This window comes from Kitasatospora sp. NPDC048296 (assembly GCF_043201815.1).
GTDB lineage: Bacteria > Actinomycetota > Actinomycetes > Streptomycetales > Streptomycetaceae > Kitasatospora.
Genome location: NZ_JBICZB010000046.1, coordinates 19,797 through 64,127 on the forward strand (window position 1 = coordinate 19,797; position 44,331 = coordinate 64,127).

Below are 44,331 nucleotides of genomic sequence, written 5' to 3' on the forward strand. Positions count from 1 at the left end.
CCGGGCGGGTCGCGGCCGTGCGTGGGCGGCGCCCCCGCCACCCCCCTCCGGCCGCGCCCCCCCCCCCCCCCCCCCCCCCGCTGCCCGGCGTCACACCGCGGCCAGAGCCGACGCCCCGGCCACGTCGCCCGAGCGCAGGATCGCCTTGTGCAGTTCCTGCATCGGGGCGCACGGCTCCAGGCCCAACTCGTCGAGGAGGGTCCGGCGGGCCGACTGGTACGCCTTGAGGGCGTCCGCGCGCCGCTCGGAGCGGTAGAGCGCCAGCATCAGCTGCCGGTGGAAGGCCTCGCGCAACGGGTTCTCAGCGGCCAGCGTGTAGAGCAGGCCGACCATCTCCCGGTGCTGGCCGCGCTGGAGCTGGGCGTCCACCAGCAGTTCCACGCACTCCATCCGGGTCTCGGTCAACCGGGTGGCGAAGCTGCGCAGCACCGGTCCCTGGCCGATGTCGCCCAACGCCGGACCACGCCAGAGCGCCAGGCCCCGCTCGAAGGCCTCGCTGGCCTCCTCGAAGCGCTGCTCACGCATGAACCGGCGGCCCAGGCCCACCAGGTCCAGGAACTCCCGCGAGTCGAGGACGTCGCCGTCCAGCCGCAGGACGTAGCCGGGGGAGCGGGTGAGGATCGGCCCCTCGGCCCGCTCGGGGCGGTGCAGGAACTTGCGCAGTTCGGACACGTACACGTGCAGCCCCGCGAGCGCGCGGCGGGGTTGCCGGTCGCCCCAGATCTCGCCCATCAACTGGTCGACCGACGCCACGTGGTCGGCATGGGCGAGGAGCGAGGCGAGCAGGATTTCGACTTTCTGCGCGCTGATCGAGGACGTGCCGTTCCCGTCGACCACCCGCAGAGTCCCCAGGAGTTCGTACCGCACCGATCGGACCTCCTTCCCCGGCGGAATCAGCCGGCGATTTCCTTGGCCGTGACGGCGATGAGCTCGGCGATCTCCGGCAGGTGCTGGTCGAGGTAGAAGTGGCCGCCGGGGAAGACCCGCAGGTCGAACGCGGTGGTGGTGTGCTCGGCCCAGGCCCGCGCCTCGTCGAGGGTGGTGTGCGGGTCGTCGTCGCCGGTCAGCATGGTCAGCGGGCAGTCCAGGGCGCCGTCGCCGCGCTCGTGCGTCTCGATGGCCGTGTAGTCGGCCCGGAGCGCGGGCAGCACGGACTGCATGAACTCGGTGTTCTCCAGCCACACCGGGTCGGTGCCGCCCACGGTGCGCAGTTCGTCGATGACGCCCGCGTCGCCACGCAGGTGGACGTCCCCGCCGCGCAGCCGGGAGGGCGCGGGGTATCCGGAGGCGAACAGCCAGGCCGGGGTCCGCCCGGCGGCCTGGAGCCGGAGAGCGACCTCGAAGGCGAGGATCGAGCCCAGGCTGTGCCCGAACAGGGCGAGCGGTCGGGGGTCCTCATCGGCCAGTGCCTCGAAGGCCCGGTCGGCGAGTTCGGGAATGCTGGACAGCGGTTCCTCGTGGCGCCGGTCCTGCCGTCCCGGGTACTGGAGGGCCAGGGTCTCGACGGCGGGCGCAAGTCTCTCCGAGAGGGGGTACCAGTAGGTCGCCGATCCGCCGGCGTGCGGAAAGGCCACCAGCCGCACGCCCGCTGCGGACGGATGAAAGCGCCGAACCCAATCCGCGCCGGAATTCCTCGTCCCCGTCACCGCAAACTCCCTTTCGCCGCCCTGCCGTTGTCGCCCGGCGTGGTGAAACGCCGGCGTCCTGAAACGCTGGGAAGTCTAGGAAGCGGGAGAGGCGGCGGTAACCCCGGAAAAGCCCCTACCGGCGACCCCTAGAGCCAGCCGTAAGGCTCGGGGGACGCCGGTAGGGGAGCGCCGGCCCGCGGACGGGGGACGCCGCGGGCCGGTGGACCAGGGGGGATCAGGGCGATCGGGGGCAGCTGGGCCGGGTCAGCGCGGGCAGAGGGTGAACTTGTCCTCGAAGTCGGGCTGGTGGTTCGCGTTCTTGCCTGGCACCGCGCGCCAGGTCCAGGTGCCCTTCCAGCCCGCGTAGCGGCCGGTGAGGCCCTTGACCGGCTGGGTGATCCACGAGCCGTTGATCACCAGGGCGCGGTCGAACGCGCTCTGCGCGTGAAGACGCCGTCGGCGAGGTGGAACAGCTCGTACTGGTACTCGGTGCCGTGGCCGCCGGGCGCCTTCACCTCCAGGATGTCCATGTTGCCGGTCGCCGTGCCCGTCTGGTTGGCCGGGACGGCCTCGGCGCCGAACGGGTACAGGTAGTCGAGCCAGGTGGCCTCGAAGCCGGCCGGCACGTCGATGCCGGGGGTGCCGTTGGTCTCCAGCTTGGTCATCACCTCGGTGAAGTGGTAGCTGACGCAGCTGTGGTGGGCCTCCGTCTGCTCGTCCTCGGTGGCGCTCACCGGGCCGGTGCCCAGCGTGGTCACGGTGACGCAGGCGGCCAGCGAGGCCAGCACGGCGGCGGTTCTCTTCCAACCCTCGATGTGGGGCATGGGACGTTCCGTTTCTCTCGGTCGGTACTCAGGGGGTTTCGATCGGACCCGACAGCAGCTCCGTCACGAGCCGCGTCTCGACGTTGCCGCCGGACAGCAGCACCCCGATGTCGGCCCGGCCGCCCTCGGCGGCGATCCGCAGCGCGGCCGCGACCGCGGTGGCGGCTGCTGGCTCCACCAGCAGCCGACAGCTGGTGAGCGTCAGGCGCATCGCCTCCGCGATCTCCGGCTCCTCCACCGCCACCACCCGGGAGACCCGGTCCCGGGCCAGGTCGAAGGGCAACTGCCCGATCCGGTCGGGCCGCAGGCCGTCTGCGATGGTCGGCGCGGCCGCCACGGTCACCGGCCGCCCGGCTCGCAAGGCCGCGCCGAGGGCCGGTACGGCGGCCGGCTCGGCGGCGACCACCTCGATGCCGGACCCGTCGGTCACCAGGCACGCCCCGGCCACCGCGCTGCCCCCGCCGACCGGCAGCACCACGGCATCCAGCCGTCCACCGGCCGCGTGCACGCCGTCCAGCAGATCGGCGGTCGCGGTGCCCTGACCCAGCACCACGTCCGGGTCCTGGTAGGGGTCGATCACGTCCAGGCCGCGCAGCACCCGCAGTTCGTCGATGACCGCCAGTCGGTCGGCCAGCGTCGTCCCCGCCAGCCGGACCGACGCGCCGGCCTCCCGGATCCGTCGCACCTTCGTCGGCGCGGCGTCGACCGGCAGCACCAGTACGGCCGGCAGGCCGCACTCCCGGGCGGCCACCGCGACCGCGATCGCATGGTTGCCGGTGCTCTGCGCGACCACCCCGGGCGAACCCGCCCGGGCCAGCCGATCCACGGCCAGCAGCGCGCCGCGCATCTTGAACGACCCGCCGCGCTGCAGGTTCTCGGCCTTCAGCCACAGTCGGGCGCCCGCCGCCGCGTCCAGCTCCTCGCAGCGGACGACCGGGGTGGGCAGCACCCGGTCGCCCAGGCGCCGCCGGGCCTCGTGCACGCCCGCAGCGCTGAGCTGCGGCATGTCCTTGGCGAGCAGTCCGGTGTCTGTCCCGGTCATGCTGTCTCTCCTCGCTCGGCTCCGCCCGGCCGTTGCGATTCGGCCGGTCGTTGGCGCGGTCCAGCATCGGCACGCCGGCTAAGGTCCGGCCAAAGCCGGGCTACGCCCGCCGCCGGCGCCCCGCACCGGGTGAGGCCGGTCGCCCGGGCTTCGTCGCGGGCCGGGCAAGGATCCACGAGACGGGCCCCGAGGGGCTTTAGGGGGTGGCAAGCGGTTCTTTGGTCCTGCGGTGGACCCTGGGGCCATGAAGATCAGTGCCGTTGCCGCGGAGCGCAGGCCCACCCTCCACTTCCTTCGGGGGATCCGGGCGATCTCCCCGGTCTTCCTGGACACCGATGTCGACATGACCGCGGTCGTGCGGCACCGGGAGACCCAGCACAAGTACTCGGTCGTGAGCTACGTGCTCCACAGTGCGGCCCGCGTGCTGGCCGCCCACCCCGAGGCCAACGCTGCGATGAGCGGCCTGCTGCGCCCCCGGGTGGCCCGCTACGCCTCCGTCAACGGCAAGTTCACCCTCGACCGCACCCTGAACGGGCAGCGCATCGTGCTCTCCACCGTCCTGACGGACCTGCAGCGCGCGAGCCTCGACGAGATCCAGCGGCGGGTGGAGCACTTCCGCGACGGCGACCCGGCCGAGATGCCCGAGTTCGCCGGCGCCCGGCTGCTCCAGCGGCTGCCCGGGCCGGTCGGCGGCCTGCTGTTCCGGATGGGCACCCGCCCGCTGAACCGCCGCGCCGACGTCATGGGCACCTTCGCGGTGACCTCGCTCGGGCACCGCCCGGTCGACGGCTTCTACTCCGTGGGTGGCACCACCATCACGCTCGGGGTCGGCCGGATCGCCGACCGCCCGGTGGCGCGCGGCACCGAGGTCGCCGTCGCCCCGCTGATGCGGCTGTCTCTCACCTTCGACCATCGGGTCATCGACGGCGCGGAGGCCGCGGACGTGCTGGCCGACCTCAAGCAGACGCTGGAGGACTTCCCCACCGAGGAGCGGGCGTGAACAGCGTCGAGGAACTCAAGCAGTACGTCGGCGTCCACGCGCGCGGACTGGAGATCGAGGGCTGGGAGCGGCTGCTCGGCCGGGTCACCGACGACGGCGCCGGGCCCGGCTCCTGGGCGGGCGAGTGGTCCGCGCAGGGCGACCGGCTCGCCGCCGGGGGCAAGCACCTGGAGGCCGGCCGGCACTACCTGATGGCCCGCTTCCCCTACGTCGACGGCGCCGCCCGCCAGGACGCCTACGAGAAGGCACTGGCCAGCTTCGAGCGCTGGCGTTCCGGCCAGGACATCCACCGACTGGACGTGGACTTCAAGGGCCGTCAGATCGGCTGCTGGACGGCCGGCCTGTCCGCCGACCGGCCCCGCCCGCTGGTCGTCATCATGGGCGGCCACCTCACCCTCAAGGAGCAGTGGGCGCCCGCGTTGCCCGTCTTCGCCGGGCTCGGCTTCGCCGTGGTCTCCACCGAGCTGCCCGGCGTCGGCGAGAACGAGGCCCCCTACGACGCGGAGGCCTGGCGCACGCTCTCCGCGGTGCTGGACGCCGTCGCCGACCGCGCTGACGTCTCCCGCACCTACGCCTTCGCGATGAGCTTCAGCGGCCACCTCGCGCTGCGCTGCGGCATGGAGGACCGGCGGATCCGCGGCATCATCACCGCCGGCGCACCGATCCGCGAGTTCTTCACCGACACCGCCTGGCAGCGGAGGCTGCCCGCCGTCACCGTCGACACCCTGACCCACCTGACCGGGCTCGGCCTCGACGGGCTGCGCGGCTGGGCACTGCCCGCCGAGGGCCTGCGCTCGCTGGACATCCCGGTGGCGTACGTCGCGAGCCTGCGCGACGAGATCATCCCGCCCGGTGACCTCGGCCTGCTGCGCACCCACATCCGCGACCTGCGCCTGCTGGTCCACGACGACGTGCACGCATCCCCCTCGCACGCCGAGGAGAACCGGCTCTGGATGGCCTGGTCGCTGCTGCGGATGCGGGGCGGCCTCGACCCGCGGACGGCCGTGATCGGCCTGATGTGGCGGGCCGCCCGACTGCGGGCGTCGCTGCGCGGCCGGTAGCCCTCCCAACGCGGGGCGGGCCCTGTCAGCGGGCCCTGCCAGCCCGCTGACAGGGCCCGCGCGGCGGTACCAGCTGGCTGCAAGCGCCGTGCCAGCGCGGACGGGCACGGTGGAATCCGACCAGTCTGAGCGGGCCCCGGTTCACTCAGCGACCTGCTCCGCAACACTTCTCTGGAGACTTGTCATGACGACCCCGCCACCCTCACCCCGCCGCTGGTGGGGGTTGGGCGCCTTGGTGCTCAGCGTCCTCGTGATCTCACTGGACGGCACGATCATCAACGTCGCTCTGCCCACGCTCTCCCAGGAGCTGGGTGCCACCAACACCCAGCTGCAGTGGATCAGTGGCGGCTACCTTCTGACCTTCGCCGCGGTCATGCTCCCCATCGGCGTGCTGGGCGACCGCTTCGGGCACAAGAAGCTGCTGCTCGCCGGCATCACCATCTTCGGTGCCTCCTCGGTGGCCGGCTTCCTGGTGGACGACCCCGGATCGGTGATCACGGTCCGCACCCTGATGGGTGTCGGCGCCGCCATGATCATGCCGCTCACCATGGCGATCCTGCCCAAGATGTTCCCCAAGGAGGAACTGGACAAGGCCGTCGGCACCTGGACCGCCGCCGCGTCGATCGGCATGCCGGTCGGCCCGCTGGTCGGCGGCTGGCTGCTCAACCACTTCTGGTGGGGCTCGGTCTTCGTCTTCAACCTCCCCGTGGTGGCGGCGGCCCTGGTCGCCGTGGCCTTCCTCCTGCCCGCCGACCCGACGGCCGCCCAGCGCGCCGCGGACGGCCGGACGCCCGCCTTCGACGGCCTGGGCGCGCTGCTCGGCGCCCTGGGCATCACCGGGCTCGTGTACGGCTCCATCCTGGTTCCGGAGGACGGCTGGGGCTCCGTCAAGGTGCTCGGCACGCTGGCAGGCGGCGTGGTGCTGCTGGTCGCCCTGGTGTACCGCGAGCGCCGGACCGCCTCGCCGCTGGTCGACCTCGGCCTGTTCGGCAACCGCAAGTTCCTGTGGGGCACGGTCGTCGCGACCTTCGTGAACTTCTGCATCATGGGCATCCTGTTCGTGGTGCCGCAGTACCTGGAGTCCGTGCTCGGCAACAGCGCCTTGGGCACCGGTCTGCGTTTGCTGCCGCTGATCGGTGGTCTGGTCGTCGGCGCCCAGCTCGCCGAGGCCTTCGTGCCCCGGATCGGGCCGCGCGTCATCATCCCGACCGGTCTGCTGGTGCTGGCCGGTGGCACCCTGCTCGGCGCCCAGTCGAGTTCGGGAGACGGCTACGGCTTCGCCGCGCTGTGGCTGACCGTGACCGGCGCCGGCTTCGGCCTGGCGATCGTCCCCGGCACCAGCATGGTCCTCGGCTCGCTGCCCAAGGAGGGCACCGGCGCCGGCTCCAGCCTGCTGGAGACCCTGCAGCAGGTCGGCGGTGCGCTCGGCGTCGCCGGTCTGGGCAGCCTGCTCAGCTTCGGCTACCTCGACCGGATCACCACTGGCGGCCTGCCGGACGACGCCGCCCAGGCGGCCCGGGACTCGGTGACCGGCGCCAACGCGGTGGCAGCCCAGCTGAATGACCCGGGGCTGCTGAACTCCGCGCACGGCGCCTTCGTGCACGGCAGCAACCTGGTGCTGACGACCTGCGGCGTGGTCGCCGTGGTGGCCGCGCTGCTCGCCGCCGCCTTCGTACCGCCGAAGTCGGCGTTCCCGGAGAAGCAGGAGGGCAAGGACAAGAAGGGCAAGAAGGGGGAGCAGTCGCCAGACGCGGCCGAACTGCCCCAGGAGCAGGGCGAGTCGCTGGTCTGACCAGCCGTGTGGAGCCGGGTTCCCGAGGTCCGGCCGGGCGGTGCGCCGTCCGGCCGGACCGGCCTGCGCGCGTCAGCCCGCGAGCGCGAGCGCCAGTGCTCGCTCGGCCGGGACCTGCCGGCCGCGCTCGTACGCGGCGTCGAGCACCGCGGGGTCCAGCGCCGCCGTGATCCGCTCGGTGGCCCGGCGCACCTCCGGGCTGCGTCCGTCGCGGTAGCCGTGCAGGGTGTGGGCGGCGCCGAGCAGTTCGGCGGCCCGCTCGTCCTCGCCGCGCGCGGCGGCCAGCGCGGCGACGCCCTCCAGCACGGCCGCCGCGGCCTGCTGGTGGACGATCCCTTCGCGGCCGAGCTCCCGGACGGCCTTGGCGTGCCACTGTGCCGCCGCGGCCAGGTCGCCCTCCTGCTCGGACAGGCAGCCGAGCTGGCTGTAGGTCAGGGCGACGGCCCGAACCGAGTTGTTCCCGGCCGCCATGGTCTCCAGCAGCTCCAACGCCCGGGTCAGCGGTGGCCGGGCCGCGGGCAGGTCGCCGGCCGCCCGGGCCAGCCGGCTCAGTGCGACGTGCCCCTCCACGGCGTTGCCGAACTCCCCGACCCGCTCCGAGGCGCGCACCCCCTGGCGGATCTCCTCCAGGCCGAGGGCCACCTCGCCGGACTCGGCGCGGGCCCGGCCGAGTTGGATCAGCGTCAGGGTACCGCTCTCTGGCCCGCCCCGGACGGCGTACGCGTAGGCCTCCTGGCCCAGCCGCACGGCCTCGGCGCCGTCGCCGCGGATCAGGGCCAGGTCCATCAGCCCGCCGCGCGCGACGTTCATGCCCCAGTGCTCGCCCAGCCGGCGGAAGCCCGCGTAGCCCTCCCTCAGTTCGGCGAGCGCGGTGTCGATCCGGCCGGCGTTGAACGCGAGGTAGCCCAGGCAGACTCGGGTGATCGCCCGTACCCACGGGTCCGCGGCGCTCTCCCGGACGGCCAGCAGCTCCCGTTCGGCGCCCGCCGCGTCGTTCAGGAACAGCGCGGCGACCGGCCGGGCCAGGTGCAGCGCGGGGTGCCCGGGGCGCTCGGGCAGGCACTTCAGCGCGGTCCGCACGGCCTGCTGCCGGGCCTCGGCGGCGGCCTCCGGACCGTCCGGGCCCTCCACCATCAGCACCGCGAGGAAGGTGCACAGCGCGTACGCGTCGGCCAGCTCCGGTGCGTCGGCCGGGGGCCGCTCGCCGGCCAGCTCGCGCACCGCGACCGCCCAGCCGTGCGCCTCGGCCAGCTGGTTGTGCGTGATCCAGTACCAGGCCAGCGCTCCGACCAGCCGCAGCGCCGTCCCGACGTCCCGCCGCTCCACCGCCCAGCCGAGCGCGGCGGTGCAGTTGTCCCGCTCGGCGGTCAGTCGCGCGGACCACAACTCCTGCTCGCTGCCGCGCAGTTCGCGCTCAGCCCGCTCCGCTGCGGCGAGCAGGTGGGCGGCGTGCGCGGCGCGCAGCCGGTCCGTCTCGCCGGCGTCCGCGAGGCGTTCCGCGGCGTACGCCCGCACCGTCTCCAACAGCCCGTAGCGGACCTCGGCCTGGCCGGTGGCGATGACCAGCGACTTGTCGATCAGCGCGGCGATCACGTCGATGACCTCCCGGCCGTCGAGGTCGTGGCCGTCGTCCGGCGCGCAGACCCCCTCCGCGCTCCGCGGGGTGGCGCCGCCGCGGAAGACCGACAGCCGGCGCAGCACCGCCCGTTCGGTGTCGTCCAGCAGATCCCAGCTCCAGTCCACCACCGCGCGCAGCGTCTGGTGCCGGGGTGCGGCGGCCCGGCTGCCGGCGCCGAGCAGCCGGAAGCGGTCGCCGAGGCGTTCGGCGATCTGGCGGAGGGTCAGGGAGCGCAGTCGGGCGGCGGCGAGCTCGATCGCGAACGGCAGCCCGTCCAGCGCACGGCAGACGGCGATCACCAGTGGTCCGGTGGCCTCGTCGACCCGGAAGCCGGGCCGCACCGCGGCGGCCCGGTCCTCGAATAGCCGCACCGCGGCGTACCCGCCGGCCTCGGTCGGGCCCGCCCCGGGCGGCGGCAGTGGCAACGAGGGCAGCGGGCAGAGGGTCTCGCCGGTGATGGCCAGCGGTTCCCGGCTGGTCGCGAGCATTCGGACGCCGGGGGCGCCGGCCAGGACCCGGTCGGTGAGCCGGGCCACCCCCTCGACCAGGTGCTCGCAGTTGTCGAGCACCAGCAACATCCGCTGGTTGGCCAGTGCGTCCACCAGCCGCTTCATCGGCGGCAGCACCGCGGTGGCGTCGCCTACCCGGGAGGGCTCGGCCTGGCCGATTGCGGCGAGCACGGCCTGCGGCAGGTCCTGGGCCGCGCCGACCTGCGCCAGTGGCACCAGCCACACCCCGTCCGGGTACTCGCCGACCAGGGTGGCGGACACCTCGCCGGCCAGCCGGGTCTTGCCCGCGCCGCCCGGTCCGGTGAGGGTCACCAGCCGGACCTCGCGCAGCAGCTTGCAGATCCGCTCGGACTCCTCCTCGCGGCCGACGAAACTGGTCAGCGGGGACGGCAGGTTGGTGCGCCGGCCGTCGCCCGGGCGGCCCGGCTCGCCGCCGCGGGCCGGGGCGGGCGCGCGCAGGTCGCCGCGCAGGATCGCGAGGTGCAGTGCGGCGAGCTCCGGCGAGGGGTCGGCGCCGAGCCGCTCGGCGAGCTCCCGGCGGGTGTCCTCGTACACCTCCAGGGCGGCGGCCTGCCGTCCGGTGGCGTGCAGCGCGCGCATCAGCAGACCGCGCAGCCGCTCGCGCAACGGGTGCGACCGGCAGAGCCCTTCGAGTTCGGCGACGAGGTGGGGCGTGTCGCCGAGGGTGAGTTCGGCGTCCACGCGGTCCTCCACGGCGGCCAGCCGCAGTTCCTCCAACCGGGTGATCGTGGCCCTGGCGAAGGCCGCGTCGGTGACCTCGGCCAGCGCGGGCCCGCGCCACAGGTCGAGCGCGCGGCGCAGGGTCGCGGCGCGCTCCTCCGGGGCGGCCGACCGGGGCACGGCGGTCACCAGCCGCTCGAAGGCCACCGCGTCGATCTCGCCCGGGTCCACATCGAGTTGGTAGCCGCCGCCCGGGGTGGCGGCGACGAGGTCGCGGCCGCCGACGCCGCGCAGCCGCGACACCAGCGTGTGCAGCGCGTTGCCCGGGACGGCCGGCCGGAACTCCTCCCACAGGTCGTCGATCAGGCGGTCGGCGGAGACGGCACGGCCGCCGTCCACGGCGAGCCGGATCAGCAGTGCCCGCAGTCGCTGACCGCTGATCTCGACGGGCCGGGCTGCTTCGTCCCACAGTTCGAGCGGGCCCAGGATGCCGATGCGCACGTAACCACCCCTCCTGCGGTCATTCTGCCAGGCCCGTGGTGATGCCGTCGCGATCACCGGGACGGGGGTGTTCACCGACTGTTCATGCGCCCGCCGACGGTACGGAAGGAGGCGGATGGTGCGGATTTGTCTGGTCGCCGCCTCAGGTCAGATGAACTCGCCCCCGGAGTTGGTGGATTCCCGTGCCGAGGCGTGTCAGAATCGCCGCACTTGCTGTGTTGACTCCGTTCCAGGGGGAATGCCGGGAGGACGGATTCCGGTTCTAGTGGCGTCCGGGCGTACCGCTGAGGATATGCCCGGCCCGACGGGTGATGAACCGGAGCCGCCCCGGTGGTGGTTCGATCGATTGCGGCAGGAGTGCGGTGATGCTCGCACAGTGCATTTTTCAGGCAAATTCCGAGCCAACGAACGTTCACAATGTAGTCACATATGCTATTCGGGGGATGGTAGCTGATGTGGTTGGTGGAAAGAGACAGAGAACTCGACGAACTCGGCCGACTGCTCGATGGCACGTTACGGGGTACCGGCGGACTGGCCATCGTCACCGGACCGGTGGCGTGCGGTAAGACCGCGCTGCTCAGGGACCTGGGCGAACGAACCGTGGCCGCCGGTGCCACCTTCCTCGGTGCCACCGGCTCCCGGGTCGAACAGGCGCTGCCGCTCGGCCTGGTCAGCCAACTGCTGTACAGCACGGGCGGCACGGCCGACTGCTCGGGCGGCCTGCAGCCGACCGTGGACGGCATGCTGGCCGACCTCCACGACCGTCCCGGCCCCGGACCCGGGCGGCTCGCCGACCGCGGGGCGCTCGGCGGGGAGCGGAACGGTGAGGAAGGGATCGGCATCGCCCCGGCCACCCTGTACCGGCTCTGCAAGGTGTTCTTCGACCTCGCCACGAACGGGCCGCTGGTCATCGGCGTCGACGACGCCCACCACACCGACCTCACCTCCCTGCTGGTCCTGCTCTACCTGGCCCGCAGGCTGCGCACCGTACCGATCCTGCTGGTGCTCACCCAGTCCAGTCGGCCGCCCCTGAGCCATGCGCTCCTGCAGACCGAGTTCCTGCAACTGCCCGGCTGCACCAGCATCCGGCTCGGCCCGCTCAGCCCGCGCGGGGTGGAGACCCTGATGGCCGGTCGGCTGGGCCCCGCCACCGGCGCCGCTCTGGCTGCCGAGTGCCACCGGATCAGCGGCGGCAGCCCGCTGCTGGTTCAGGCGATCGCCGATGACCACCAGGCGGCCCCCGTGCCGGACGGCGTAGTGCTCGGCGACTCCTTCGACCGGGCCCTCGGCACCTTCCTGTTCCGCGCCGAGCACGCGATGTGCGAGGTCGCCCGGGCCCTCGCCGTACTCGGCGCGGACGTCGGCCCGGTGGTACTGGCGGAAGTCCTGGCGCTGGGCCCCGAGGCCACGGCGAACGCCCTCGACGCCCTGACCGCGGTCGGGCTGCTGCGGGACGGCTGGTTCCGGTACGAGGGCGTCCGCAGCGCCGTCCTGCGCGCGATGCCGTCGGACCGCCCGGCCGCCCTGCACGCCCGGGCGGCCGAGGCGCTGCACAACGCCGGCGCCCCCGTCGAGCGGATCGCCCGTCACCTGGTGGCCGCTGAGCGGCCCGCCGCCCCCTGGGCCGCGGACGTCCTGCGCAGGGCGGCCGAGGAAGTGCTGCGGGTGGACGACGTGACCCTCGCCGTCAAGTGCCTTCGGGTCGCCCTGGAGCTGTGCCGCGAACCGCAGGAGCGCGCCAAGGTGCGGGTCGCCCTGATGCGCATCGAATGGCGGGTCGATCCGGCCGCGGCCGCCCGCCACCTGCCCGAACTCTGCGTGGCGGCCCGGGAGTCCCGGCTCGACTGCCGCGGCTTGTCCGCGCTGGTGAGCCAGCTCATGTGGCACGGCCGGCTGGAGGAGTCCGCCGAGGTCCTCGAGACCATCGCCCGCCACCTCGCCGAGCTCGGCCTCACGCCCGATCGGAACAAGCTGACGGTCTGCCTGATGATCTCCGAGGCGTACCCCGAGCTGTCCGACCGGCTGCTGCCGGCCGGGATGCGGCCCGACCCGGTCGCCTCCGAGGTCGGCTCGGGCATCCAGGTCCGCGCGGCCGGCTCGCTGGCCAGTGTGCTGAGCGGGTACATCGGGCACGACACCGTGGAGACCGCCGAGGCCGTGCTGGAAGGCTCTCGGCTGGACGACGACACGTTGAGCGCGATCATCGTCGCCCTGGTCGTCCTGATCCTCGCCGACCAGTGCGAGCGGGCCGCGTTCTGGTGCGGGCAGCTGGTGGCGGAGTCCGCTAGCCACAACGCCCCGATGTGGACCGCGCTGCTCACCTCCCTCCAAGCGCTCACCCACCTGCGCCGCGGCGAGCTGCCGGCCGCCGAACAGCGGGCCCGGGAGGCGCTCGCGCTGGTGCCGGTGGAGAGTTGGGGCGCGGCCGTCGGACTGCCGGTTGCCGTGGGGTTGCTGGCCACCACGGTCACCCGGCCCGCCGAGGCCGCCGCCTTCCTGGCCGTCCCGGTGCCCGATGTTGTCTTCCGCACCCCCTGCGGCCTGCTCTACCTGCTCGCCCGCGGCCGCCACCACCTGGCCAACAACCGGGTCCAGGCGGCGCTCAGCGACTTCCTGTGCTGCGGCGAGCTGATGGAGAAGTTCGGCCTCGACGCGCCCAACCTGGTGGCCTGGCGGATCGAGGCTGCCGCGGCCTACCTGCGGCTGGGCCGGAAGGAGGAGGCCCGCCAGCTGCTGGACGCGCAGCTGGCCGCCACCAGCCGCAACGACCAGCGCACCCACGGGCGGGTGCTGGCGCTGCTCGCCGCGACCACCGCCGACCTCGGTGAGCGGGCCCGGCTGCTGGCCAAGGCACTCGACCACCTCCAGGCCGGCGGGGACCGTTACGAGCAGATGGTCGCCGCCACCGAACTCAGCCGCACCTACGCCCGCCTGGGCGCCGACGCGTCGGCCCGGGCGGAGGAGGACTGTGTGCACCGGCTGGCCGAACTGTGCGGTCTCGGTGCCGGTGCCGGTGCCGGCCCGGGGGCCGGCGGTCGGGAGGTGGGCGTGCGCGGCGCGCCGCTGGTGATCCGGAGTGCCCCTCCCGCGGCCGCCGGCCCGCTGCTGGGCCAACTGGCCGAGCAGCGGGCCGGCGGCCGCACCCCCCGGGCGGCCGGGCGCCGGCCCAGCTTGGTCGGCCCCATGCCGCGCGGCCCGCAGCCGCTGCTGGTCAGCGAGCTGAGCCGGGCTGAGCTGCGGGTGGTCGCACTAGCCGCCCGCGGCCACACCAACCGTCAGATCGCGCACAAACTCTTCATCACCGTCAGCACCGTCGAACAGCACCTGACCCGCGCCTATCGCAAGCTCCGGGTCGACCGGCGGGCCGACCTGCCGGCCCACCTCCTGCCGGACGAGACTGGCTGAATCCGGACCCCTAACCGACCCGGGAAAGGGGCGGTTAGGGGTTAACTGGTCGCAGATCGCTGCGTAGGTTCGGGGCCCAGGTCAGGTATCGCTGGCGAATCCATTCTGGGAGGAATCACGATGACAGAGCCGAAGGTGAACATCCTGCTCGAAGGCGGCGCGGCGGGCTCGGAGTTCGAGCGCGTACGCGAGGTCGGACACGGCGAGAGCGTGGTCAAGATCCTCGCCGGCAACCGGCATGAGCACTTCCGACGCACCGACCGGACGGCCTTTCATGAGGGTGTCCCGCTGGACATCTTCGAATGGAGCGGCAACACCTTCGTCGCGGAGTGACATCCGCCGGGCGCGCCGCGGCGTTCCGGTATCCCCTCAGCCCGGGACGCTTTCGACGCAAAGGGTCAACAGATACCAGTCACCGGCAGTAGCTGCGGAGGGGTGGCCACCCCTGGGACCACTTTGGGACCACACCCCATGAGCGCCCATGGGCGCCCATGGATCAGAACGGACGCTTGTGTGCGAAGTGGACACTGGCGAAACGTCGGCTGGCCCTGGCGCCGATCCGGCCAAGGGATCCCAACTCATTTGCACCCCAGTCCAGTTGAGCAACGAAGAAGCCAGAGCGGCGAGGCTCCGGCTGTCGACTGGGGGTCAAGGGGTCGCAGGTTCAAATCCTGTCGTCCCGACTTGCATTGCCGCAGGTCGTAGGCCGTTTCCACCGCAAGGTGGGAGCGGCCTTCTGGCGTTTTGTCAGCTGGTGGTCGCATGGTGGTCGCGCCGGTCACAGCGGGATGGGGGCGTGAGCTGCGTGTTCGCGGCGGTTCCTGCGTCGGCGGTTGGTGAGGTGGTCGCGGAACTGGTCGATCAGGTTCCTTGGCCTCTCTGCGCGTTGGGTGGCGTGGAGGGCGGCTTCGGCGGAGTCGAGGAGGCGGGCGATGGCGTCGACGGCTTCGCGGGCGGCTTGGCGGGTGAGGCGCACGCTTACGACCTGCGTGGCCGCCAGACCTCGATGTCCGACCCGGATACCGGCACAACGCAGATCTTCTATGACGCCCAGTCGCGCATCGACCACACCGTCGGTGCCGGGAACAGCACCCTCGCCTACAGCTACGACCTACTCAACCGCAGGACCGGCATGTACATCGGCAGCGTCGCGCCCGCCAACCAGCTGGCGTCCTGGACGTACGACACGCTCGCCAAGGGCCTGCTGACCTCCAACACCCGCTACGTGGGCGGGGCGAACGGCGCGGCCTACACCGAGGCGATCACCGGGTACGACACCGTCTACCGCCCGCAGGGCAACTCCATCACCATCCCGTCGACCGAGGGCGCGCTCGCCGGCACCTACACCACGGGGTGCACCTACAGCGGGGTGCTCGGCGCCCTCAAGGGGACGGACCTCCCCGCCGCCGGCGGCCTGCCCGCCGAATCGGTCAGCTACGGCCGCACCATCACGGGCCTGCTGACCTCGGCGGCCAGCCTCAAGAAGGCCGTCGTCGCCCAGGTCGCGTACGACGCGCTCGCCCGCCCGGTGCGCACGACGGTCGGCCTCTACGGAACCCAGGTCGTCGCCACCCAGCAGTACGACTGGGCGACCGGACGTATCATCAACAACTTCGTCGACCGGCAGAGCGGCACCGTCTCCGCCGACCAGACCAGCTACACCTATACCCAGGCCGGCCAGCTCACCTCCGTCACGGACATCCAGGACGCCTCGGCGACCGACACCCAGTGCTTCACCTACGACTACCTGAGCCGGCTGACCGGCGCCTGGACGGACACCGGCGGCACCAGCACCATCGCCGACTGGACCGACTCCTCCGGCACCAAGCACGGCACCGGCAGCTCCACCACCGTCCCCGGCATCGGCACCTGCAACAACGCCACCGGCCCCGCGACGGTCAACCCCGGCGGACGCACCGTCGGCGGTCCGGCCCCGTACTGGAACACCTACAGCTACGACGCCACCGGCAACCGCACCGGCCTCGTCCAGCACGACATCACCGGCAACGGCCTCAACGACACGACCACCAACCAGACCTTCGGAGCCGCCAAGACCGCCAACTCCCCCACCAACGCCCCCAACATCGGCGGTGGCACCGGCGGTCCGCACGCCCTGCTCGCCTCGACCACCACCGGCCCGGCGGGTACCAAGGCCGTCAGCTACCAGTACGACGCCAAGGGCCGGACCACCGCCATCACCGATACCAGCGGCGCCACTACGCTGACCTGGAACGGCGAGGACAAGCTCGACTCCCTCACCACGACCGGCCAGGCCGGCGCCACCAGCTACCTCTACGACGCGGACGGCAACCAACTGATCCGCCGCAACCCCGGCAAGACCACGCTCAACCTGCCCACTGACGAGCTGACCCTCGACACGGTCAGCGGCGCCATGAGCAACGTTCGATCCCTCGCCGCCCCCGGCGGCCTGACCTACACCCGCGTCACCGCGCCCATCGGACCCCCAACGCCGCGAACGCAGTTATCCAAGAGTCGTCAAACGCGCCCGACACAACAGCTACCACGTCAAGCGCCCCGGTGACACAGGAGCCCGCCACAGCACCCCGCCGACCGTCCGCCTCGCCAACATCCCAACAGCCGCTTGATCAACTTAAGCTAAGCGGCATTGGGTCAAGGGGTCGCAGGTTCAAATCCTGTCGTCCCGACCGGCGTTTTCGCAGGTCGTAGGCCGTTTCCGCTAGATGGCGGGAGCGGCCTTTTTGACGTTTCGTCGGCTGGTGGTCGCATGGTGGTCCCGTCGCTGTGCCGGGCTGGCTGGCCGGCGGGTTGGGCTGGGTCTTGTGGGTGGGTCGGATGATGGGCCGGGTCGGGTGGCGGCCGTGGATGGCGTCGCGGTCGGCCTGGTTGAGGGCGCGGTCGATGGCGTCGACGGCTTCGCGGGCGGCTCGGGCGCTGAGGAAGTGGTAAATGTCCACGGTGGTGGACAGGGTGGAGTGGCGCAGCGTCTTGGAGACGATGTGGACGGGGACGTGCTCGTCCATGGCGAGGGTGCAGGCGAGGTGGCGCAGGTCGTGCAGGCGGATGACGGGGACGCCGGCTTCGCGGCATAGGCGGTGGAAGCGGTCGAGGACGTAGCCGGGGTGGAGGGGGCGTCCGTGGCGGTGGAAGACCAAGCCGTGGCCGGGCGTGGGGTTGGTGCCGCGGAAGGTGGCTGGGGCGATCTGGTCGGCGATCGCGGTGACGGCGCGATCGGAGAGGGCGACCCAGTTGCGACTGGAGCGGGTCTTGGGCGCGGTGAAGACGAGCTGGTTGTTGTCGAGGGCCGAGAGTGTCCAGCGGATGTACATGAAGCGCTTGTCGAGGTAGGCGTCGTCCTCGTGGAGGGCGAGGGCTTCGCTGCGGCGGATGCCGGAGCCGATGAGCAGTTCGGTGAGGTTGGCGATGAGTGGGTCGGCGCCGTGGGCGTAGCGCAGGAAGTGGGCGGCCTGGTCGGCGGTCCACTGGGGGCGTTCGGCGCTGCGGGGCCTGGGGACGACCATGGGGCGGGCGATGTTGCGGCGCAGGCGGCCGTTGCGGACTCCGTCGCCGAGTGCGCTGGAGAGGGCGGCGAGGATCCGGTAGATGGTGACTGCTCCGCGGCCGTGGGCGCGCTGGTCGGCGACGAAAGTGTGAAGGTGGGGGCGGACGAGGTCGTCGAGAAGGACGGCGCGGAAGGCGGGGATCAGGTCCTCGTAGACGTAGGTGCGGTAGCGGGCGGCGGTGGTGGGCTTGAGGGTGGCTTCCTTGGTGTGGAACCACTCGTCGAGGTAGTCGGCCACGGTCTGGTCGGGGTCGCAGGTGAAGCCGGTGCGCTCGCCTTCGAGGAAGCGGTGCAAAGCCTTCTTGGCGGCCTTCTTCTTGGGGAAGCCGCCGCGGCGGACGGTGTGGCGCTTTCCGTCGAGGGCGATGTGGCTGTCGACGGCGAAGGTCCAGGTGCCGTGGTGGGGGTCGATGGCGAGGAGGGGGCAGCGGGCGCCGAGCTGTCGGCGCTGGTCATCGCGGCAGCCGCAGCGGCGGTAGACGCGGCCGCGCTTGGCCGAGGAACGCATGGCGATCACTTCATCGGGGTGGGATATTGCCTGGATCCCACCAGTTTCGCCCTGGGTCGGTCGCCGGGACCACAGTGCGACCACCAGGGGCTCGGCACGCTGCTGACCTGGGCCGATCCCTTGACGTGAGCGAAAGTCGGCTGCCGCTTCATTTCGCGGCTCGCGGGTTTACCGATCATGTAGCGGGAGCTGGATTAGTGCGCTCGGGTCACCCTTGGTGCTTGCGCGGGAGCTCTCCGGGTCGGTGGGTTGGGGTCGCGAGCCTGGGCGAGGCGGGAGGATCGCCGGTGGGAAGACTGCCGGGGACTTCCTCTCACCCCTCCTGAAGTTTATCGAATTCCACTGGAAATCACGGGCAGTTGACGGCGTAGTTTTTTGCTGCTGCGCGGAAGGCGTGGCCCGGGGGCGGGGAGAATTGCAGGTACTGCCAGCCTGGCGAGGATTCTTTTGGCTGATTCTGCGTCAGGCATGACGGCCGAGATGGCTACAGTGCGTGATGCTTGCGGGTGTGCTGCCTCCGTCTGGCGGGGTCGAGACGTGAGTCGAACTGCTCGATGTTGATCACGTGGCGATCTCCAGTGGGTCTGCGCTGGCTCCGATCGCTGGCAGTCGCAAAATGCCGGGTCGCGATGGCCCCGCGGCGGCTGCGTCGCGGTCGCTGCAGCTCGGCAGTCGCCGTGGCGGCGCAGCGATGGAGTCGGGCGGGGTGGGCGGTATGTCGTTCCTCCGCCCACGAGCCATGCGGCACATCACACCGACTGTCGATATCCGTGACTGGCTGCGAGGTGCCCGGTCAGCCGCTCCCAGTTGCCGGAGCCTATGGCGGCCTTCTCCTCCTCGGTGAACGGTGCCTGTTCGAGGAAGGACCGGGCGACCCCGCCGCTGGTGTCGAGGAAGGGGAAGCCGCCGGGCCGGGTCCCGAAGGTGTACGGGTAGTCGGTGGAGTACAGCATGCGGTCGGTGCCGACCACCTCGGCCGTCCAGCGCAGGTAGCGCTCGCTGACGGTGCCGCTGCCGGCCACCCAGAAGTTCTGGCGGAAGTAGTCGGCCAGTGGCCGGTCCAGCTTCGCCATGTCCTGCAGGACGCCGACGTGGTCGAGGTAGAAGAGGACGACTTCGCCCCAGTGGCCGGCGATGACCTGCAGCCCGGGGTGGCGGTCGAAGACGCCGGAGAAGATCATCCGCAGGTACTGCACGCCGAGGTCGTAGTACCAGCCCAGGCCAGGGCCCGCGAGTGCGCGGCCGACCCCGTGGGGCAGGCCCGAGTAGTACGCGTCCTGGACTGCCTGTACGGGGGTCTGTGGGTGGAAGTGCAGCGGTACCCGCAGGCGCTCGGCGGTTGCGTAGAGCTCGTCGAACTCCGGTGCGTCGGCCAACGTGTCGCCGGTGCGCCCGTAGAGCATCGCGCCGCGGAAGCCGAGCTGTGTGACCGCGCGCTCAAGTTCCCCGGCGGCGGTTTCGGGTGATGGTGTCGGGATGGCCGCGAGTGCCTGGAACCGCTGCGGGTTGGCGGCGACGATCTCGGCGAGCGCGTCGTTGGCCTCGGCTGCGACGTGCACGGCGTCCGCCGCGGTGAGGTTCTGTACGCCCGGTGAGGCCAGGGACAGCACCGCGACGTCCAGGCCCTGGTCGTCCATGTCGGCCAGTCGCCGCTCGCCGACGTCCCGCAGTCGCTGCGCGAACGGCTCGTCACCGTAGCCGAGTTGCGGGATCTGCGGCACTCCGGCTCGGGCCCAGGCGTCGAGCAGCACGGGCAGGGCCACGTGTTCCTCGAGTCCTACGATGCGCAGCTTCTCGGGCATGTCGTTCTCCTCGCGCTAGTTCCGCTGATACGTCATTGACGTTAGCGCGGATAACATCAGTGGTACAGGGTCGGTGATATCGTTGATTCATGGTTGAAGGGTCCAAGACCGACATCACGCCGGCCGCCGATTCGGAGGCTGCTGCGGGCACCCGCGAGCCCGTCCGGCAACGGGTGGTAGACGCCGCAGCGGACCTGCTCGCACGCGAAGGACGGGACGCGGTCACCACCCGCGCGGTCGCGGCGGCGGCCGGGGTGCAGGCCCCGACGATCTACCGCCTGTTCGGCGACAAGGACGGGCTGCTCGAAGCGGTGGCGGAGCACGGTTACGCCACCTTCCTCGCGGCCAAGCAAGTGGTCCGCGACGAGCTGGACCCGATCGAGGACCTGCGCGCGGGCTGGGACCTCAGCGTCGAGTTCGGACTCGCCAACCCCGCGCTGTACGTGCTGATGTACGGCGAACCCAGGCGCGGCACGACATCGCCCGCCTTCCGGGCCGGCATGCAGATCCTGATGGGGCGCATCCACCGCCTCGCCGCCGGCGGCTGGCTGCGCGTGGACGAGAAGCTCGCGGCCGCTCTCATCCACGCCACGGCGCGCGGCGCCGTGCTCACCTGGCTGTCACTGCCGGAGGATCAGCGCGACCCGGCCCTGCTCACGGCCATGCGCGAGTCGATGGTCACCGCCGTCACCCATCAGCAGCCTGCCGTTCAAGGCACCGGCCCCGCCGGCGCCGCCCGCACTCTGCGTGCCCTGCTGCCCGGACAGACCATGCTGAGCAGCGCGGAGCAGCTCCTGCTCGGCGAGTGGTTGGACCGCCTCACTGCGGACGGCTAGCAGCCAACCGGTCCACCAGCTGGGCCCCTTGCGGTGGGTACGGCAACGGCACTCAGGCGACGCGCTGTTGCGGGTATCGTCGGGGACACGGCTGCTCACCCCGGAGTCAACGCCTGAACAGTCCAGTCTCCGCGCCGCCACGAGACGGTAGGGCCTGATGACCGCTGTATCGAGCTTGCGCTACCTGTCGCTTCCTGAGGAGTTCGTCCTTCTCTCGTATCGGCGCTCCGGCAAGGTGCACGAGATCCGGCAGACGGCGACGGGGTGTGCGGTGGCCGAACTCGGTGAACTCGCGCTGCGTCGAACGCTGCTGACCCCGCTGCGGAAGAAGTCCAAGATGTTCGGCCTCGACGTCTACCACCTGAACAGCAGGGTCGAACTGCTGCACACGGGGCCCACCGGGCTGGCCTGGGGTGACGAGTTGGTGGCGGAACTTGAAGGCGACCGCGCTGCTGCCCACAAGCCAATGCCCGTTCACTCGTGGCTCCGACGACGCTCCCGCGCGGCGCTCGCGTTGCACCGCAACGCCCTTGTCGAGCATGGCCTCCTGAGTCCCGGACACAGCACGATACTCAGGAGGCCTCGCTACCACCCGAACTCGGCCGTCCGCGATGAGCTGATCGGCCACCTGCGGGCCGTCTGCCAGGGCGAGAGTCCGCTGGACGCGCACATGCTCTTCCTTATCGCCCTCGTGAAGGGCGCCCAGCTCGGCGGGGAGTTCGGTCTCAGCTGGACGCGACTGCAGAAGCTGGCCGTCGCCGACGGTGTGGGGCCGGCGGCGCATCTGCCCGAAGACCTGCGTGACACCAGCATCGTCCTCGGCGCCCTGGTGCCCTCGCGGGAGAACAGCGGATCGGGCCCGGCCTAGGCATTCCTTCCGACCATCGGAACGCCGACCGGCCTGAATCCGGATGTGCCAGAAGCCATGGCCGCGCCACCCGGGCTGTTCCGCTTACGTGTCGGCAGCGGGGCCGTGGAGGCCGGCGGCGCCTTTGAAGGTCTGCAGGACCGGAGCACTGTCGATGCTCTGCACGCCGCGCAGGGTGGCGATCCGCGTGTTCAGGTAGGTGTGCAGCGCGGGGATGTCGCGCGTCACCAGCGAGACGTGGAGGTTGCGGGGCCCGCTCGTGGCGGCGACGAAGGCGACCTCGGGGTGTCGGGCGAGAGCGAGTCCGACGCGTTCGAGGTGCGCGGGTTTCACCGAGAGCCAGAGCAGCGTACGCACGCCGAGCCCCAGCACGGACCGCTTCGCGTCCAGGTGGAAGTACAGCACTCCGGCGCCGCGCAGTTCGGCGATCCGCCGATGCACGGTGGAGCGTGAGGCGCCCGTCTCGGCGGCCAGTTGCGCGATGGCCGCGCGCCCGTCCTCGCGCAGCAGGGCGAGCAGGTGCCGGTCTAGGTCGTCGAGATCGACGGATTGCGCCGGGGCGGTGGTTGACGTGGCGGGAACGCTCAGCCGGGCTTCCTGCTCGGGCGTGAGGGCGCTCAACTTGGTGACCACCCCGGTGGTGCGTCCGAAGTAGACGTGCAGCAGGCAGTGGGCGGTCACGTCCAGGACACGGGCGGTCCTGGGCAGTTCCCGCAGGAGCAGGCTGTCCTCGGGGGTCGAGGCAGCGGTCACGCAGACCAGCTCGGTGCCGCCTGAAGTACGGCTGATCCACGAGGTGTCGCTGCGCCGGGCCAGCGACCGGGCGATCGCCGGGGCCGAGTCCGGGGTGCAGCGGATGCGCACCAGCCACTCGACCTGGCCCAACCGGCTCCGGTCGACCAGGCCCCACAGGCGCAGGGCGTTCGACGAACGCAGACGGCTGTAGCGGCGGGCGACCGTCTGATCCGACACGCCGATGACCTGGGCGACCCGGGAGAACGCGACCCGTCCGTCGACGTTGAGCGCGTGCATGATCTGCACGTCGATCAGGTCAGTGCTGTCGGATTGCATCACGATCCCCACCTTGGCATCGGATCTGCTCACAGATGGCGAGCTGGATGGACCCATGGTAGGCACTCGCCGACGATCGGACCATGAACCGATACGCATCGGCCCAGGCCCCGATACCGCACGGCACAGCCCCGCACCGCACGGCCGTCCTGATCGTGGGCGGCAGCATCGTGGGCCTATCGGCCGCGCTCTTCCTCGCCGCACGCGGCGTCACACCGATCCTTCTCGAACAGCACACCGGCATCTCGCCCCGGCTGCGCGCCAAGCTGTTCTACCCGCGCACCATGGAGGCGTACCGAGCCGTGGCAGCCGCCGACGACATATACGCGATTGAACGGGAACACCCGCGCAGCGAGTACGCCGCCACCGTGCAGTCACTGGCCGGCGCGGAAATCAAGCGCTGGCGCCTGCCCGCCGCCGAGGACTCCGGCGCCGTCTCCCCCTGCCAAGGCGCCATGGTCAAGCAGGGTGACGCCGAGCGCGTGCTCCGCAGGCGTGCCGCCACCGAAGGAGCGGACCTGCGCTTCGGGCACCGCTTCGTCGACTGGGAGCAGACCGGGGACCGGGTCACGGCCCGCGTCCTCGACGACAGCGGCGCTCCGTACACCGTCGAGGCCGACTACCTCCTCGCGGCGGACGGCAACGCCAGTTCGATCCGGGAGCGCCTGGGGATCACCCGAAGCGGAGACGACGCCCTGGCACACTGCATGGAGCTGGCATTCACCGCGGACCTGCGCCCGTTGCTCGCCGGCCGCGCGCTGGCCCTGGCCTTCGCCGACCAGCCGGGGCGCCCGTTCATCTCCTGGAACACGGGCCATGACGCCGGAGCCGTCAGCGTCACATACGACCCCGCGACCGTGGACCCGGACGCCGCCTTCACCCCCGACCCGGCCCGGGCCATCGTCTCCGCGGCACTCGGGCTGCCCGAACGCGACGTTCAGCTCACCGGAGCCCGGCCGTGGCAGATGGCCGGCTGGGTGGCCGACACCTACCGCGTGGGGCCGGTGTTCCTCCTCGGTGACGCCGCTCATGTCTGCCCGCCGGTCGGCGGGTTCGGCGCGAACGCCGGTATCCAGGATGCCTGGAACCTGACCGCCAAGCTGGTGTCCGTCCTGCGCTCACACGCCGAGCCGCGGTTGCTCGACCAGTACGAGCCGGAACGCCGTCCCATCGCCGAACTTACGGTACGTCAAGCCGTGGCGCGGATGGCCGGCCCCCGCGGGCACGCCGTCGAGAGTGGGCAGTTGCTGAGTGAGGCAGCCGTGGCGGTGGGCTACCGCTATCCCGCGCCCAGCACGGGCGCCGACGGGCCCACCGCCGAGATCCCGCTGCCCTGGGCCGACGAACCCGAGCACTGGCGAGGCGAGCCGGGCACCCGCCTGCCGCACATCCCACTCGCCGCAGAGATGAGCCCGTCCGCCGCGACCCTCGATCTGGTGCGCGACGGCCGCCACCTGCTCCTGACCGGCCAGCAGGGCCAGTCCTGGGTTCAGGCGGCCCAGGCGCTCGACCCCGAGCACGACCTCCTGAACTCGCTCACGCTGACACCACAGGCGCTGGCGCCCGGCGTGAGCTTCGCAGAGCGCTGCGGCGTCGGCGAGGAAGGAGCCGTACTGGTCCGGCCCGACGGCGTGGTGTGTTGGCGCTCCGCCCACGTCGCCGCAGCAGCCGAGACCCTGGAGAGGGTGCTTCGAGCGGCGCTGCACCGATCATGACCATGTGCCAGGGGCGAGAGTCGGGAACGGCCAGACGACGTTGAGGATGGGACGCCGTGCGCGCCGCAGGTCCGCGGTGCGCACGGCGGGGTGGGTGCTGAGTGCGGGGCTCAGCCTTCGGGGGAGGGCGGCTGTGTGGGTGCCGATACTTCGTCCGTGCAGGTCACGCCGTATGTCCGTACTCGTGACGGGTGCCGCCGAGACGGTCTCGCCTGCTCACGTTCAGCTGGGCGACTCGCCTAGGATCGGCAACCAGGTCGGGGCGCTCTCCGGGGTGGCCCAGCTGGCCAGGATCGGCAGTACCTGGGCTGTGGACGAGTCTGGCTCGACGGTGTACACGATGAGGTGCTGATCGGGGGCGTGGGGTGCGGTGACGATCTCGATGTTGAAGTCGAGGGGCCCGGCCTCGGGATGGGCGATGCGTTTGGGCACCGAAGCGTAGTCGCGCACGGTGTGGTCGTCCCACCAGCGGGCGACGTCCGGGTCGGTACGCCGTAGGTCGTGCACGGCGGCGATGAGCCGCTGGTCGCCTGGTCGCCTGCCGACCTCCATGCGCATCGCGGCGACTGACCAGGCTCCGAACTCGGCCCAGTTGACGATGCGTTCCCGGGCCAGGGGATCGCGGAACAGGAAGTTCAGGAAGGATGAGCCCGGCCGCAGAGGGCGCCCGAGGGCCGCTCGCAGCAGCGCGTTGCGCGCGAGCACCTCGGCACGCCGGCCGAGCAGCAGGACCGGGACGTGGTCCAGGGTTGCGGCCAGGCGCAGCAGTCCTGGATCGGGGCGTTGCACTTCCGGTGCCGATCGGCGGACCCGGGTCGCCGGAGCCGCGAGGTCGCGAAGATGCGCGGCTTCCGCCTCGTTCAGCCGCAGAGCCCGGGTCAGCGCGGCGAGCACGGACTGCGAGACCGTCGCCTGCCGGCCCTGTTCCAGTCGGCTGTAGTGGTCGGTGCTCAGACCCGCCAGCATGGCCAGCTCCTCCCGGCGCAGCCCGGGCACACGTCGGGGACCGGGAAACGCGTCGATGCCGGCCTGGGCGGGCGTGAGCCGGTCCCGGCGGGCCCGCAGGAAGGCACCGAAAGCGGAGCGGTCGTGACTCATTCCCTCACGGTACGGCCGCCGGCACCGTCCCTGCCTGGTCATGCCGTGCCTAGGGAACACTCGCACTGGTCGCGCCCCGGTACGGGCCCGTGGAATGGGGCCATGACCTCATCGCACGAACCCCAGCCCTCCCAGCACGTCCTGCCCTTTCAGGGCCGCAGCGCGGTCGTGACCGGATCGACCAGCGGTATCGGTGCCGCCATCGCTCGCGTGCTCGCGGCACGCGGCGCCCATGTGATCACCAGCGGCCGTGACCCACGGCGCGGCGAGGAGGTGGTCGCCGGGATTTGCGCCGCGGGTGGCCGGGCCGACTTCGTACCTGCCGATCTGGCGGGCGACGCCGACGCGGTGCGCGAGTTCGCCGCACGGGCGACGGCGGCCGCGTGCGGGCGGGTGGACATCCTGGTGAACAACGCCGGCGTCTATCCCGCCACATCCACGCCGGATCTCTCCGACGACGACCTTGACGCGATGCTCGCGGTCAACATCCGCGCACCACACGTGCTCGTCGCCCAGATGGCGCCCGACATGGTGGCCCGGGGCGCTGGGGTGATCGTGACGATCGGATCATGGATGGCCACGGTGGGAAGTCCGTTCGCCGCTCTCTACACCGCCACCAAGGCCGCCGACGAGCAGATGACCCGGACCTGGGCCGCCGAGTTCGGCTCGCGCGGTGTCCGGGTCAACGCTGTCGCTCCCGGCGTCACCCTGACTCCCGGGAACGAGAGCGCCCGTCAGATCATCGAACGCATGACTGCTACGACTCCGGCTGGCGTCCCGGTCGCTCCCGAGGACATCGCCCACGCCGTCGCCTTCCTAGCCTCCGACGAGGCCCGCATGATCCACGGCACCACCCTCTACGTCGACGGCGGTATCACCACCACCCGCCTGGCCTGAGAAGCGATCGGCAAACCCGTCACGGGGCTTTGGAATGGCACAAGTGTTTCCAGGTTTCCCGATTCGGGTGATCTCGGTGTTGTCGCCGCATGAAGACAGGGCCCCTGCGCAGCTTGGAGGTTGTTGAGACCGAAAGGCCGCAAGGGGCGGAACACGGGCACTCAGCAGGCTCCCGGTCCTACTCCGCTTCGCGTACCACATCAGGGACGAGACGATTTGGGCTGGGGCCTGCGTCGGCGACGGGAACGCACACGATGCCCGCCGGTGCGGGCGCGATGAGCGAGTGGGGCACGACGGCGACGACGCGGCCGATTCGGCCCAGCGAGATGAGCTCGGCGGCAGCGGCGGTCTTGGGGCCGTTCCCGTCGTCGGGAACACCTGGCCACTGGGGGAAGACCTCGTCGTTCGGATCGTCCAGGTTGATGCTGTCGCGGGCGGCGAGCCGGTGTCCTTCCGGGAGGATGGCCATGCGGTCCTCGACGTGGAGAGTCTCGGCGGCGAGCCCGGTGAGGTCGTCGAAGGGGGTGTAGAGCGGCTGCGTCGGCGCGTCCGTCGCGGAGACAGTCGGTCCGGTCGGCGGCGCCGCTGAAGAGGGCGGGTCATGCCCTGGCCCAGCCCACGATTAGCAAGCACCTGGCCTGCCTTCGCGAGTGCGGTCCGGTCGACTCCCGTCCGGTCGGCCGGGCCTCGGTCTCCTCCCCGGCCCAGCCACACGCCCGAGTGGCGTGCCGGCCTCGTGCAGGCCGGCCTGGCTGACCTCTGCTGCACCCTGGACCAGGCCGCCCTCGAGCGGCTCGCGGCCGAGGAGCCGGGGCGCCCGGGGTCAGAGTGTGAACATCGCGCTGTACGGCGGGGTGATGCGTTCCTGCCGTGATCCGAAGTCGACGAGCACGGCGGTGTCGCCGTCACCTTCGACGCCGATGACGCGGCCGAGGCCGTACCTGTCATGGGTGACCCGGTCGCCGAGGGCGAAATGCTTGCGGGGCGGCTCCACCGGGGCCTTGAAGGGGCTGTTCGGCAGGGGGCGGCGGACTGCTGCAAAATTCGTCATCCCCTCCAGTATGCGCCGGAAACCGCGGGAGCGGGCCTTTTCGGCGCACTCGAGTTCGAGTGGGACCGGAATGCCGCATGTGCCGTCCAGCGCACCCCTGGACGGCGCCGGTGGGCGTGGCGCATTGCCTGCGCGGCGCTGTCGCCGCGAGGGCTGGCCGTGCCGTGCCCGCAGGAATCGCCCTCCCGGGCCGTCGGCACGGACGGCGCGCGGCCATACCAACCAGCTTGCTCCCAAGGCGCGTTGACGGCCGTGACGGCTCGGGGCCCGCGGCCTCGGGGGACACTTTTCCGAAACTGGGGGTGAAATATCCACCCGCAGCGCGCTCGGGCCTGCTAGAGTCGTTTTAGTTGCAGTAGTGGTTCCCATGAACTTTGTGTGCGCCTGCTGATGTATCGCAGGCGCATTTTTGTTTCCCGGCTCTTCCCCGGGTGGGTGCTTATGCGGCGACTCGAAGCCCGCGCTGCGCGCGCTTCGGACAGCCTCTGAAGGAGATTTTTATGGCTAATGGCACCGTGAAGTGGTTCAACTCGGAAAAGGGCTTCGGCTTCATCGAGCAGGAGGGTGGCGGTCCGGACGTGTTCGCCCACTACTCGAACATCAACGCCAACGGTTTCCGTGAGCTGCTCGAGGGCCAGAAGGTCGAGTTCGACGTCACGCAGGGCCAGAAGGGCCCGCAGGCCGAGAACATTCGTCCGCTGTAGTTTTCCTGCCACGGCACCCGCCAAGCAGTGAGGGGCCCGCACCGCGTACAGGTGCGGGCCCCTCGGCATCGCGCCACGGCGCATCCCCTGGCCGTTCAGGCCCCCTGGCTCCGCCACCGGCGGCCATCCCCACGCGAGACGCACAGCGTCGCGTCCGGATCGGCGCCCTTCCGTGACAGCTCACGGTTCGAGGTTCCTCGCTCCCGCCCTGCGTGGTGAGCGCCGACCGTAGGTGAGGTGCCGCACGGTTCTGCCGTGCACGCTCCACCCGTCACTTTCGGCCCGTTTCCTTGCGGTCTCCGCCGGCGCCCCGCGCCACGGAACCTTCCTCGTGACGTGCCGCCCCGAGGAAGGTATCCCCGCATGAGCCGCTCCAGTCACTCCTCGCACCAGAACGCCAACTCCCGCTCCGCCGCGGGCTCCCGCTCCGGTGGCAGCTCCTTCTACGGCGCCCGGCCCGCCGGAGTCCGGCGGACCTCCGATCGGGGCGCCGGCCAAGGCCCGTCTGCGCAGGGCGAGTTCGCGATGCCAGTCAGTACCACCCCGGCACTGCCGGCGGTCGGGTCCTTCGACGAGCTGGACATGCCGAAGGCGCTGCTGTCGGTGCTGACCCGCCAGGGCGTCACCACGCCGTTCCCGATCCAGGCCGCGACGCTGCCGAACTCGCTAGCCGGCCGCGACGTCCTCGGACGAGGCCGCACCGGCTCCGGCAAGACCATCGCGTTCGGCCTCGCCGTGCTGGCGCGCACCGGCGGGCAGAGGGCCGAGCCGCGTTACCCGCTGGCCCTGGTGCTGGTCCCCACCCGCGAGCTCGCGCAGCAGGTCACCGAGGCCCTCACCCCCTACGCCCGCGCCGTACACCTGCGGATGGCGACCGCGGTGGGCGGGACGTCGATCAGCCGCCAGGCATGGATGCTGAATCGCGGGGCGGAGGTCGTGGTGGCCACCCCCGGCCGACTCAAGGACCTGATCCAGCGCGGCGACTGCCAGCTGGACCGCGTCGGCATCACGGTGCTCGACGAGGCCGACCAGATGGCCGACATGGGCTTCCTGCCGCAGGTCACCGAACTCCTCGACCAGGTCGCCGAAGGCTGCCAGACGATGCTGTTCTCCGCCACCCTGGACCGCAACGTCGACCGCCTGGTGCGGCGCTTCCTCAAGGACCCGGTCACCCACTCGGTGGACCCGTCCGCGGGAGCGGTCAGCACCATGGAGCACCACGTGCTACACGTGCAGAACTTCGACAAGAACGCCACCATCGCCCACATCGCATCCCGTGACGGCAGGGTGATCATGTTCATCGACACCAAGCACAGCGCGGACCGCCTGGTTGAGGACCTGCTCGCGAACGGGGTGAAGGCCGCGGCCCTGCACGGCGGCAAGTCCCAGCCCCAGCGCACCCGGACCCTGGAGCAGTTCCACACCGGCCAGGTCACGGCCCTGATCGCGACCAACGTCGCCGCCCGGGGCATCCACGTCGACGGGCTCGACCTCGTCGTCAACCTGGACCCGCCGATCGACCACAAGGACTACCTCCACCGGGGCGGCCGCACCGCCCGGGCCGGCGAGCCCGGCACCGTCGTCACGCTGGTGCTGCCCAACCAGCGCCGCGCGATGGCCCGCCTGATGACAACAGCGGCCATCACCCCCGTCACCACCAGGGTCAGCGCCGGCGGCGAGGACCTGGCCCGCATCACCGGCGCCCGCGTGCCCACCGGCATCCCCACCGTGATCCCCGACCCCGTCGTCGAGCGGCCGCGCCGCAGCCCGTCCACGAGTCGCGCCCGGGGCGGCCGCCCCGCCCACACCACCGGCGACACCCGGGCCGCCTCCGGTCACCGCCGGGCGCCCAGCCGCACCACCCGCGCCGCGTAGCACCGACGGGCCCGGCTCGCGGTGCGAACCGGGTCCGCGCAGTTCGCCGGGGACGCCACCTGGTCGTCACGCAGCCCGATCCCGAGCTTCCGGCGAACTGCGTCCTGCCCGTACCGGGGCGGCCGGTCTGGCCGCATTCGCCGGTGATGCGGACGCCACCGTCCCGTACCTCACCAGCCGGCAGGGCCGTAAGCGGTACGAGGGCATCTCGCACGCCGCGATCGGCAGCGCCCAGGGCGCGGAGCACGAGCTTCTCGGACCCCAGCCGCGCCGACTGCCATCACGGCGGGTGCACGGAGACCCCAGCGGCGGTGTGCGGCGAGCAGCACGGGGGTCAGCGCGATCAGCAGCAGGTAGACGGGCAGGAACCACAAGTGCAGCGCGACGTACCAGCCGGCCTGGGCCAGCTCCGCCGCGTCGACGCCGGCGGCCCGGGCCGCGACGACGCCGAGGCAGGACGCGACAAGGTACGCCGTGGTGGGCCACAGCAGACGCAGGGCGCGGCGACGCACCCAGCTCGTCCAGCCCTCGCCGCCGCCGCCGTGCGCCGTCCAGGAGACGGCGTTGGCGTAGCCGCCGACCAGGAAGACCACCGGCATCACCTGGAAGAGCGGCGTGAGCCAGCGTCCCCAGCCGATGTCCTGCAGCACGTTATGCCCGGAGACATGCCCGCTGCGGAAGGTGACATCGGTCAGTAGCCAGTGGCCCAGGACGACCGCGTGGATGGCGGCCACGCGCAGGAGATCCGCGTAGCGGTTGCGTTCCACGGTCGGTCCTCTCCGACTGCGGCCTTCGCCGCACGGTCCTCGGCGCCGGGTCTGTGCCCGGGCGGTGGGGCTTGGGGGAGACGGGGCCTTCTTCGGCCTGGGCCCGTGCCTTCAGTGTGAGGGAGGCGGGCCGTTCGGGCGTGGGTCACCTGGCCCCGGCTCGGGCAGCGGCCGGATCACGCCCCGATAGCCGTTGTCGTGCATTTCCATGACCAGTCGCTCGAATCCGAGCCGTACCGAGTCCGGATGCGCCGAGGCCGCGGGGGCCGGCCCCTTGCGATGAGGAACCGTGCGCATCACGGGACGTCATGGTGGCCGGTACCAGGCTGGCGCAAGCGACCCCCGGCCACGAGGTAGCGCTGGGTAGAGATGACATGTACGCTGCGTGTCGCTGGTTGAGCAGGATGCGGGCCCGGCCGCTGCTCCGTGGGGGGAGTCGCGCCCAGGCCCGGTGGCCGGCCGGGGCCCGGTTGAACTCGTGGGGGAGTTGCAGCCGGGCCCGTCGCCGAATGTCGGTGGTATGCCCGCCCGGCCGCTTCTCCAGACGTGACAATCGTCCAGTGGGCCAGCGATTCCGGGCGCGTCCGTCCAGCAGGGGTCGGTCGGGAGCCGGGGCAGGTTTCTGCGCTGCTCGCGGCGGGTGGGCCGTACGACGCCGGTCTGGTTCGGCTCGGCTTCCTGCGGCATACTCGCGTTTCGCCTTTCGGGCCGGTGGCCAGCAGATGGCCGCCAGGGCCGCAGTTGTTCGGTGCGCATGTTCTCCGTGTGGCCAGGGCGGTCAGCAGGAAACTCACCCCGAGGGCGACGAGGAAGCCGAGGACATCGTGCGGGTAGTGCGCGCCTACGTAGGCGCAGGAGGCGTCGACGACGGCGAACAGCGTGGCGATCGCGCCCAGGCGGCGGCAGGCGATGACCTACATCCAGCGTCTGGCCGAGGCCGGCAACGACTTCGCGTACAGCAAGGGATTGTTGAACGCGCCGCATTTCATGATGCAGGGTCACCGTCTGTCCAAGTGGCCCGGCTGGTGGCGCTACGGCGCCTCTTACTGCCGGTTCGTCCGGGCGCTCGCCGCCACGGAGGCGGCCGCACTCCGGGTCGGTGCCGGTCTCTGCCCCGACGCGGGATCGGGTGCGGGTGCGGGGCCGGCTGACCCGGGCGTGGGGGCGTGCAGGCTGGCCGGGGACCGCGACCGGGGAAGGGTTTGGCGAGGGTCTGGGCGGCGTTCTGCTTGCCGGGGCCGTACTCGATGAGCGTGGTGGTGTGGTGCTGGGAGGCGCCGGTGCCGGTACGGGTGATGGTGAAGCCTTCGGCTTTGAGCTTGGCCTCGGCTTGGGCGGCGAGTCCGGTTGTGGTGGTGCCGTTGTAGACGGTGACACTGATGCCCTCCCCAACGCGGGACCAGCAGCACCGCGCGGCCTGCCACCTGCGTTGCCACCTGCGTTGCCACCGGCGCTGCCGCCGCCGTCTCCGCGGCGAGCTGCTCGGCCATCCGCCGCCAGACCCGTTCGGCCACCGCGAGTTCGTCGTGCTCGGCCCGCACCTCCGCAAGCTGCTTGACCAGTTGGTCTTCCAGCTTGTCCAGCTCCGCGCGTCGCGCCGCGATCCGTTCCGCGATCTCGGACTCCACCGTGAACCGGATCGTAGGTGGCACCGGGCCCGCGACGCGGAGGAACCGGCGAAACCGCCCCGGCCCGTCCCGTCAGACGATTAAGACCGCAGACTCCCGCCCGCGACCAGCACGAGCACCCCGTGGAACCGTCACGCCAGCCCCTTCGACCGCCACGTTCGAAGATGGCGAAGCCTCCCTGATCGGCCAGACCAACCACGTGATCGACAAGCGGATGGCTTCTGTCCTCAATGCACCCTTTTGCTCCGACTCGCGAGAGTATATTAGTAATTGACCGGGTGTGTGACCTGCATCTGGTGGGTCGCGCACGAGACCCAGAAGAAGCACGGGTCGGCATGATGACACCCAGAACACATACAGACATGACATGCACTCGGAAACGCCGCCGCGCGACAAAAGTGCTGGTGGTAGCCATAACCACGCTGAGCATCGGAACGGCGGGTGCCTGGTCCGGACCAGGCGGGCACAGCGCGCGGCCCGCAGGCCGTGCAGCGACTTCCGCGGTATCGACCGCACCAGCCTCCGTCGGCATGGCGAACGCACCTGATACCGCCGCGGCCGTCCGTCCTAGCAGTCCGGGGCAGATTCTGGTCGATGCCGACGGCCACACGCTCTACCTGTTCGCGCGGGACACGCCGAACACGTCGACCTGCTACGGACGCTGCGCCAGCATATGGCCCCCGCTGCGCACCACCGTGGGGGTCAACAGCAGCCAACTCGGTACGACGAAGCGCGCCGACGGTACCGTGCAGGTCACCTACAACGGATCCCCGCTGTATTACTACGTGGGTGACACCAAGCCCGGTGACGTCACCGGTGATGGCATCTTCTCCTGTGGCGCCATGTGGTACGCCGTGAGGTCGTGAATCAGACAGGTGGCAGGTCACGCGCCAGGCTGATCGCGCGCGGCGGGCCGGTACGTGGACGATGCAGTGGGGTGACCGCGGGCGTCCGTCGGCGTCGGTGGTCACCGAGACGCGGGCTGCGTAGACGCGAGCGATCACGTCCTGGGGATCGAGCCGCCACCGCATGCCAGCAGTTGCCAGCCGGAGGCGGCGCCCGCGCTGGCCGTACCCGGAGGGCACGCGGATTGGCGGACGTTGAACAACAGGTTGGACGCGGGTTGGAGCGGCACCAGCGGGCCGGCGGTCGCCCCGAAGCGGCGTTCGGACGCGAAGAGCGGCCACGACAGCGGGAACGTTCCGGCGAACGCCGCGGGCCACGAGGTCCACCGGGACCGGGCGGCCCGTCACCGCCAGCCGAGCGGCGATCGGAAGCAGCACGGACAGCGCGGCGAACACCGCCGCGCGCACCGCCCGGAATCCCGCTCCGTCCATCGGTCGGAGCGTAGGGGCGGCACCGGCCGGGGGCCAGAGGCAGGGACGGTCGGAGCTCGGGCCAGGGTGTCGGGCCGTCCCCGCCGGTGGTCGGTCAGACTGCGGCGGCGGCGTCGAGGGCGCCGGACTTCGCCTGGGCGAGCAGGTCGTCGAACTGCTCGCGGCTCATCTGGATCTGCTGGCCGAAGTCGTCGGTGATGCGCACCCGCCTGTCCGCGGGGGCGTCGGGGTCGAGGAACAGCTATGGGCAGCCGCAGTTGCCGCAGAACGTGGCGATCGGGAGGTCGGGGTCCCGCACGGTTGCTGCTCTCCTGTCCCGGGACGGCCGTTGGCCGGCCCGTCTTGTCCTGCGGGCAGGGTTCCCCCGCCCTCGGGCTGGAAACGATGGGTCACGGTTCGGGCCCGGACGACGAGGGAGCTTGCGGCAGCCTCCGCCATCCAGCAGCGCCTGCACCTTGTCGACCGCGAGCGTCTCGCCCGTTGGGGTGTCGGCCAGCACCTCTACGACGTCCTCGACATCGACCACGGCCCGGGGCGGCGTACGTGATTGCTTGAGCGGGGCGGAGGAAGCGCGTGGCTCCTCCTCCCCGCTCAGGGCGCTACGGGTGCGCCGGCCTTCCCAGGCGCGTGGCGTGCGAGGCCGTTATCTGGAAGTTGGTGGCTTCGGCCAATCGGTGCCGTCTGCGGCGGCTTTGAGAATGTCCCCCAGGCGGAGCCAGGCGTTGGGGCCGGAGTTGCTGATCGGGCTGTCGGTGAGTCGGTGCCAGGCCTGGTGGTCGTCTCCGAGTGTGCCGGCCACGAGAGCGAGCACGGTGGGGTGCGTGCGGTCGTAGTGACTTCCCCGTGATTTGAGCGCCGTCCAGGCGGGCAGCGCGAGGATGGTCTCGCTGCGGCAGCCGGGCAGGGCAAGGATGTGCTGTGCCCAGGCTTCCCGGTTGGCGGGGTTGCCGCCGAGCCTGCTGCGCAGGTCATGGGTGAGGGTGTGGACGGCCTGCTGCGGGTCCGAGTGGCGCGCGAGGACATCGGTGAAAGACGGGTCATACCGGTAGCTGCTGCGCCAGGCGAAGGACAGCAGGGCCTTCTCCACGAGTTGGTCGTCGCCGGTGTGCCGGTCCAGGTACTCGTCGAGGACCTCCGGGGTGACGGCGGACAGGCTCCGGGGCGTCACCTGCGCGGGATCGCCGAGGGCTGCGCGCCGGGTGGCGGGTGCCTGCGGGAGGGGGTCGGCGACGATCCGGCTGATCGCGTCAAGGAGTCCGGTGAACTGCCGGTGGTCCTCCTGCGCGCGGTAGTCGTAGGACCGGGGACGCGCTTGGCCGCGGTGGGCTTCGCGGATCAGGAGCTGCACCGTCTTCTTGACGGCGGGTGTCACCTCGGGCAGATGGAGCAGCATGGCGTGCACCCAGCGCAGGTCGGCCGCCTTGCTGATCCCGTAGGCGTCCTTCGGCTGCCAGGTGTGGAGCGCCTTGACGGCGGTCTCGGCGAAGTACCGCCCCAGTCCGGCAAGTTCCTCCGTCGGCATCAGCCAGGTGTAGGGATCGCCGTACGAGGGCTTGGCCTCGGCGGGGTTGAGCAGGAGGCGCCATGGCCCGTCTGCTGCGTGGCGTACCCAGAAGGTTGCGGTGTCGGTGCCCCACTTGGCTTCGAGTACGTCGTCCTCCAGGTACAGCGCGACATCCCCCCCGGCCGGTGTCGTCGAGATCGGCGAGCTCGGTGGCGAAGTGCTGTCGGGCCTCTTCCTTCGACGCCCCGTCCAGGAGAAAGCGGCAAACCCGCGTCACGAGCATGGCCGTGCCGAACCGGGAGATCGTCCAGCGCGATCCGACGGAGCAGCCCCGGCTCGACCATCCACGGCAGACTGCCGAGCAGCTGGTCCCGGATGACGCGGTTCGCCGCTGTGCCGACTACCGTCTCCACAAGCTGGGCGTGGCGGTCTGGGTGCCGCTCCAGCACGACTCTCCACATTCGCTCCCACGCACCGAATGTGGTCTTGATCCGGTCGGACCAGCTGTCGAAGGCCTCGTCCTCCAGACGCGTACGGTCCGGTGCGTCGGGCAGGAGGGCGACGGCCGCGTCGAACACGTCGTCGTGGAGGCGCTCCGTCCGCAGAACCAGCTGTGCGGGCGTCGGCTCCTTGATCAGGTCGGGTGTCATGCGGCAGCGCTGCGGTACCCGCCTGCGCAGCTCCGCGGCGACGGCGTCGGCCAACGCCGCCGGCCGCCCGGCGGTGCCGAGGGGACCGAGCAGACTGTCCGGGCAGCGCAGCAGGGCGTCGGCCCGCATGCTCTCGTCGCATTCGGGGTGGGCGAGGGCGAGCGCCATGAGCTCGGTCGTCGTCCCGAGGAGGTACTCGGACTCGGTTGCCTGCCGAAGGCCGTTCGTCACTGCGGTCTCCAGCAGCCAGGCAGGGGCCTTCTCCCGGTGCGGCTTCCTGAGAAGTGCTTCGAGGAGTTGCCCGTACTGCCGGTCGTCGGCCTCAGCCATGCCGTGTACCTGTTCAGCGGCCATCGTTGCCGCAGCGGACTCGGGCTCGGCGTCGGCCGCGACGGCGAACAGGAACTCCACAGGCAGCCGGAGGCCGTCGGTGGCCATGGCGTGCCTCCCTCCCCGGAGATGAGTTGTCGCTCCCATCCTGCTCCATGGCTCCGACACCCGAGGCCGCAGGGTCAGAGCGGACGAACCGAAAGTGCAAATCGGCGCTGGCGATTGGTGCATGGCAGCCCGCGCGCCGGTCTGCCCGGCGGCCGACCGGACATTCCGTACCCGCCGACCATGCCGCCAGGACGGAGGCGTGCACGGGTCAGCCCCGCGTTCGCGGAGGTTGCTCAGACCCTCCGATGTGGCGTCCTGGTGCCGGTCCAACAGCGGTACCTTCCGGACTGGACAGCACAGGACTTGCTTGACCTCCTCCAGCCGGACACCGACGAAGAGGAAGCCGACCGCACTCACACCAGCGGCTCGGAAGTGGCCGATCAGCAGCCACGTATGAAGGCCTGACGCCGGACCGCTCACGCTGCCTTACCGAAGCGGTGACCGACAGAGGAACCGGCCTGGCCGGCCACCTCGGCGTCCGCCCGGTCGAGTGCGGAGGCGAGTGCCTTGACGGCTTCGTCGGCGGAGTCCTTGAGGAGGTGTCCGTAGAGATCGACGGTGATGGCGAGGTTGGAGTGGCGCAGGGTCTTGGAGACGACGGCCAGCGGGATGCCGGCGGCGACGCGGCCCGGGCGGCCTCGGCGCTGGGGTAGCCGCCGCGGCGGACGATGTTGCGGTGCCGGTCGGGGGAGGGGAGGTCGAGGGAGAAGGTCCAGGTGCCGTGATCGGGGTCGGTGGCGAGCTTGGGGCAGCTGGCTCCGAGTTGCTTGCCACCCTGGTCGCGGCAGCCGCACCGGCGGAAGACATGCCCGGCGTGGGCTGCGGAACGCATGCTGATCGCCCCCAAAGTGGGTCGCGTGAATTGCCATGGTCATGCTCTCGTGTTATGGGTCGAAGGTCGAGCGACCCCGCACTCGCTCCGCTCTCACCAGGGCGCCCAAAGGCGGTCTGAGCTGCGGCGATCCCTTGTCGTGGCGACAAGGGGTCGTGGACTCGCTGGCACTGCTCGGTGTCGCAGGGCGTAGCGTCCCGATATGACCGCTGAGCACGGGCTCGGGAGCATCCGGATCATCGCGCCCTGCGGAGCCGACTTCGTCCGGATTGCTCACCCGTCGTGGGCGAGGCCGACCAATCCGGGCGATGCCAGCCTGCACATACCGGTACATGGATTGACCTGCAGCGACGACTCTCCGAGCCCCACAGATGGCCGGGTGCGAGAGCGAGGAGCTCGCCCGGCACTTCATCCAGGGCACCGTCGCCAAACAGGGCGTCGAGGAAGGCGAGTTGACGATCCACTCCGAGCGGGGCCGGCGCAACCTGTGGCTGGGGACCCCGGACCGGCTCGGCCTCGGCTTCGACTCCTGGCAGTTCGGCTGTTTTCCCAGCTGGAGCCGGGGCAGCAGCCGGCAAACGGGAATTTCGGGGTCACGCCGCCCGGCAGCCTATTATCGCTTCCTGGGCCTGTGGACCTGATCCCCAGCTCACCAGGTACGGAGAGGCGTCACCCGGCCTGCTGCCGATGCGTACCCGAGGAAACACGTGAGCACCGAACAGACCGTCCCCGTCCCGCAGGTCCTTCATGAGGCCGGCCGCCGACGGACCTTCGCCGTGATCAGCCATCCGGATGCGGGCAAGTCCACGCTCACCGAGGCGCTGGCGCTGCACGCGCGGGCGATCACTTCTGCCGGTGCGGTGCACGCCAAGGGTGACCGGCGCGGCGTGACCAGCGACTGGATGGAGTTGGAACGCGAGCGCGGTATCTCGGTGACCTCGGCCGCATTGCAGTTCGGCCATCGCGGCCACGTGATGAACCTGGTCGACACCCCCGGCCACGCCGACTTCTCCGAGGACACCTACCGGGTGCTGGCCGCCGTCGACTGCGCGATCATGCTGGTCGACGCCGCCAAGGGCCTGGAGGAGCAGACCCGCAAGCTTTTCGCGGTCTGCCGCCATCGCGGCGTCCCCGTGATCACCTTCATCAACAAGTGGGACCGGCGCGGCCGGGATGCACTCACCCTGCTCGAGGACATCGAGACGCACCTCGGGATCACCCCCGTCCCGGTCGTCTGGCCGGTCGGCAGCGCGGGCAACCTGCGCGGCCTGGTCGAAGCGGGGAACACCGAGCAGATGTTGCGCTACACCAAGGTGCCAGCCGGCACGCACGCTGCCCTCGAGGAGCAGCTCACCTCCGAGAAGGCCGCCGAGCAGGAGGGCGAAGCCTGGACGACCGCGCTGGAGGAACTGGAGCTGGTGCTCTCCTCCGGCCCCGGCTACGACCAGGAAGCCTTCGAGGCCGGCAAGATCAGCCCGGTCTTCTTCGGTGCCGCGCTGACCAACATCGGTGTGAAGCCCCTGCTGGACGCCGTGGTCGACCTCGCTCCGGCTCCCGGGCCCCGCCCGCTGGCCAAGGGCGGCAGCCGCGAGGTCGGCGAGGAGTTCTCCGGCCTGGTGTTCAAGATCCAGGCGAACATGGACCCGGCCCATCGCGACCGGATCGCCTTCGTCCGAGTCTGCTCCGGCGTCTTCGAGCGCGGCATGCACGTCACCCGCGCGGCCAGCGGCCGCTCCTTCGCCACCAAGTACGCGCACACCGTCTTCGGAGCCGAGCGCACCGTGGTCGACACCGCGTACCCCGGCGACGTGGTCGGCCTGATCAACGCGAGCGCGCTGCGGGTCGGCGACACCCTCTACACCGGCAAGAAGACCGAATTTCCCCCGCTGCCCGCTTTCGCCCCCGAGTACTTCGCGGTGGCACGGCCCAAGGACATCAGCCGTTCCAAGCAGTTCCGCAAGGGCGTCGCCCAACTCGATGAGGAAGGCGTGATCCAGGTGCTGGTCTCCGACCGGCGTGGCGACCAGGCGCCGGTCATGGCTGCGGTCGGCCCGATGCAGTTCGACGTGATCCTGCACCGGATGGAGCACGAGTTCTCTTCCCCGATCGCCCTCGACCAGCTCTCCTACCGCTTGGCCCGGATCACCGACGCCGACGGCGCCGCAGCCCTGGCCAAAGCCCGCCTGACCAACGGCGAGGTGCTCACCCGCCGCTCGGACGACGTGCTGCTGGCCTTGTTCGCCGACAAGTGGCACCTGAACGCCTTCCAGCGCGCCCAGCCCGACGTCCTGCTCCAGCCGCTGATCGCCACGGCGGACTGATCACCGACCTCTCGGCACGGCGGCGCCGCTTGGCACGGCGGACGGCGCATGATGCGGCCCCTACCGGGGGTCTTCCGGCGCGCGCCGCCCCTGTGGGTGCCGATAAGTCTGTCCGTGCAGGTCATGCGGCATGTCGGTACTCGTGGAGGGTGCCGCCGAGACGGTCGCGTCCGCGGACGTCCAGCCGGGGGATCCGCCCGGGATCGGCGATCGGGACGGGCCGTGGTGTCAGTGACGTGTCCTGGTGGAGTGCGTGATGTGGGGGCGGTGGGTGATGTAGTGGTCCTCGAACTCCCGCAGTACGTACAGGAGATGGCGCTGGTTCCAGATCAGCGTCCGGTCGAGGGGTTTGCGTCGGCAGGTGAGTGCCCAGCGTTCCATTAACGGGGCCATGACGGGCAAAACGCCAGGATGATCACGGCCCGCTCGCCGCTGACGAATCGAGGTCGACACCACCATCGACTGCTGACCGAACCAACACGAAGGCCGGGCCCGACGCACACAGTGCGACGGGCCCGGCCTTGTTGCGTAGTAGCGGGGACAGGATTTGAACCTGCGACCTCTGGGTTATGAGCCCAGCGAGCTACCGAACTGCTCCACCCCGCGTCGGTGACACCGACTCTACGGCACAGCCCACACAGAACGAAATCTCATTTCCGCCGCCGCCGAGAAAATGCCTGCGGCAGGTGGCGGCGGCGGCCCAGGAATCCATCATGAGCATCACCTGCCGGATGGCTGGTCACCAGCGGACAACCCGCACGCAATCGCCGCCTCGGAGACGATTTGGCTCCGGGCGACCGTCGCCCTGACCGTCCACCGCATGCACGGCGACGACACTCAGGTCGGGCGGTTCAGCTCCCGACAGGGGCTGCATGCTGCCATCGCGTCCCACCCCCGTGCACCCGGTTCTCTCACTATCCACGTGCCCGGCACGGGCGTAAGCGATGTGGCAACTACCGGGCAGCCCGTGACCAGCCGCCCGACCTCTGACCGCACCTTTCTACGGTGGGTGCGCCGCAGCAGACGCAGGCGACGGGGGAGTGGTTCGTGCTCACGCGGGCAGTACGGCGGCGGTTGCTCAGGTCGGCGCGCGGGGTAGCGGTCCGGGCGGCTGAGCGCGGGGTCATGGGTGGGGCACATAGCGAGCGTTGGGTCCCGGCCAGCTTGCGTCCATGAAGTCGGGGCGATCGACGCGGTGGAAGCACCGAACCAGGAACTCGGTGAACGTCCCGGCGGTCTCGAACCACTCGCCCTCGTCGCTGCTGATGATGATCCGCCACTCGGCGGGATCGTTCTCGACCGAGCGGAAGAAATACCGGCTGCCGTGCTCATCGCTTCCCCACAGCAGCAGAACGCCCGATTGGACGTCGGACTCGTCGACCTCCCACCAGCCCTCGGCGATCTCGCCGTACCAGGCTGGACGCTCAGGTGGGGGTCCCCAGTAGCGCTCCAGCTCGGCCGGCGTGCTTTCCATCGGCCGGTCGATCGTCAGATAACCGTCCACCGAGCCAGGGCCGTACAGATCGAGGAACGCCTTGAAGTCGGTCGGCAGCCGGAAACCGAGGTGCCGCTCACTTGCATCCCAGATCGCGGGCGTGGCCCAACCCCAGGACTCCGGTTCCCCGAGGTGCGCGCGTAGTTGCTCGAGCGCGGTCTGGCTCTCCGGCTGGGGGCGGAAGATTGCTGCGGTCAGCACTGCCACAGGAACACGGCCTGTGTGCAGGGCTCGCAGGCGAAGGCGTAGGCCTCGCCGCGACCGCCGAAGTTCATCGCGGTGGCGTGGTCCCGTCCTTCCTCGAGCTGGACGACGAGCTTCATCTCCCGTGCGCAGGTCGGGCAGGCGGGGGTCTCGTCGTTCTGCAGCCACTCGGGCTGTCCGCCGAGCTGGCCGAGGATGTCAAGAGGAGTTCGGCCCGGCTGCTTCGCCCACTCCGTGTAGGCCTGGCCGTAATCGGCCGTGGTGGACGCAGTCTCGTACGCGACGGCGCTCACCGCGCCGAGCAGAACCGGCTCCTGGTCGTCGTCCTCGTCCAGCACGGGCACCGGGATCGGCTGGAGTGCGGCCGTAGGGAACAGCAGTGCGCGGTTGCCGCCCGCCTGCGGGTCCCACTCCTCGCACATGCCCGGGTCGTTCTGGCACATGAACAGGGCGAGCACGTCCCGCCCCTCGACGGCGCCCTGGCCGGCGTGGCGGCCGAGATCGTCGAGGAGCACCTGCGCCAGGAACTGCATCGGCCCGTCGCACGTGGAGCACTGAGGCCACGAAGTCCCGGCCGGGGCCAGCGGCACCCCGCCGGTGCGGGTGACAAATGCGGTGGGCTCGGTGGTGCCCGCGTACGTCATCAGGGTCGTCGTCACAGCCGGCGACTCTACGACAAGCCGCTGACACCTCGGCCTACACGGCCCGTGGTCACGACTCCGCCCAGACCCGGACCGGGACGAGGTGGATCGGGCACGTCAGTTGGCAGGGGCACCCGGTCATCGCGGCTACGTCTTTCGGCGAACGGAACGCCAGACGTGCTGCGCCCAGGGCAGGCATCCGGCTCTTACACGGGGAGCCTACGGAGGCGTCCGTGCCAGCTGACACGGGGGTGAGGGGCCGGGCCACTGAGCCTGGGCGCCCGTACCGGCTGTCGGGGGTGGCTGGGACGATCAAGCCATGGGAAACCTCTACGACTACTACGCGGCCGCTGACGACGCACAGGCCTTGGGCATCTTCGAGGACGGCCGGGTCGACGACCGGTTCGGCACGGTCGGCCTCAAGGGCGTTGACCCCTACGCCCTCCTCGGTGTGGTCGAGGCGGCCCTGAGGGGAGTTCCCGAGGAGCAGGTGGAAGCCGACCCGCGCTTCTGCGAGCTGCTGAGCGATCCGCAGCACGAGAGCCACTGGCTCGTCTCGCTCACCGACAGCCTGCGCGACGCGCTCGCGCTGGCTACCAGCGGCCGGCTGCAGCAGGCCGCGTCCGTGTGGACGCTCACCGAGGATGGCGCGGGACAGGACGCGGAGCTGATAGCCGACTTCCTGGAGCGGCTGGCCGGCCTCGCCCGTGACGCCGGTCAGTGCGGCCTGTACTGCGGTATCTCCCTGTAGACGTGCCGAAGTCGGGCTGCTCGACTGTCGCGCCCTCGACTGCCGGGATGGCCGAGCGTTCGGCTTCCGTCACCAACCTTCGTCCCGTTGTCAGCCCGATCCGCCACACTGCTGCCCGTGATCACTCCTGGTGAGCCGCCTGCCGGCATCGAATCGGTCCCGCACCCCAAGGCCGTCCTGCTCGACACGCCCTGGGCGGAGCTGAGCCACGCGTACGGGTCGGCCGAGGACACACCCATGCTGCTGGTCGGCCTGCTGGACGACGACCCCGAGGTCCAGGCCCATGCCCTGGGCCAGCTGCAGATGTCGGTCCTCCACCAGGGCTCGATCTACAGCAGCACCGCGCCGGTCGCGCTGTTCGTGGCCGGCATTCTGGACCATCCGCGTACCTCGGCCGCGCACGAGAGCGAGTACCCGTGGGACGACCGGGTCCGCCCACTTCGTGCCGCGCTACTGGAGTGGCTGGGCGAGATCGCGGAGTCGGTCGGCTACTACGACGACCGCGAGCAGGAGCCCGAGTACGACGACCCGGCCGACATCGCGGCCTGCCGGGCCGCCCGCCCCGCGATCCACCAGGCGGTGGCTCCCTACCTGGCCGATCCCGACTCCGTGGTTCGCGAGGCCGCCGTCGGTGCCGCCGGCCACCTGCTCATGACCCCCGAGCTCCGCGACCGGATACCCGACGCCGCCGAGCGGCTGCGCACCATCCTCACCACAAGCGGGGACCGGCGGGAGCGTGCTGCGGCCGTTCTGACCCTCGTCGCCCGGGCGCAGGACACCAGCGATCTGCTCGCCGACCAGGATCCGGCGATCCGTGCCTGCGCCGCCCTCGCCCCGCTCCCCGCCGAGGACCCGCGCCCCACCGCCATCCTGTTGGAGGCCCTGTCGGACCCGCGCACCGCCGACCACTGGTTCGACGCTGAACCCCTGCCCCAACTCGACGGATGGTTCCGCTTCACCCTCCTCCACGCCCTGCTCGCCCGCACCACCACCCTGGAAGAAGTCCTCGACGCCGCCTTGGCCTTGATGCCCATGGCCAACGACTTCACCGTCGAACGCGACTGGGGACCGCTCCTGCTGCGCGCCTTCCCCGACGGCAACGCCAGCGAGGCGGCCCTCACCGACGCCCAGTACCAACTCCTCAGCGCCATCGCGGCCAAGGACGACTGCTGGGGCAACATCGGCAACAAGATCACATGGCTGCGCCGAGCTGGACTGCCGCCAGAACGAGACTCCTTCCGCGCGCTCCTGACAAGCCGCGACCGGGCCTCCGACTTCTGACGGCTCGCGGAGAGCTCGGATCCTTGCGGCCCCTGCTGCCCGTCGGAGGCCTGGGCCGAGTTCCGGAACCCTCACAGGCTCATCCGATGCCCGGAGCGACCGGGTGCTCAGCTTGGAAGGTCAGCCTGCGTTCGGCGTCCTGCGCGATGTGGTCGAGAACATCGTCGAGTGCTGCGAACGCTTCCCACGGCTGTTGGCGGCCGGTTTCGCAGAGGCGCTCGATCAGTAGTTGTTCGAGATCAGTGACGCGCTTGCCCTTCCAGATCTTGTCGGCGAGGCTCACCAGTAAGTCGTCGGTGCTGATACCGGGGGCGTTCCACGATGCGTGGTTGCGGGCGAAGCGGGCGAGTTCCTCGGTGATGAAGTTCCACCCTGCGGTTGGACACTCTCTGTCTACGCCGCGAGGGTGTGACCTTGCCGGTGCCGCCGCCGAATCTCGAGTGGCGTGAGGTAGC

General features: G+C 71.0%; 37 protein-coding genes, 1 tRNA gene and 1 pseudogene. 18 read left to right on the forward strand and 21 right to left on the reverse strand.

What is annotated here, in order from left to right:
- Nucleotides 1-90 precede the first annotated feature (90 nt).
- The 5 genes from ACGF12_RS24735 to ACGF12_RS24755 form a co-directional block, all read right to left on the reverse strand.
- Nucleotides 91-867, reverse strand: a complete 777-nt coding sequence (locus tag ACGF12_RS24735; protein ID WP_393034009.1) for a BTAD domain-containing putative transcriptional regulator — start codon at nt 865-867, stop codon at nt 91-93.
- Nucleotides 868-893: 26 nt separating this feature from the next.
- Nucleotides 894-1,574 (reverse strand): thioesterase II family protein, encoded by a 681-nt coding sequence (locus tag ACGF12_RS24740; protein WP_393034012.1) that lies wholly within the window; start codon nt 1,572-1,574, stop codon nt 894-896.
- A 318-nt stretch (nt 1,575-1,892) separates the two neighbouring features.
- Entirely contained in the window at nt 1,893-2,045 is a 153-nt protein-coding gene (locus ACGF12_RS24745) for a hypothetical protein (protein WP_393034015.1), read from the reverse strand.
- Entirely contained in the window at nt 2,042-2,452 is a 411-nt protein-coding gene (locus ACGF12_RS24750; RefSeq protein ID WP_393034018.1) for a hypothetical protein, read from the reverse strand. Before ACGF12_RS24750 ends, ACGF12_RS24745 begins: the two co-directional genes overlap by 4 nt.
- A gap of 28 nt (nt 2,453-2,480) precedes the next feature.
- The gene (locus tag ACGF12_RS24755; RefSeq protein ID WP_393034021.1) at nt 2,481-3,494 is read right to left on the reverse strand and encodes a threonine/serine dehydratase; all 1,014 of its coding nucleotides are present in this window, start codon (nt 3,492-3,494) and stop codon (nt 2,481-2,483) included.
- A gap of 244 nt (nt 3,495-3,738) precedes the next feature.
- Between ACGF12_RS24755 and ACGF12_RS24760 the strand changes: the two genes are divergently transcribed.
- The 3 genes from ACGF12_RS24760 to ACGF12_RS24770 all read left to right on the forward strand — a co-directional run bounded on the left by ACGF12_RS24760 (nt 3,739) and on the right by ACGF12_RS24770 (nt 7,347).
- On the forward strand, nt 3,739-4,494 hold the full coding sequence (locus ACGF12_RS24760; protein ID WP_393034024.1) for a 2-oxo acid dehydrogenase subunit E2: 756 nt from the start codon (nt 3,739-3,741) through the stop codon (nt 4,492-4,494).
- A complete protein-coding gene (locus ACGF12_RS24765) occupies nt 4,491-5,555 on the forward strand; it encodes an alpha/beta hydrolase (protein ID WP_393034027.1) in 1,065 nt (354 codons plus the stop codon). The genes ACGF12_RS24760 and ACGF12_RS24765 overlap by 4 nt, the downstream gene beginning before the upstream one ends.
- A 184-nt stretch (nt 5,556-5,739) precedes the next feature.
- The gene (locus ACGF12_RS24770; RefSeq protein ID WP_393034030.1) at nt 5,740-7,347 is read left to right on the forward strand and encodes an MFS transporter; all 1,608 of its coding nucleotides are present in this window, start codon (nt 5,740-5,742) and stop codon (nt 7,345-7,347) included.
- Nucleotides 7,348-7,419: 72 nt separating this feature from the next.
- Here the strand turns inward: ACGF12_RS24770 and ACGF12_RS24775 are convergent, their stop codons facing one another.
- Nucleotides 7,420-10,656 carry a BTAD domain-containing putative transcriptional regulator gene (locus tag ACGF12_RS24775; protein ID WP_393034033.1) on the reverse strand — a complete coding sequence of 1,079 codons (3,237 nt, stop codon included), beginning with the start codon at nt 10,654-10,656 and terminating at the stop codon, nt 7,420-7,422.
- A 462-nt stretch (nt 10,657-11,118) separates the two neighbouring features.
- Between ACGF12_RS24775 and ACGF12_RS24780 the strand changes: the two genes are divergently transcribed.
- The 3 genes from ACGF12_RS24780 (at nt 11,119) to ACGF12_RS24790 (ending at nt 16,603) form a co-directional block, all read left to right on the forward strand.
- Nucleotides 11,119-14,061 (forward strand): AAA family ATPase, encoded by a 2,943-nt coding sequence (locus ACGF12_RS24780; RefSeq protein WP_393034036.1) that lies wholly within the window; start codon nt 11,119-11,121, stop codon nt 14,059-14,061.
- A 120-nt stretch (nt 14,062-14,181) separates the two neighbouring features.
- Complete coding sequence (locus ACGF12_RS24785; RefSeq protein WP_393034039.1) at nt 14,182-14,394, forward strand: DUF5988 family protein; 213 nt, start codon at nt 14,182-14,184, stop codon at nt 14,392-14,394.
- Between the two features lie 562 nt (nt 14,395-14,956).
- On the forward strand, nt 14,957-16,603 hold the full coding sequence (locus ACGF12_RS24790) for a hypothetical protein (RefSeq protein WP_393034108.1): 1,647 nt from the start codon (nt 14,957-14,959) through the stop codon (nt 16,601-16,603).
- Between the two features lie 64 nt (nt 16,604-16,667).
- Here ACGF12_RS24790 and ACGF12_RS24795 read toward each other — a convergent pair whose 3' ends face one another.
- Together ACGF12_RS24795 and ACGF12_RS24800 are read right to left on the reverse strand one after the other, a co-directional pair.
- Complete coding sequence (locus ACGF12_RS24795; RefSeq protein ID WP_393034111.1) at nt 16,668-18,110, reverse strand: tyrosine-type recombinase/integrase; 1,443 nt, start codon at nt 18,108-18,110, stop codon at nt 16,668-16,670.
- Between the two features lie 749 nt (nt 18,111-18,859).
- The gene (locus ACGF12_RS24800; protein WP_393034042.1) at nt 18,860-19,912 is read right to left on the reverse strand and encodes an amidohydrolase family protein; all 1,053 of its coding nucleotides are present in this window, start codon (nt 19,910-19,912) and stop codon (nt 18,860-18,862) included.
- Nucleotides 19,913-20,001: 89 nt separating this feature from the next.
- Here ACGF12_RS24800 and ACGF12_RS24805 point away from each other — a divergent pair, with 89 nt between their 5' ends.
- Nucleotides 20,002-20,748 carry a TetR/AcrR family transcriptional regulator gene (locus ACGF12_RS24805; RefSeq protein ID WP_393034045.1) on the forward strand — a complete coding sequence of 249 codons (747 nt, stop codon included), beginning with the start codon at nt 20,002-20,004 and terminating at the stop codon, nt 20,746-20,748.
- Nucleotides 20,749-20,905: 157 nt separating this feature from the next.
- Nucleotides 20,906-21,616: a GPP34 family phosphoprotein gene (locus tag ACGF12_RS24810; protein WP_393034048.1), complete on the forward strand. Its 711-nt coding sequence runs from the start codon at nt 20,906-20,908 to the stop codon at nt 21,614-21,616.
- Nucleotides 21,617-21,700: 84 nt separating this feature from the next.
- Here the strand turns inward: ACGF12_RS24810 and ACGF12_RS24815 are convergent, their stop codons facing one another.
- On the reverse strand, nt 21,701-22,687 hold the full coding sequence (locus ACGF12_RS24815) for an Lrp/AsnC family transcriptional regulator (RefSeq protein ID WP_393034051.1): 987 nt from the start codon (nt 22,685-22,687) through the stop codon (nt 21,701-21,703).
- A gap of 83 nt (nt 22,688-22,770) precedes the next feature.
- Here ACGF12_RS24815 and ACGF12_RS24820 point away from each other — a divergent pair, with 83 nt between their 5' ends.
- Nucleotides 22,771-24,402 carry an FAD-dependent monooxygenase gene (locus ACGF12_RS24820; RefSeq protein ID WP_393034054.1) on the forward strand — a complete coding sequence of 544 codons (1,632 nt, stop codon included), beginning with the start codon at nt 22,771-22,773 and terminating at the stop codon, nt 24,400-24,402.
- Between the two features lie 222 nt (nt 24,403-24,624).
- On the opposite strand, the gene ACGF12_RS24825 is transcribed toward ACGF12_RS24820, so the two are convergent.
- On the reverse strand, nt 24,625-25,500 hold the full coding sequence (locus ACGF12_RS24825; protein ID WP_393034058.1) for a helix-turn-helix transcriptional regulator: 876 nt from the start codon (nt 25,498-25,500) through the stop codon (nt 24,625-24,627).
- Nucleotides 25,501-25,602: 102 nt separating this feature from the next.
- On the opposite strand from ACGF12_RS24825, the gene ACGF12_RS24830 reads away from it, so the two are divergent.
- Nucleotides 25,603-26,397, forward strand: coding sequence for an SDR family NAD(P)-dependent oxidoreductase (locus tag ACGF12_RS24830; protein WP_393034061.1), 795 nt, complete (start codon nt 25,603-25,605; stop codon nt 26,395-26,397).
- A 178-nt stretch (nt 26,398-26,575) separates the two neighbouring features.
- On the opposite strand, the gene ACGF12_RS24835 is transcribed toward ACGF12_RS24830, so the two are convergent.
- Together ACGF12_RS24835 and ACGF12_RS24840 are read right to left on the reverse strand one after the other, a co-directional pair.
- Nucleotides 26,576-26,866, reverse strand: a complete 291-nt coding sequence (locus ACGF12_RS24835) for a hypothetical protein (protein WP_393034064.1) — start codon at nt 26,864-26,866, stop codon at nt 26,576-26,578.
- Between the two features lie 354 nt (nt 26,867-27,220).
- Complete coding sequence (locus tag ACGF12_RS24840; RefSeq protein ID WP_393034067.1) at nt 27,221-27,448, reverse strand: hypothetical protein; 228 nt, start codon at nt 27,446-27,448, stop codon at nt 27,221-27,223.
- Nucleotides 27,449-27,948: 500 nt separating this feature from the next.
- Here ACGF12_RS24840 and ACGF12_RS24845 point away from each other — a divergent pair, with 500 nt between their 5' ends.
- Both ACGF12_RS24845 and ACGF12_RS24850 read left to right on the forward strand, forming a co-directional pair.
- Nucleotides 27,949-28,152, forward strand: a complete 204-nt coding sequence (locus tag ACGF12_RS24845; protein WP_045694210.1) for a cold-shock protein — start codon at nt 27,949-27,951, stop codon at nt 28,150-28,152.
- Nucleotides 28,153-28,515: 363 nt separating this feature from the next.
- Nucleotides 28,516-30,027, forward strand: a complete 1,512-nt coding sequence (locus ACGF12_RS24850) for a DEAD/DEAH box helicase (RefSeq protein ID WP_393034069.1) — start codon at nt 28,516-28,518, stop codon at nt 30,025-30,027.
- Nucleotides 30,028-30,197: 170 nt separating this feature from the next.
- Here ACGF12_RS24850 and ACGF12_RS24855 read toward each other — a convergent pair whose 3' ends face one another.
- Nucleotides 30,198-30,794, reverse strand: a complete 597-nt coding sequence (locus ACGF12_RS24855) for an acyltransferase (RefSeq protein ID WP_393034072.1) — start codon at nt 30,792-30,794, stop codon at nt 30,198-30,200.
- A gap of 985 nt (nt 30,795-31,779) precedes the next feature.
- Nucleotides 31,780-32,343, reverse strand: a complete 564-nt coding sequence (locus tag ACGF12_RS24860; RefSeq protein ID WP_393034075.1) for a LytR C-terminal domain-containing protein — start codon at nt 32,341-32,343, stop codon at nt 31,780-31,782.
- Between the two features lie 609 nt (nt 32,344-32,952).
- On the opposite strand from ACGF12_RS24860, the gene ACGF12_RS24865 reads away from it, so the two are divergent.
- A complete protein-coding gene (locus tag ACGF12_RS24865; RefSeq protein WP_393034078.1) occupies nt 32,953-33,288 on the forward strand; it encodes a hypothetical protein in 336 nt (111 codons plus the stop codon).
- Between the two features lie 1,114 nt (nt 33,289-34,402).
- Here the strand turns inward: ACGF12_RS24865 and ACGF12_RS24870 are convergent.
- Together ACGF12_RS24870 and ACGF12_RS24875 are read right to left on the reverse strand one after the other, a co-directional pair.
- Complete coding sequence (locus tag ACGF12_RS24870) at nt 34,403-35,281, reverse strand: hypothetical protein (protein WP_393034081.1); 879 nt, start codon at nt 35,279-35,281, stop codon at nt 34,403-34,405.
- The gene (locus ACGF12_RS24875; RefSeq protein ID WP_393034083.1) at nt 35,281-36,351 is read right to left on the reverse strand and encodes a hypothetical protein; all 1,071 of its coding nucleotides are present in this window, start codon (nt 36,349-36,351) and stop codon (nt 35,281-35,283) included. Before ACGF12_RS24875 ends, ACGF12_RS24870 begins: the two co-directional genes overlap by 1 nt.
- Before the next feature lie 437 nt (nt 36,352-36,788).
- Here ACGF12_RS24875 and ACGF12_RS24880 point away from each other — a divergent pair, with 437 nt between their 5' ends.
- The 3 genes from ACGF12_RS24880 to ACGF12_RS24890 all read left to right on the forward strand — a co-directional run bounded on the left by ACGF12_RS24880 (nt 36,789) and on the right by ACGF12_RS24890 (nt 39,504).
- Nucleotides 36,789-37,004, forward strand: coding sequence for a hypothetical protein (locus ACGF12_RS24880; RefSeq protein WP_393034085.1), 216 nt, complete (start codon nt 36,789-36,791; stop codon nt 37,002-37,004).
- A gap of 550 nt (nt 37,005-37,554) precedes the next feature.
- Complete coding sequence (locus ACGF12_RS24885) at nt 37,555-37,824, forward strand: hypothetical protein (protein ID WP_393034088.1); 270 nt, start codon at nt 37,555-37,557, stop codon at nt 37,822-37,824.
- A gap of 66 nt (nt 37,825-37,890) precedes the next feature.
- Nucleotides 37,891-39,504: a peptide chain release factor 3 gene (locus ACGF12_RS24890; RefSeq protein WP_393034091.1), complete on the forward strand. Its 1,614-nt coding sequence runs from the start codon at nt 37,891-37,893 to the stop codon at nt 39,502-39,504.
- 228 nt (nt 39,505-39,732) lie between these two features.
- Here ACGF12_RS24890 and ACGF12_RS24895 read toward each other — a convergent pair whose 3' ends face one another.
- The 4 genes from ACGF12_RS24895 to ACGF12_RS24910 form a co-directional block, all read right to left on the reverse strand.
- On the reverse strand, nt 39,733-39,885 hold the full coding sequence (locus ACGF12_RS24895) for a hypothetical protein (protein ID WP_393034094.1): 153 nt from the start codon (nt 39,883-39,885) through the stop codon (nt 39,733-39,735).
- A 151-nt stretch (nt 39,886-40,036) separates the two neighbouring features.
- Nucleotides 40,037-40,110, reverse strand: a tRNA-Met gene (locus ACGF12_RS24900).
- Nucleotides 40,111-40,627: 517 nt separating this feature from the next.
- The gene (locus tag ACGF12_RS24905) at nt 40,628-41,200 is read right to left on the reverse strand and encodes an SMI1/KNR4 family protein (protein WP_393034096.1); all 573 of its coding nucleotides are present in this window, start codon (nt 41,198-41,200) and stop codon (nt 40,628-40,630) included.
- Nucleotides 41,194-41,862, reverse strand: a complete 669-nt coding sequence (locus tag ACGF12_RS24910; protein WP_393034099.1) for a DUF1963 domain-containing protein — start codon at nt 41,860-41,862, stop codon at nt 41,194-41,196. Before ACGF12_RS24910 ends, ACGF12_RS24905 begins: the two co-directional genes overlap by 7 nt.
- 301 nt (nt 41,863-42,163) lie before the next feature.
- Here ACGF12_RS24910 and ACGF12_RS24915 point away from each other — a divergent pair, with 301 nt between their 5' ends.
- Both ACGF12_RS24915 and ACGF12_RS24920 read left to right on the forward strand, forming a co-directional pair.
- Entirely contained in the window at nt 42,164-42,595 is a 432-nt protein-coding gene (locus ACGF12_RS24915) for a hypothetical protein (RefSeq protein WP_393034102.1), read from the forward strand.
- Nucleotides 42,596-42,712: 117 nt separating this feature from the next.
- Entirely contained in the window at nt 42,713-43,876 is a 1,164-nt protein-coding gene (locus ACGF12_RS24920) for a HEAT repeat domain-containing protein (RefSeq protein WP_393034105.1), read from the forward strand.
- 79 nt (nt 43,877-43,955) lie between these two features.
- On the opposite strand, the pseudogene ACGF12_RS24925 reads toward ACGF12_RS24920, so the two are convergent.
- Nucleotides 43,956-44,331: pseudogene (locus ACGF12_RS24925) on the reverse strand (phosphohydrolase); the annotation flags it as partial.

Excerpts from the sequence above, each read along its gene's own strand:
- ACGF12_RS24750 (WP_393034018.1), bottom strand. The coding sequence starts at position 2,452 with ATGCCCCACATCGAGGGTTGGAAGAGAACCGCCGCCGTGCTGGCCTCG.
- ACGF12_RS24755 (WP_393034021.1), bottom strand. The coding sequence starts at position 3,494 with ATGACCGGGACAGACACCGGACTGCTCGCCAAGGACATGCCGCAGCTC.
- ACGF12_RS24760 (WP_393034024.1), top strand. The coding sequence starts at position 3,739 with ATGAAGATCAGTGCCGTTGCCGCGGAGCGCAGGCCCACCCTCCACTTC.
- ACGF12_RS24770 (WP_393034030.1), top strand. The coding sequence starts at position 5,740 with ATGACGACCCCGCCACCCTCACCCCGCCGCTGGTGGGGGTTGGGCGCC.
- ACGF12_RS24785 (WP_393034039.1), top strand. The coding sequence starts at position 14,182 with ATGACAGAGCCGAAGGTGAACATCCTGCTCGAAGGCGGCGCGGCGGGC.
- ACGF12_RS24795 (WP_393034111.1), bottom strand. The coding sequence starts at position 18,110 with ATGCGTTCCTCGGCCAAGCGCGGCCGCGTCTACCGCCGCTGCGGCTGC.
- ACGF12_RS24800 (WP_393034042.1), bottom strand. The coding sequence starts at position 19,912 with ATGCCCGAGAAGCTGCGCATCGTAGGACTCGAGGAACACGTGGCCCTG.
- ACGF12_RS24805 (WP_393034045.1), top strand. The coding sequence starts at position 20,002 with ATGGTTGAAGGGTCCAAGACCGACATCACGCCGGCCGCCGATTCGGAG.
- ACGF12_RS24810 (WP_393034048.1), top strand. The coding sequence starts at position 20,906 with ATGACCGCTGTATCGAGCTTGCGCTACCTGTCGCTTCCTGAGGAGTTC.
- ACGF12_RS24815 (WP_393034051.1), bottom strand. The coding sequence starts at position 22,687 with ATGCAATCCGACAGCACTGACCTGATCGACGTGCAGATCATGCACGCG.
- ACGF12_RS24820 (WP_393034054.1), top strand. The coding sequence starts at position 22,771 with ATGAACCGATACGCATCGGCCCAGGCCCCGATACCGCACGGCACAGCC.
- ACGF12_RS24825 (WP_393034058.1), bottom strand. The coding sequence starts at position 25,500 with ATGAGTCACGACCGCTCCGCTTTCGGTGCCTTCCTGCGGGCCCGCCGG.
- ACGF12_RS24830 (WP_393034061.1), top strand. The coding sequence starts at position 25,603 with ATGACCTCATCGCACGAACCCCAGCCCTCCCAGCACGTCCTGCCCTTT.
- ACGF12_RS24835 (WP_393034064.1), bottom strand. The coding sequence starts at position 26,866 with ATGGCCATCCTCCCGGAAGGACACCGGCTCGCCGCCCGCGACAGCATC.
- ACGF12_RS24840 (WP_393034067.1), bottom strand. The coding sequence starts at position 27,448 with ATGACGAATTTTGCAGCAGTCCGCCGCCCCCTGCCGAACAGCCCCTTC.
- ACGF12_RS24845 (WP_045694210.1), top strand. The coding sequence starts at position 27,949 with ATGGCTAATGGCACCGTGAAGTGGTTCAACTCGGAAAAGGGCTTCGGC.
- ACGF12_RS24850 (WP_393034069.1), top strand. The coding sequence starts at position 28,516 with ATGAGCCGCTCCAGTCACTCCTCGCACCAGAACGCCAACTCCCGCTCC.
- ACGF12_RS24865 (WP_393034078.1), top strand. The coding sequence starts at position 32,953 with ATGGCGAACGCACCTGATACCGCCGCGGCCGTCCGTCCTAGCAGTCCG.
- ACGF12_RS24870 (WP_393034081.1), bottom strand. The coding sequence starts at position 35,281 with ATGCCGACGGAGGAACTTGCCGGACTGGGGCGGTACTTCGCCGAGACC.
- ACGF12_RS24875 (WP_393034083.1), bottom strand. The coding sequence starts at position 36,351 with ATGGCCACCGACGGCCTCCGGCTGCCTGTGGAGTTCCTGTTCGCCGTC.
- ACGF12_RS24885 (WP_393034088.1), top strand. The coding sequence starts at position 37,555 with ATGGCCGGGTGCGAGAGCGAGGAGCTCGCCCGGCACTTCATCCAGGGC.
- ACGF12_RS24895 (WP_393034094.1), bottom strand. The coding sequence starts at position 39,885 with ATGGAACGCTGGGCACTCACCTGCCGACGCAAACCCCTCGACCGGACG.
- ACGF12_RS24915 (WP_393034102.1), top strand. The coding sequence starts at position 42,164 with ATGGGAAACCTCTACGACTACTACGCGGCCGCTGACGACGCACAGGCC.